Raw genomic sequence first — 57671 nt, 5'->3', positions numbered from 1 at the left:
CACGCTGGTGGTGAACCCCAACTTCGACTGGCCCACGGTCGGCAAGTACCTGTTCGACGTGAGCGTGTGGCGGGGCATCGCCGTGACGCTGGAACTGACCCTGTACGCCATGGTGATCGGCATCGTGCTCGGCGTGGTGCTGGCCGTGCTGCGGCAGTCGGAGAACCCGGTCGCCCGGCTCACCGCCGGGGCTTACATCTGGTTCTTCCGCGGCACGCCGGTGCTGGTGCAGGTGTTGTTCTGGGGTTTCGCCGCCTCGCTGTTCCCGCGGATCGGCCTGGGCGTCCCCGGCGGCGACTTCCTGTTCTCCTTCGACACCAACACGGTCATCCCGATCTTCGCCGCCGCGATGCTCGGCCTCGGCCTCAACGAGGCCGCCTACATGGCGGAGATCGTCCGCGGCGGGCTGCTCAGCGTGCCGCGCGGGCAGACCGAGGCGGCGGGCGTGCTGGGGCTGAACAAGATGTCGACGCTGCGGTTCGTCGTGCTGCCGCAGGCGATGCGGGTCATCATCCCGCCCGTCGGCAACCAGGTCATCTCGATGCTGAAGATGACGTCCGTCGTGCTGGTCATCGGCGTGCGCGACCTGCTCGGCTCGGTGACCGAGATCTACTCCCGCAACTACCGCCAGATCGCGCTGCTGCTGGTGGCGTGCATCTGGTACCTGGCCATGACGACCGTGCTCAGCTTCCTGCAAGCGCGGCTGGAGAAGCGGTTCGGGCGCAGTCTGAGTCCACTGAGGAGCGTCCGTGAAGGCTGACAGCGGTGGCCCGGTCGTCGTGGCCAGGGACGTGCACAAGTCGTTCGGCCCCATCGAGGTGCTCAAGGGCGTGGACCTCGAGGTCCACCGCGGCGAGGTCGTGTGCCTGCTCGGCGCGTCGGGCTCGGGCAAGTCCACGTTCCTGCGCTGCGTCAACTACCTGGAGCGGGTCGACCGCGGGTTCATCCTGGTGGACGGGCAGCTCATCGGCGGCGACGTGGTGAACGGGCGCATCCACGAGGCCCACCCGACCGTCGTGGCCGAGCGGCGGGCCCGGATCGGCATGGTGTTCCAGCAGTTCAACCTGTTCGGGCACATGACCGCGCTGGAGAACGTGGTGCTGGCCCCGATGAAGGTGAAGAAGGAGACCAGGGCCGTCGCCGAGGCGCGGGCGCACAAGCTGCTGGACCGGGTCGGGCTGGTGGACCGGAAGAACCAGTACCCGGCCCAGCTCTCCGGCGGTCAGCAGCAACGCGTCGCCATCGCCCGCGCGCTGGCGATGGAACCCGCGCTGATGCTGTTCGACGAGCCGACGTCCGCACTGGACCCGGAACTCGTGGGCGAGGTGCTGGACGTGATGCGCGACCTGGCCGCGTCGGGGATGACGATGGTGGTCGTCACCCACGAGATGGGGTTCGCGCGGGAGGTCGCCAGCAGCGCCGTGTTCCTGCACGAGGGCTGCGTCGTGGAGCAGGGCGACCCCCGCCAGGTGATCACGGCTCCCCGGCACGAGCGCACCAGGGCGTTCCTGTCGAAGGTCCTGTAGTGCACGGCCGGGTGGCGGCCCGCGTGCGGGAGCTGGCTCCCGCGCTGGTCGCGTTGAGCCGCCGCGTGCACGCGGCCGCCGAGATCGGCTTCACCGAACGGCTCTCGGTGGCGGCGGTGGCGGAAACCCTGGCGGCGCAAGGCATCGAGGCGCGTGTCGGCGTCCACGGGCTGGAGACCGCGCTGGAAGCCCGGATCGGCACCGGCGGCCCGCGGGTGGGCCTGCTCGCCGAGTACGACGCGCTGCCGGACATCGGCCACGGCTGCGGGCACAACGTCATCTGCGCCACGGCCGTCGGCGCGTTCCTCGGTCTCGCCGAGGTCGTCGGCGAGACCGGGGGCACGGTCGTGCTGCTCGGCACCCCGGCCGAGGAGAACGGCTCCGGCAAGGAGGTCATGGCGAGGCGGGGCGCTTTCGACGACCTCAACGCCGTGCTGATGCTGCACCCCGGCGCGGGGGAGACGGTCGCCGACGCGTCCGCGCTCGGCCTGCGGTCGGTGGAGGTGACCTACCACGGGGTCGCGGCGCACGCGTCGGCGTTCCCCGAGGCGGGCCGCAACGCGCTGGACGCCGTCGTGGCGGCCTACCAGGGGATCGCCATGCTGCGGCAGCACATCTCGCCGAACGACCGGGTGCACGGGATCATCACCGACGGCGGGCAGGCCGCGAACGTCGTGCCGCTGCGGGCGAGCGCCCGGTTCCTGCTGCGCTCGCCGGACGTGACGCGGCTGGTCGGGTTGAGCCGCCGCGTGCACGCGGTCCTCGAAGGCGCGGCGCTGATCACCGAGACCCGCCTGGACGCCCGCTGGGACCAGGTGCCGCCGTGCCTGCCGGTGCGGAGCAACTCCGCGCTGGCCAACCGGTTCGGCGCGTACCTCGGCGTCCCGCCGGGCGCGGGCGGCACGCTGCTCGGCTCGACCGACCTCGGCAACGTGAGCCTGCGCGTGCCGTCCATCCACCCGATGGTCGCCATCGCGCCGGAGGGGACCGTCCTGCACACGGCCGAGTTCGCCGCCCACGCCGAGTCGGCGCGGGCGGACGGCGTGGTCGTGGACGGAGCGTTGGCGCTCGCGCGCACGGCGTTCGACTTCCTCACCGACCCGGACCTGCGCCGGGCCGTGCGGGCCGAGTTCGAGGCCGCCGGGGGACGGCTGGACGTGGAGGCGCTGATGGCGCCGCCGGTGTCCCGCGCGACGAGCTGAGCCGCCGCGCGGGAACCGCGGTCAGTGCAGCAGGTCCAGCGCGGCGGCGACCACGCTGTCCGTGTCGATGCCGTGGTACCGGTAGACGTCGGCGAGGTCGCCGGACTGGCCGAAACCGCTGACGCCCAACGGGATCGAGGGCACGCGGCGGATCGTGGCCAGGAACGCCAGCGTGTGCGGGTGGCCGTCCAGGACTGTCACCAGCGGCGTGGCGCGGTCGGCCGGGAACACCTGGTCGAGGATCCAGCTCGGCCCCTCGGCGCGGCCGAGCCTGGCCTGGTTCGCGGCGAACAGCAGGCCGGGGCTGGTGACGCAGACGACGTCCGCGCCGACGCCCTGCTCGGCCAACCGGTCCGCGGCGGCCAGCGCCTCGGGCACCATGGCGCCCATCGTGGCGATGGTGACCTTCGGGTTCTCGTGGCGCCGCAACGGGTACGCGCCCGCGACCACCTGCCTGCGCCTGCGTTCCCGCGCGGCGGGATCGGTCGGCACGGCCGCCAACGTCTGGTCCACCGGCCGGGTCGACAGCCGCAGGTACGCCGAGTGCCCGTCCGGCTTGCCCAGCGCCGCCAGGGAGGCCAGCAGGGTCCACTCGGTGTCGATCGCGAACGCGGGCTCGTAGCTCACGCACCCCGGCTGCTCCAGGCCGATGGACGGCGTGGTGATCGACTGGTGCGCGCCGCCCTCGGGCGCGAGCGTGACACCGGACGGCGTGCCGATCAGGATCGACTGGCCGCCCGCGTACATGCCGAACGACCACGGCTCCAGCGCGCGCTGCACGAACGGGTCGTAGAGCACGCCGATGGGCAGCAACGGCTGGCCCCAGCGGCTCCAGGTCGCGCCCAGCTCGCCGATCAGGCCGACCAGGTTCGTCTCCGCGATGCCGAGTTCGACGTGCTGGCCGGTCGGCTTCTCCCGCCAGTGCAGGATCGTCTCGCCGTCGTCGGCGAACCAGTCCGGCCGCTCGGTCGCCGCCCACACCCCGACCTTGTTGACCCAGCCGCCGAGGTTCGTGCTGGAGCTGACGTCCGGGCACACCGTGACGATCCGGCCCGCCACCTCCGGCGCGGCCCTGGTCAGGTCCAGCAGCGTGCGGCCGAGGGCCTGCTGCGTGGTGCCCGTCCCGGCGGGCGTGCGGCCGATGTCCGTCGGCACGGGGAACGCCGGGGCCTGCGGGAAGTCCTGCCGCCGCAACCTCTTCGCGGCCTCGGCGCACAGCATCGCCGCCGCGCTGTCCGGCGCGAACGTCGCCCACGGCGCGTCCACGTCGGTGCCGAGCGCGTCGGCCAGCTCGGCGTACTGCTCGGCCGTGAGCAGCGCGGAGTGGTTCTGCGGGTGGCCCGCGGTCGGCAGGCCGTGACCCTTGATCGTGTACGCCAGCACGACCGTCGGACGGGTGTCGTCGATCGCCGAGTACGCCTCGTCCAGCGCCTCCAGGTCGTGCCCGCCGAGGTTGCGGATCGCCGCGACCAGCGTGGTGTCGTCCAGGTCGGCGATCAGCGCCGCGATGGACTCGCTGCCCGATGGCAGCCGTCGTCGCAGCTCGTCGGCGTCGCAGCGGATCAGCCGCTGGTACTCGGGGTTCGGCATGGTGTCGATGCGGTCGCGCAGGTCCGCGCCGCCAGGCCGCTCGAACAGCTCCGTCAGCAGCCTGCCGTACTTCAGCGTGATCACCTGCCAGCCCGCGGCGGTGAACATGCCCTGCAACCGGTGCGCCACGAGGTTCGGCACGACCCGGTCCAACGACTGCCGGTTCACGTCCACGATCCACACGACCTCGCCCAGTTCGGCGATCTGCGGGTCCAGGATCGCCTCCCAGCACGCGCCCTCGTCGAGCTCGGCGTCGCCCAGCAGCGAGTACTGCCTGCCCGTGCCCACGCCGGGGGCCCGGCTCGCCAGGTACCGGCGGGCCAGCGCGCCCCAGATCGGCGCGGTGGCCCCGATCCCGACGGACCCGGTCGCGTAGTCCACCGGGTCGGGGTCTTTGGCGCGGCTCGGGTAGCTCTGCAACCCGCCGAACTCGCGCAGCGTCGTCAGGTACCGCTCGTCCAGCTCGCCGAGCAGGTAGTTGATCGCGTGCAGCACGGGGGAGGCGTGCGGCTTCACCGACACGCGGTCGTCCGGGCCGAGGTGGCGGAACCACAGCGACGTCATGATCGACGCGATGGACGCCGACGACGCCTGGTGGCCGCCGACCTTCAGCCCGGACACCGAGGGCCGGACCCGGTTGGCGTGGTGCACGATCGCGGTGGAGAGCCACAGCACCCTGCGTTCGATCTCGGCGAGCGTGGTGTCCACAGAGGACTGGACGGGCACGGTGGGTTCCTTCCGGCGGCGGTGGCGGTCAGGGCTCGACGGTACCGTCGAGCGCGCGTTCCACGTCGGTGATCAACGTCTCGGCGTCCTCGACGCCGCAGGAGAACCGCAGCATCCCCGGTTCGATCCGGTTGGCCGCCAGCTCCTCCTCGCTCAGCGAGAAGTGCGAGGAGTTGAAGGGCGCGCTGACCAGCGTTTCCACGCCGCCGAGGCTGGTCGCCTCGGACGCGATGGTCAGCCGCCGCATCACGGCGAGCGCGCGCGGGTTGCCGCCGCGCACGGTGAACGCCACCATCGCGCCGCCGCGACCCGGCCGCATCAGCTTCTCGGCCGTCTCCCGCCAGGCGTAGCCGGGCAGGCCGGGGTAGCGCACCGACGTGACCTCGGGGTGCTGCTCGAGCCGTTTCGCGAGCGCCAGCGCGGTCTCGCTCGCGCGGGCCAGCCGCACGTCGAACGTCTGCAACCCGCGCCACACCAGGTAGGCCGCGTGCGGGTCGAGGCAGCCGCCGAACGTGATCATCCGGCGCTGGATCTCGGTGGTCGTCTCCCGGTCGCTCACGACGACGCCCGCGATCACGTCCGAGTGGCCGCTGAGGAACTTCGTCGCCGAGTGCACGACGACGTCCGCGCCGACCGCCAGCGGGTTGACCGTGTACGGCGTCGCGAACGTGCTGTCCACCACGAGCTTCGCGCCCGCCGCGTGGGCCAGCTCGGCGATCGCGGCGAGGTCGGTCAGGTCCAGCTGCGGGTTGGACAGCGCCTCGGCGTAGACCACGGCGGTCGGCGCCTCGGCGATGGCGGCGGCCCACGCGTCCAGGTCCACGGCGTCGACCATCGTCACGGCGATGCCGAGCGCGGGCAGGTCGCGCACCAGCAGGTCGCGGGTGTCGCCGTAGACCTGGCGGGCGGCCACGACCCGCCGCCGGTCGCCCTGGAGCAGCGTCAGCAGCGTGGTCGCGATGGCGGCCATGCCGGACGACGTCATCATCGCCGCCTCCGCGCCCTCCAGCTCGGCGATCTCGGCCGCGGCGGCGTCCACGGTCGGGTTGGCGAAGCGGCTGTACCAGTGCTCGGTGAGGCCGCCGCCCTCCTGGATGTCCTTGTAGGCGATGTCGTCGAGGTAGAACGTGGCGGACTGGTAGATGGGCGGGACGACCGGCCGGGTGCGGGCGACGTAGTCCGCGGCCTTCGCGGCCCGGCCACTGGGTGGGGTGGAGGCGCTCATGAGGATGAACCTACGGCGGATCCAGGCACGCTTGGCATCGTTTCCGCTGGCGGGAAGCCTGGTGCGCGACACATAATCCAGCCGTGGACGCCATCGACAAAGTTATCCTCGGAGAGCTCGTGCGGGACGGCCGCCTGAGCTTCCGCGACCTGGCCGCACGGGTCCGCCTCAGCCCCACGGCGACGGCCGAACGCGTCCGCAGGCTGACCGAGTCCGGCGTCATCAGCGGCTTCCGCGCCGAGGTCGACCTGGCCGCACTGGGCCGCCCCCTGCGCGCCTACATCGACGTCCGCCTCCGCCCCGGCCCGGACCACGCCGACCTCGAAGCCGCCCTCCTCACCCTCCCGGCCGTGCTGGAGTGCGTCCACGTCACCGGCCGCTGGGACTACACCCTCACGGTGGCCTGCCGAGACGTCGTGGAACTGGACGAACTGGTCATGGCCCTGCCCCGCGCCTACGGCTCGGTGGAAACCGACACCCGCCTCCTCCTGCGCACCGTGGAGGGCTCGGGCGCCCCGTCCATCAGCGCCCTGCTGGCCTGAGGTCCTCAGCCGAGGTCCGGGTTGTCCTTGAGCAGCCGATCCACCAGCGATGCGACCTCGTTCTCCCCAAAACCGTGCGGCAGGTGCAGGAACTGCGAATTGGACAGGAAGCGCAACGCCTCCGGCAGGTCGTCGGCTCGCAACCGCATCCTCGTCCCCACGATGATCGGGACGACGAGCGCTCCACGGCCGCGCGCTTCCAGGACCTCGCGACGCACCCAGTCCTGCACGTCGTCGAGCAGGAGGTTGCCCGCGCGGTCCTTGGTCCACTCCCACGACCGACCGACGACGGCCAGCAGTGCCTTGCAGCCGCGCACCGCGGGGAGCAGGACGTCCTCGAAGTTCGCGGTGCCCACCGGGATCGACACCCCGGCGCGGAAGACCTGGCGTTCCCCGAACCTGCGGCTCAGCTCGTTGTGCAGCATGCGCGAGGCGACATCGCCATCACCGGTGCGGTAGTTGACGAAGAACCTCGGGTTTGCCGGAACGGGCGTGTCGGTTCGAACGCCGTACGGCTCCAGCAGGTCGGCCAACCAGCTCGCCTGCTCGGGCGCGTCGAGCCTCCTCGGCGGGATGTCCCCGTCCTGCCGGAGCGCGACTCCGGCGTCCCGGTCGTCGAACAGGACAACGGTGTGCCTGGGCATGTCCGCCACCGACTGCCACAGGATGCCCTGCGCCCACGGCACCTGGTCGTGCAGCCAGGCTGCCCACTCGCGCGTGGCCGGGAAGGTGTCCGGCCGCGAGGTGATCAGCATGCTGTCCTGGTGGACGGCGGCGAGGTCCTGCGCCGACGTCAACCTGATCAGGGCGAGGTCTCCGGTGGTCCGCAACGTCGAGAGCGCATTGCCGAGCAGCGAGTTCCGGAGCAGCACCCGGCGCACACCAGGGGTGGCGGCGAACTCCTTGAGGAACCTCTCGGCGATCGCGGTCTCGGGCGCCATCGACGCGCAAAGGGTGCGGAAACCGGAGTCCGGAGTCGCGTCGAACCGGCCGCCTCCACCGAACACGCTCGCCTTGGGGAAGTCGAACTGCTCGGCGGGCGAGTTCGTCGGGTGCACCCGGAGGAGCACCGTGCCAGCGGGCAGCACCGTTTGCGACACCGGACCAGCCAGGGCAGCGGGAGGAGCTTCGAAGGTCACGGGTTCACCCCTGCACGGCGGCGACGGCCGCGGCGAGGAGCAGGTCGTCGGACGTGCGGCCGATCAACGCCGACGGGATCTCGTGCAGCCACACGTTGGCGCTCAGCCACCAGTCGGCCACACCCCAGGGGTCTTCCCGCGCGCCGAGCACCCTGTTGACCTGGATGACGATGGAGATCGGGGTGCCCTGGTCGTCGAACTGGAACACGGGCACGGCTCGGCTCCCGTCGTTGCGGTCGACCCCGATCAGGTCCGGGACATCGGGGTCCACTCCTCTGCCGCGCAGCACGTGCGCCGGTTCCCAGCCGTTGGCGAGCAGCCGTTCCTCGACCGTCCTCGCCGGGCCACCGAAGACGGGCAGCCGGGAGGTGAGCGCGAGGAGTGCGCTGTCCGCGTCCTGTTTTCGCGCCGATCCGAACCGGTGCCCGTCCGCGTCCAAGACCGGGTCGTCCTCCAGGTTCGCCATCAGCACCCGGATGACGCGGTTCGCGTGCTTGTTCCGCTCCTGAGGGGTCGTGGCCTCGCGCATCGCGGACACGCGGTCGCGCAACTCCTCGCGCGCCTGGTCGTCGAGCAGCGCGTACACGCGCTCCCAGTTCGCCAAGAGGGCTTCGATGATGTGGAAGACCGCCACCGTGCCCCCTCAGCTGTACGTCGATGTCCCGATCGCTCCATCCTGCCGTGAGCGGCGCGATGGGCGGGTGACAGAAGGTGGACAGTTACTCGTCAGTGCGTGTGGACTCACGACCCTTTCCCGGTGCGGTGGACAGGCCGACGAGAGGTGCTCGACGTACTCCGGTACGAGATTCACAGCGCATCTGGAAACCGATCCACCTCCTCTGCTCGGCGAGCCAGACGATGCCGTTCGTGGTGGGCCTGGATTTTCGCGGTCCGAACTGGACGAGTTCCGCTCGTACCCGGACCAGGTAATGGCCCGGCCTGTGTCCCCTACGCGGAGTTGTTGGGGCGCAACCTGCCGGCTGGACTTGGTGACGTCGACGGCGGACCGACCCGCCTCCGGTTGGCGGTGGTCAGCAAGTGGACAGTTCCGGGCCAGACCGGGCTGTTCGGGGTCGGGATCCGTAGCGTCGCCGATCGCCGGTCGACAACGAGGTGACGGATGCACGAGCACGACGACGAGATCGCTCGGCTTCGCGCCGAATTGGCCACTACCCCACCTGGCAGCGAGCGGGACTTCCGCGTCCGGCCCGAACTCGCGGTGTTGCTGCTCCGCCGCTTCGAGGACTTGGCCGAGAGGAATGAGCCAGGCTCGGCTCCCGATCCGGGGGACCTCGCCGAGATCCTCGAACACGCCCACCACATGGTCGGGTGGTTCGAGTGGGGGAGCGACACGTGGCTGGGCGTGGTGGAGCTGCGGGTGTTCGCCCACCAGTACCTCCACGAGACCTCGGCTGACCCGAACGACCTGGACGCGGCGATCGCGGGGCAGCGAGTACTGGTCCAGTGGTCGGAGGGGGTCCACGAGTTGGTGAAGTTGGCGGACCTGCTGGTCGTGCGCTACTCGTCGATGCCTGACGACGAGTGCGCGGACATGCTCGAAGCCGCGACCGTGCTCAAGGCGAAAGCAATCGAGGAGCTGTCCGCACCGGAACGGATCGAAGTGGAGTTCCGACTCGGTTTGTACCTGGTCGAACTTCTCCGTTGGGATCGCGCCTTCGGCACGCCGACCGCCGATCAGGCGACGGAGGCACTGGCCGTGCTGGCAAGGACCTTCGCGCTGCTGGACCCGGACGACCCGCGGTGCGTGGAGGTCCTGTTGGAAACGGCTCGGGCTCACGCTTCGCGTTCGGGCTTGGAGGGGGCGGACACCGAAGCGGATCAGGCGGAGGCGATCACGGTGTTCCGCAGCCTCGCGTCGACCGACACCCGCGCCGCGTTGGGCTTGGGCGCGGTGCTGGCCAAGAGGTACGAGGCGCGCGCCGACCGGGTCGACCGGGACGAGGCGATCGCCGTGTTCCAACGCCTCCACGGTCGTCCGGACCTCGAGACGACCCCGGAGGACTTGGCCTCGCTCCTCGGGGAGCTCCTGCTGGATCGGGCGAAGGAGAAGCCCCACGAGGCGGAGTCCCTCGTGCGCTACATGGAGGATGTGGTCCGCGAGGTGGGCGCGACGGATCCGGTGTTGGGCACCTTGCTCATCGACGCCTGCTTCCTGCTGCCGTCCCCTTCGGTCGCCGAGATCACGCGGGTGATCGCGCGGATGGACTCGTTGATGATCGAGTATCCGGCTGGGACGCCCGACCATCCTCCGCTGCTGCCGATGAAGGCCGCCGCGCAGGCCGCTCGAGCGCTGCGCACCTCGTCGGCCCACGACTTGGCTGCCGCAGAGAAGAGCCTTCGCGTCACGTCGAGGGATGTCCACCCGTTCGACTGGTCCCACCTGTTGTTGCTGGGGCTGCTCGGCGCAGTGGTGGTCGTGCGTCACGGTGGCGACGCCACGCGTTGGCCGAACCCGATGCGCTTGGCCCGCGACTTCCCATCGGAGCGACGGGTCGAAGTGCTGGGTCTTCTGGAGGAAAGCCGGAACGGCCAGCTCGTCGAGCACCCGGATCTGCTGTGCGCCGTCGCCCTGCTCCGCGCGGACGCCACCGAGGCGTTCGAGGGCGGGGATGTGGCGGAGCACGAGTCCTACCGCAGGAAAACGGTCCGGTTGCTGGAATCGGCGTTGGCGTCGTTGTCCGTCGGCGACGAGCTGGAGGTGGTGTTGACGCAGCAGTTGGGGAACCAGTACGCGGATCTCGGCCGTCTGCTGGAATCGGCTCCCGAGATCGACCGCGCTCTGGACCTGTTCGACGGCTTGCTCGGCCGGACCGACGCCGGGCATCCGCTCTACTCGACCACCGCCATGCTGTACGCGGTGACGGTGATGGTCGCCCGCCTGCACAGCCAGACCTCCGTGAGCGCCCAGCACGCCAAGACCGTGCTGGCTCGCGCCGGGCAGGACCTGGAACTCGACGTGTCAGCCCAGGCGATCCTCCTGCACGCCCGCGGAATGGTGGAGGCCATGGTGTGGGCGGAGAACAGCGCGGAAGGCGACCTCACCGCAGGGGTCGACCTCCTCAAGCAGGCGATGTCACTGGTACCGCTGGACGATCCGCAGCATGACAGGATCCGGTTGGACTTGGCCGCGCTGTTGGCTGACCGGTACGGCTCGTACGGCGAGTTGCACGACTTCGACGCCGCTCTCGCGCACCTCCAAGCACTGCTTCTCAGCGTCAGGGCACGGGGCGATCGGACGGTTGTGGACGAGGCCTCCGTGGTCGAGTCGATCCATCAGCTGACGTCACGGCTCCCCTCTGTCAAGTCCGACGCTCTCGGCGCGCAGCTCTCCGCCCTCAAGACCAGACTGGCCGAACTCCTTCGCCGTGTGGAGGCTGGCGAGCACGTCGACGGCTATGTGCTGGCGACGATGCACAACAGCGTTGCAGTCGCGTTGATGCGGCAGGCCCACGCCACCGACGATGCGACTGCCTTCGCGGAGGCCGTGGTCCACTTCCGTGCCGCCAGGGAAGGCATCAAGCCAGGGACCACGGCTTGGGCGAAGTTCGTCATGAGCGCGAGCGGCTCGTCGGCGATCGCCCACGCCCTCTCGGCCGACAGGACGGCCTTCGAGTCCGACGTGCGAGAACTCGCCGAGGTGTGGGGTGACCCCGGTCTGTCCGACGTCATGAGGGTGCAGGCGGCGGACACCATGATCGCCGCTTGGCTCTCCTGGCACACTCGAACCCGCGACAGCGCCGCATTGGACACAGCACTGGGCCTGTTCGACGAGGTCACCGCCTTCGGCGGAGAAGAGCACGAGCGTGGTCACACCTCAATCCTGTGCGAGGAGTTGGCCGATGCCTGCTGGCAGCGCGGAAGCCGCGACGACGTCGACCGGGCTTTGGACATGGGCTTCCAGGCGTTGCGGACGCAGGCCCGAGACGTGCTCCTGCAGGCCGCGAGCGAGCACGGTCTGCGGCAGGCCGCGGACGCCGCGAAGCGCGCGTTGGTGGTCGTGGACAGGTGTCTGGCAGCCGGACTCCCCCTGCGTGCCGTGGAAGCCGTGGAGTGGGGTCGTGGCCTGGTGTTGGCCGCCACGACCGCCACCGCCGACGTGACCACCCTGCTGCGCGAAGGCGGCCGCGACGACCTCGCCGAGGAGTGGCACCGGTCCGCGCAGAAGGACGAGGCGCCGCCTGACTCCGTTGTCGCGGTGGACTTCGCACCGGACGACCTGCGGCGTCGAGTGCTGGGCGCGCTGGCCGGCGCGACCCACGATCGGGGCTTGCTGGCCCCGCCTTCCGTGTCGGCCATCGCGACCGCGTTGTTCCGATCGGGTTCGGACGTGCTCGTCCACTTGGTGCCGGGGCGAGCACTGCTGGTCACGTCCCACAAGCGGGTGTTCGAGGTCCCGTTGCCCCTGTTGCCCGCCGAGGCTCCCGACGAGTTCGACGTGGAGGAGTTGTGCGAGTGGGCGTGGCGGGTCGTGATGGGGCCGCTGCTCACTCGGCTCCTCGAACTCGGGGTGAGTGCGGGCTTGCCTCGCTTGGTGCTGGTGCCGAGCGGGAAGCTGGGTGTCGTGCCCTGGCACGCCGCGCGCGGCGGCGACCGCGTCGCGGTGCGTGAAGCGGTGTTCTCCTACGCCGCTTCGGGAAGGCAGTTCTGCGACCTCGCTGCCAGGGCGCACCTGCCGTTGGGCTTGTCACCGGTCGTGGTCAACGATCCGACCGGTGACCTGCCCGCGGCGATGCTGGACGCGGAGTTCCTGCACTCGCGGTTGCCGGACGGTCGGTTCTACGGCGTGGAGATGGACGGTGTGCCGCACAGCGGCGACGGGACGTCGGACGACGTGCTGAAGGCCTTCGCCGACGCGTCCCTGCTGCACCTGGGCTGCCACGCCCAGAGCGGCGTCACGCTCGCACGGTCCTTCCTCCAGTTGACCTCGACGCTTTCGATCGACAGGGTGCTGGTCCAAGCCAGAGGACGGCCGGTGGACGCACCGGGCGGTCTGGTCGTGCTCGCGGCGTGCCAGAGCGACTTGAGCGGAGCCGACCACGACGAGGCACTCACGCTGGCCAGTGCCTTCGTCGCGGCCGGGGCTTCCGGTGTGGTGGGCACGAAGTGGGAGGTCCACGACATCGGCGCGAGCATCCTGATCTGCGTTTTCTACACCGAGTTGCTGGGGAGCAACCCCCGTCCGCGCGACGCCCTCCGTGCCGCCCAGTTGTGGGCCTTGGATCCTGATCGGGCCGTCCCGGAGGGGATGTCGCCGTACCTGGCGCGGCAGGCGAAGCGGCTGGATCTGGCGCACCCGTCGTTCTGGGCCGCGTTCACCCACCAGGGGTGGTGACCCACCCACAGCAAACTGCCGGCTGGCTCGCAGACTCGTCACAGCGTGGTCCGTGACGATGCGTCCCCATGAGAAGCGGTCGTCGGCGCCTGAGCCGGGTTTGGGTCATCAACGGGTTGCTGGTGGTGGTGCTGGTCGGTGGTGGTGTCGCCGGGTACCTCGTGTTCTTCGCCTCCGACAGCGGGGCGTCGTCCACCGCCGCGGTGCGGACCGCGGCGGTCTCCACCAGGGACGTCTCCGAGATCGTCACGGCAGCCGGGGCGGTGCAGAGCGGGTACTCGGCCGCCGCGTCGTTCGCCGCGAGCGGCACCGTGACCGAGGTCGACGTGAAGGTCGGCGACGTCGTCACGAAGGGGCAGAAGCTCGCCGCCGTGGACCCGGCGCAGGCGGCCCTGCAGGTGACGATCGCCCAGAACAACGTCAACCAGGCGTACACGACGTTGACCGACGCGCAGGCCAGGGGCACGAACACCCCGCAGCAGCAGACCGCGCTGGACTCCGCCGTGCTGGCGCGGGACCAGGCGAACGAGGCGCTGGCCGCGACCACGTTGACCGCCCCCGGCGACGGCACCGTCACGTCGGTGACCGGCAAGGTCGGGGACAAGGTGGGCGGCGGCTCGGGTTCCACGTCGACCGGCACCGGCACCGCCGCGGCCACCACGCCGTCCGGGTTCGTGGTCGTCACGGACCTGAAGAACTTCGTCCTGCACGCCAACGTGGCCGAGAGCGACGTCAGCAAGCTCAAGACCGACCAGACCGCCACCGTGACGGTCAACGCCCTGCCCGGCCAGCCGGTGCAGGCGAAGGTCACCGCCATCGACCTGTTGCCCACCACGTCCAACAACGTCGTGCAGTACGGCGTCACGCTCGCGCTCACCACCCCGCCCGCCACGCTCAAGCCCGGCCAGTCGGCCAGCGTCGAGATCACCGTGGCGTCGGCGACCGGCGTGCTCGCGGTGCCGTCGGCCGCGCTGTCCACGATCGGCTCGGCGAGCACCGTGACGGTGCTGGAGAACGGCGCGGAGTCGCGCAAGCCCGTCGAGGTCGGCGTGCGCGGCGACCAGTACGTGCAGATCACCTCCGGGCTCACGGAGAACGAGCAGGTGGTCCTGCCGCAGGTCGCGACCGGCGGCACGCAGCAGCAGGGCGGCAACCGCGCGGGCACGGGCACCGGGTTCCCCGGAGCCGGGACGGGTGTGGGCGGCGGTCGCGTGGGTGGCGGCGGCACGGGCACCGGCGCGGGCCGATGAGCGACGACACCGTCATCGAGGTGCGCGACCTGCGCAAGACCTACGGGTCGGGCGACACCGCCGTGCACGCGCTGCGCGGGCTCAACCTCACCGTGCGGCGCGGCGAGTACCTGGCGATCATGGGCGCCTCCGGCTCCGGCAAGTCGACGCTGCTGAACATCCTCGGCTGCCTGGACGTGCCCACGTCGGGCTCCTACCTGCTCGACGGCATCGACACCGCCGAGTTCGACGAGGCCCGGCTCTCCTTGCTGCGCAACCGGAAGATCGGTTTCGTGTTCCAGTCGTTCAACCTCATCCCGCGCACCACGGCGCTCGCCAACGTCGAGCTGCCGCTGGTCTACGCGGGCGTCCGGCGGGCCGAGCGGCGGCAGCGCGCGAACGCGGCCCTGGAGCTGGTCGGCCTGCTCGACCGAGCCCACCACGCGCCCAACGAGCTGTCCGGTGGCCAGCAGCAGCGCGTCGCCATCGCCCGCGCGCTGGTGACCAGCCCGGCGATGGTGCTGGCCGACGAGCCCACCGGCAACCTCGACACCAAGAGCAGCAACGAGGTGCTGGGCATCCTCGACCGGCTCAACGCGATCGGCCGCACGGTCGTGCTGATCACCCACGAGGACGAGGTCGCGGCGCACGCGTCCCGCACGATCCGCGTGGTCGACGGCGCGGTGGCGGAGGTGCTGGTGTGAGGCTCCTGGAGATCGGCGTGTTCGCCGTCCGCGGCGTCACGGCCAACAAGCTGCGGTCGACGTTGACCACGCTCGGCATCCTCATCGGCGTGGCCTCGGTGATCCTGCTGATCGCCGTCGGCAACGGCGCGTCCACCGCGGTGCAGCAGAGCATCGCCGGGCTGGGCACCAACATCCTGACGATCTCGCCGCAGCGCGGCGGGGGCGGCAACCCGGCGGCGGCCAGTTCCGCCAAGCCGCTCACGGTCGCCGACGCGACGGCCCTCGCCGACAAGACCGAGGCACCGGACGTGAAGTCCGCGTCCCCGGTCAGCTCCACGGCGGCCACGGCGAGCGTCGGGACGACCAGCTACAGCGTGTCGCAGTTCGTCGGCACCGACCCGGCGTACTTCGAGACCACGAACTCCACCGTGGCGTCCGGGAACCTGTTCACCGCGGACGACGTGGCGCAGGGCCGCAAGGTCGTGGTGCTCGGCGCGACCGTGGCGTCCCAGCTGTTCCCGGCGGCCGACCCGGTCGGCAACGCGGTGCTGGTGAACAACATCCCGTTCACCGTCATCGGCGTGCTGGCGGCCAAGGGCTCCAGCGGTTTGCAGGACGGCGACGACATCGCGGTGTCGCCGTTGAGCACCGTGCAGAACGCCCTGACCGGCTACGGCGGCCTGTCGCAGATCGTCGTGCAGGCCACCAGTGCCGACGCGCTGCCCGCCGCGCAGGCGCAGGCCACCACGATCCTCAACGGCCGCCACCGGATCGGCATCGGCCAGACCGCCGACTACCGGATGCTCAGCCAGGAGCAGCTGCTCACCGCGCGCACCGCGACCACGGACACGTTCACCGTGCTGCTCGCGTCCGTCGCGGCGATCTCGCTGCTCGTCGGCGGCATCGGCATCACCAACATCATGCTGGTCACGGTCACCGAGCGGATCAGGGAGATCGGCATCCGCAAGGCCGTCGGCGCGCCGAAGTCGACGATCCTCGGCCAGTTCCTCGTCGAGGCCACCATGTTGAGCCTCTTCGGCGGCGCGCTCGGCGTGGCCGCCGGGGTGATCGGCAGCCAGTTCACCATCGCGGGCATCAAACCGGTCGTGGTGCCGTCGTCGGTGCTGCTCGCCTTCGCGGTGTCCGCGCTCATCGGCCTGTTCTTCGGCAGCTACCCGGCCAGCAGGGCCGCCTCGCTGCGCCCCATCGAGGCGCTGCGCCATGAATGACAAGGGAGACGACGTGTCGCAACCGACCGATCCGGAGCAGGTGCTCGCGCAACCGCTGCCGGACAACGACCTCAAGGGCGAGCTGGGCAAGGCCAAGGGCGGCGTCAGCAAGGTCACGATGGGTCTCGGCGTCGGCGTGCTGGTGCTCGCCGCGTTCGGCGGAGGGGTGTGGACCCACTCCGCGTTCGGCTCCACCACGACCGCGGCCGCCCCGGCCGCCGGGCGCGCGGGCGGCGGCTTCCGGGGCGGAGCCAACGGCCAGACCCCGCCCAGCGGCGTGCCGGGCAACCGGGGCAACGGCGGCAACGGCACCGGGTTCGGCCGGGGCACCATCGGCACGGTCGACCACGTGGACGGCACGACGCTGTACGTGAAGACGCAGGACGGCAAGGTCGTCAAGGTGTCCACGACGGACACCACGAAGGTCGAGCTGTCCAAGCAGGGCGCGCTGACCGACCTGGCGGCGGGCAACCAGGTCGTGGTGCAGGGCGCGGCGGGCGACGACGGGACGGTCGCCGCGCAGACGGTGACCCAGCGGCCGACCACCGGCTGATGGGAGGATCGCGGGATGGCGGAGTCGACGGTTCGCAGCAGGCTGCTCGTCGTGGAGGACGAGTCGAGCATCCGCGAGCTGCTGGCCGCCAGCCTGCGGTTCGCCGGGTTCCAGGTGGACACGGCGGCGACCGGGGCCGAGGCGCTGCGGCAGGTGGAGCGCGAGCGCCCCGACCTGATGCTGCTGGACGTGATGCTGCCGGACCGGGACGGCTTCGAGGTCGTGCGCTGGCTGCGCGCGGCCGGGCAGAGCGTCCCGGTCCTGTTCCTGACGGCGCGCGACGCCGCCGATGACAAGGTCACCGGCCTGACCATCGGCGGCGACGACTACGTGACCAAGCCGTTCAGCCTGGAGGAGGTCATCGCCAGGGTCCACGCCGTCCTCCGGCGCACCCGTCCCGACCAGGAGCAGCGGCAGAGCGGTTGGCTGACGTGCGCCGACCTGGAGCTGGACGTGGACGGCCACCAGGTGCGCAAGGCGGGCAGGCTGATCGAGCTGTCGCCGACGGAGTTCAAGCTCCTGCACTTCCTGCTGCGCAACGCGGGCCGCGTCCTGTCCAAGGCCCAGATCCTCGACCAGGTGTGGCACTACGACTTCAACGGCGAGGCGAACGTCGTCGAGTCCTACATCTCCTACCTGCGCCGCAAGGTCGACGACGCGGAGCCGCGGCTGATCCACACCGTCCGGGGGTTCGGCTACGTGCTGCGCCGTCCCTCGACGTGATCCGCGCGGCCCTCGGGCGGTTGACGCTGCGGGCGCAGCTGGTGCTCGTGCTGGTGGTGCTGGCCGCCGTGGGGCTGCTGGGGACGTGGCTGATCGGGTCCAAGGTCATGGAGACCTACCTGCTGGGGCAGGTCGACGCCCGCCTGACCCGGATGAGCGCGCTGGTCGAACGCGGGTCCGGCCGCGGTTTCGGGCCGTGGCAGCAGGAAGTGGCCGTGCTGCACCGGCCCGACGGCAGCACCACCGACTTGGCCCCGGTGACCGGCAAACGACCGGAGCTGCCGCCGGTCGGCTCGGTCTCGCCCGGCGACCACGTGACGGTCGGGTCGGTGGGGGACTCCGGGACCCGGTGGCGCGCGGTCGTCCGGCAGGTGGACGGCGGCGAACTGGTCATCGCGACCAGCCAGGTGGACGTGGACAACGCGGTGGACGACCTGCGCCGGACGTTCCTGCTGATCAGCATCGGCGCGCTGGTGCTGATGGCGGTCGCGGGGTACGCGCTGGTGCGGCGGAGCATGCGGCCGCTGGAGGAGGTGGAGGCCACCGCCGAGGTCATCGCGACGGGGGAGCTGTCGTTGCGGGTGCCGGTCCGGCAGCCGGGGAGCGAGGTCGGGAGGCTGGCCACGGCGCTCAACGCGATGCTGGGGCAGATCGAGCAGGCGTTCCAGGCCCGGACGAGGTCGGAGGAGGCCGCTCGGGGGTCGGAGCAGCGGATGCGGCAGTTCGTGGCCGACGCCAGCCACGAGTTGCGGACGCCGTTGACGTCGATCCGCGGGTACGCGGAGCTGTACCGGCAGGGCGCGGTGACCGCGCCGGAGGACGTGGCCGCCGTGGTGCGGCGCATCGAGGACCAGGCCGCGCGGATGGGCCTGCTGGTGGAGGACCTGCTGCTCCTGGCCAGGCTGGACCAGCAGCGGCCGGTCGAGCGGGCGCCGGTGGACCTGGCGGTGCTGGCCGTGGACGCGGTGAACGACGCCAAGGTGATCGCCCCGACCAGGCCGATCTCCCTCAGCCTGAACCTGCCCGAGGGCGGGGCGTCGGTGCTGGGGGACGAGGCCCGGCTCCGGCAGGTGATCGCCAACCTCCTCGGCAACGCCCTGACCCACACCCCGGACAGCACCGCGGTCGAGGTCCGGCTGGACACGACCCTCGTGGAGGGGGTGCCCGCCGCTCGCCTGGAAGTCGCCGACCAAGGGCCCGGTCTGTCGGCGGAGCAGCGGGAACGGATCTTCGAGCGCTTCTACCGCGCCGACGCCGCCCGCAGCCGGGAGAACGGCGGGTCGGGGCTCGGGCTGGCGATCGTGTCCGCCCTGGTCGCCGCCCACGGTGGTCGCGTGGAACTCGACACGTCACCGGGGCAGGGCGCGGTGTTCCGCGTCCTGCTCCCGGTGACGGTGGCGTCGGACTAGGGCGTCGTCAGCGGAAGTCCGCCACGTGGTCCGCCGCCCAGTCGGCCGCGGTGCGCGCCGGTCGGCCCAGGACGTCCTGGACGGTTGTCAGCACGGGGTCCGGGGTGCGTTCCGCCCGCGCCCAGATGCTCAGCATGATGTCGGCGATGTACCGGGGCGGGATGTCGTCCCACCGGTCGGGCGACACCTGCTCGAACCGGAGGGGTCGGCCGAGCGCCTTGCCGATGGCCGCGACCAGGTCGGGTTTCGTGAGGGATTCGGGGCCGGTCAAGGGAAGCGCCTTGCCGACGTGGTGGTCGAACAGCAGCGCGGTGGCCGCCACCGCGGCGATGTCCTCCTCGTGCACGGGCGCCTGCCGCGCGTCGGCGTGGGGCTCGTGCACCACACCGGTGTCGCGGATCTGGCCTGCCCACGGCAGGAGGTTGGTCAGGAACATGCCCGGTCGCACGTGGGTCCACTCCAGACCGGAGTCCTCCACCGCCAGTTCCGCCGCGCGGTGGTGGTCGCCGCCGGGGAAGCCCTCCATCCCGGCGCTCAGCGAGGAGAGCAGCACGACCCGCCGCACCCCGGCCCGCTTGGCGAGGTCCACGACGTGGCGGGTGTTCCCCGCCGCCAGCAGGTACATCCGGTCCACGTCGGCGAGCGCGGCCGTCAGCGACTCCGGGTGGTCCAGGTCGCCCGGCACCACCTCCACCGGCAGCCCGGCGTCGGCCGGTCGCCTGGACACCGCCCGCACGTCCACCCCGGCCACCACCAGGTGGTCGACCACGTGCCTGCCCACGTTCCCGGTCGCGCCCACCACGAGAATCCTCATCGCGTTCCCCCTGCGTTGATCGGCTTTCGCCCCTCGACGCTAGGCAGGGTCGACGACCACGCGCACATAGCTCTTTGCTTTGGGGAATCCGGCGGGCTAGTCGTCCGGGTACTGGAACACCTCGTCCAGCCGCACGGCGAACACCTTCGCGATCTTGAACGCCACCTCGAGCGACGGCGAGTACTTCCCCTGCTCGATGGCGTTCACGGTCTGCCTGGTCACGCCGACCCGGTCGGCGAGCACGCCTTGGCTCATCTCGCCCGCCTCGAAGCGCAGGGCCCTGATCCGGTTGGTGACCAGGGTGGGTTTGGGCACCGTCAGGCCCCCCGCCGGTAGAGCACGATCTTCCTCACCCCGTCGCCCGCCTCCGCGACCACCCAGGCCAGCAGCAGCGCGTGGGCGATGTAGAACGGGGGGAACTCTGCCATGGCGAGGGCGATCCCGGTGAAGGCCCCCACCGCCAGCACGTACGCGCCGACCCGGCTGCCGCGCAACGCGATCCGCTCGTCGTGCTCGTCGTGCGCGCCCGCTTCCTTGGGCCTGGTCGCCGCGATGACGACGTGGCTCGCGACCGTCAGCACCACCAGCGGGACGACGGTGAACATCAACAGCGGTTGGTACACGATCCGGTCGGCCGCGGTGGAGGCCAGCCACCGCGCCACGACGAGGAAGTACACCCCGAACACGACCACGTGCGCGCCCGTGGTCGCGATCACGCTCTTCTCCTCGAACGGCACGGCCGCCCCCTGTCTGTCCAAAATCTTTGACAGGTCCGACCGTAGGGCGCGGTCGGCGAGGTGTCAACAATCTTTTACACCCGCGTGAGCGAGGCTCCGGCGAGGTCCTTGCCGTGCTCGCGCGCGGTCTTCTCGGCGGCGGCGCGCAGGTCCTTCGCCAGGCCGCGCAGCGGCTCCATCGCGGGCGTCACGTCGGCGAGGGTCAGCTCCGACTCGACGACCTTGAGGTCCAGCTGCCACACGTCGGCGAGAAAACGCCGCATCCAGCCGGTGGCGTGGTCCCAGCCCTCGCGCGGCGTGCCGGGGCCGTAGCCGCCGCCACGCACCGTGACGAGCACGGCGGGCTTGCCCTTGAGCGCGGGCTCGGTCCCCGGTCCGAGGCGCGGGTCGGTGACGACCAGGTCCAGCCACGTCTTGAAGTGCTGCGACACGCCGTAGTTGTACAGCGGCACGGCGAACAGCAGCGCGTCCGCGTCGAGCAGCTGGTCGGCCGCCTCGGCGGCGAGCGCGACGGCTTCGCGCTGCTCGGGGGTCCGGTCCTCGGCCGGGGTGTACGGCGCGGTCACGGCCGTGGCCCACGCCGTGGCGGGGATCGGGTCGAGGCCGATGTGCCGGGTGGTCACCGCGGCGTTCGGGTGGGCCGACCGCCACTCCTGCTCCACGACGTCGGCGATCTCGCGGCTGTGCGACCCCTCGACGCGGATGCTCGCGTCCAAGCGGAAGAGGGACATGGTGACTCCTCGTAGTTCCTAGTTGGTAGCGAAGCGCTAGTCGCTAGTGCTTCACTAGGCACTATGAATATACGAGTACCGAGGTGGGTGCAAGGGGGGCGGTACTATGGCGTACGTGACACCCCCGGAGGCGACCGCCGTCGAAGAGGCACCTGACGTGCACGTATGCGACGTGCAGCTGCGGCGCGCGTTCGGCTTCCTCGGCAAGAGGTGGAACGGCGTCATCCTCGCCACGATGGGCGCGCGGGGTCCGGTGGGCTTCGCGGAGCTGAAGCGCGCGGTGAACGGCATCACCGACTCGATGCTGTCGGACCGGCTCACGGAACTCGCCGTGATCAACCTCGTCCGGCGGTCCGTCACGGACGGCAAACCGCCCGCGGTGAGCTACGAGCTCACCGACGAGGCCCGGCGCCTGCTGCCGGTGTTCGACCAGCTCGCGCGGTGGGCCGCGGCCAACCTGGCCGAGCCGTGCACCGAGGCCGAGCGGGCCGCGGGACTGGCTCCGGGGGCGGGACACCCGGAGTGACGTGCCCTGGTCGTGGTCCGGCTCAGGGCGACCGGTCGTGCCGTTCGGATCAGAGGTCGGCGCGGCCGTCGACCAGCCACTCCAGCTCGGTCGTCCACTCCAGTTCGCCGACGTCGACGAGGCTCGGCTCCTGGCCGAGGGGCATGACCGCCTGCGTGTAGCGCAGGAAGTGCTCGACCCAGGTGACCGACAGGCGCAGCGTCAGGTCGGGGCGGTCGGACCCGGCGGGCGCGTCCAGCTCCAGGCTGGTCACCAGCCCGTGCCGCACCCGCACGTCGCCGATGCCGCCGCCGTCGACCAGCAGCTCGCGGGCGAACACCCACTCCGTCGCCTCGCCGGTCTCGTCGTCGTGCACGAGCAGCGTGATGGCGTACGGGTCGGTCGTGTTCCAGCTCAGCGACGCCAGCGACCCGGAGGTCGCGCGCCCCTCGCCGCCGCGCTCGGTGATCGCGGTCTTGGTCGTGGTCCCGGTGACGCAGTGGCGGTCGTCGATGCCGAAGCGGCACAGCCACTGGTGAGCGTCGCCTTCACGGTGCTGGTACGCGTGAGGGTCGTCGATCATGGGATCCGTCCTTCCGAGCGAGGAGCAGCGAGCTGTTCTCTACCCACAAGACGTACGGCGTTCCTCCAGGATGCCTCCCGTGATCTAAACGCGACCAACTTTAGGGGTATTAGGGGTTCGGCAGGGGGCGTCCAGGTTCTCCTATACCTATTCCCACCTGCGGTGATGCGGGATTCTCGGATATGGGTTGCCTGTATTCCGAAATGTGGACGTCAGGTGATACGCGACCCGCGTTCACGTTGATTTCGACTAACCGATCGGTCTGCCGTGGGCCACTTCCTCGTTCATGACGAGGAACGCCCCGACGCCGTGGAAGTCGTTCACCTCTCGCGGCCGGTCGAGGTAGTAGCGCTCGTTGCCGACGTTCGTCCCGACCACGATCTCCGAGATCTGCGCCCGCCCGTCCGATCCGACGGACGTCCTCGCCAGCACGCCCTGGTAGCCCTTCGCCGCCACCGGCTCGTAGGACGCGTCGACGTACCCGCGGCTGACGGCTCGCGAGACGACGAACGTGTACATGCTCGAACACGACGTCTCGGTCCAGTTCCCCGCGAGCCCCGGCTTGGTCGGCAGCTGGAACCACCGGCCGCTGACCGGGTCCTGCCACCGCCGGTACCCGTCGGCCAGCGACCGCACGATCCCGACCAGCGCCGCCCGGTTCGGATGGGTCGCGGGCAGCACGTCGAGCACGTCCACGGTCGCCATCCCGAACCACCCGACCGCCCGGCACCACACCTCCGGCGACGTGCCCGTCACCGGGTCCGCCCAGCTCTGCCCGCGCGTCTCGTCGTAGGCGTGCAGCAGCATCCCGTCCGGTGACCGCAGGTGCCCGAAGTAGGTGATGAGCTGCCGCGTGGCCTCGTCGAATGCCCACGCCCCGTCACCGACCTGAGCGCCGTAGCGGGCCACGAACGGCTGCGCCATGAACGCCCCGTCCGCCCAGAGCTGCCCGGTGAACGCGGTGTTGTGCAGGAAGCCGCCGTCGGACGTGCGGGGGTAGGTCGCCAGCCGCTGCCGGATCCGGGTCGCGGCGAGGGTGTACCTGGCCTCGCCGGTCTCCCGCGCCAGCACCAGGAAGACGTTCCCGACGAGCATGCTGTCGAGGTTGTCGTAGGCGCTGCCGGTGCTGCCGTCCGGCTTGACCTTGGCGTCGCCCCACGCCTTCAGGTACGCCAGGTAGCGCGGGTCGCCGGTCCGCTCGTGCACCAGGTGCGTCCCGTAGAGGAACAGCGCGTCGGTGTAGCCCAGCCCCAGCGACGTGGCGGGCCGCCGGGCGATCGTGGCGTCCACGACCGCCGTCGACCAGTCGCTCGGCGTCGGCGCGACGATCCCGTTGTCGACCACCAGCGAGTCCAGGTTCGGCCCGCCGTCCGCGGTCGTCGAGACCACGCGCACCGCGTTGACGCCCTTGACCAGCCGCGCGGTGACGGTCCGGGTCGCCCACGTCGTCCACGCCCCGGTGCCGGGGAACGACGTGGCGGCCCCGTTGACCTCCATCGGCCGGTCGACCGCCGTCCCGTTGGCGTAGCGGAGCACCAGCCGGTGCTCGCCCGCCACGGCCGCGGTCACGGTGAACTCGACGGCGCTGCCCTTGACGTTGTTGAGGTTGACGAACCCCGACCCGGTGAACCCGGCGTGGTTCGACTCCACCACGGCCTGCGTTCGCGTGGCCCGCTCGGCCTCGTACACCGTGGTCGCCGCGCCGGCGGGCGGGACGGTGACCAGCGCGGCGGTCACCGCGACCACCGCGATCAGGCGCACGTCACCCTCGCCTCGGTCCAGTCGGCGTGGTCGAAGTTCTTGCCGTCGCCGCCGTCGGTGACGCGCAGGGCCAGCAGCCGCACGCCGGTGACGTCCACGGACACCGCCCGTGCCGCGCCCTTGGCCCGCACGACCCCGCTGTCGAAGAGCACCCGGCCGTCGCCGACGACCTGGAACACCACCGACCCCGTCTCAGTCGTCTCGTCGTCCAGCCCGACGCCCGCGGCGAACGTCGAACAGCGGCGGCCGGTGTACACCGACACCTCCGAGTCGGCGTGCGCGCCGATCCCCTTGGCGTAGGCGACCCCGCCGACCCGCAGCGCGGCCCCGTCACCGCCCGCGCTCTCGCCGTTGGAGCGGTCGCGCTCGACCGGGCCCCAGCCGTTGCTCTCGCCGATGAACGGCAGGTCGCTGAGGTAGGCCGTCCCGGACGGCACCGCGGGCGGCACGAACACGCGCACGGCCTTCTCCACGTGCGTCCGTGTGGTGTCGAACTCGGCGAACACCGGCACGTCCACGTACCCGGTCGGGCTCGCGTCGCCGACGCGCAGCGTCCAGCGGCCGGTCATGGACTCGCCGGGGGCGAGCATCCCCCGCCTGACCGGCAGCCCGGAGACCGTCCAGCCGCTCGGGGCGGTGGCGGTGAGCACGGGATCGGTGAGGGCGCTGGAACTCGTGTTGGTGAACGTCCCCGTGACGTCGAACGTCGTGCCCTTGGCGGCGTCGAACTCCTGCGCGGGCGTGACCGTGAGCGAGGTCGTCGGCACCTGCCGGATCGGCCGGTCGCACGTGGTGCGCCCGGTCTGGTTCGGGCACAGGACCGCGGCGAACCCGCCGTTGCGCGGCACCGCGACCGAGAGGGTGCCCGCGCGGGTGAGCACCCGGCTGTCCCGCAGCACGTCCCCGCGGGCGGCGGCCAGGTCGTCGCGGACCACCTCAACGAGCCAGTCACCCGAGCCGAGGAACGACAGCGGCGCGGAGACCGTGCGGGCGTCGCCGACCGAGATCGCGCCGAGGAACCACCGGTCGCCGTCCCGCCGCGCCAGGACCGCGCCGGTGTCGGGCGTGCCGCCGACCAGCCGGGTCTCGTCCCACACCGTCGGCACCTGGTCGAGGAACCGCAACGCCCTCGGCCGCGACTGGTAGGCCTCCGGCTTGTCGGCGAAGTGCGTCCAGCCCGACTCGTAGACCACCGGCAGCGCCACCTCGTGCGCGACCGTGGCCTCCTTCGTGCCGACGTCGAGCGACACCGGCGTGTAGTCCATCGAGCCGACCACGTTGCGGGTGAACGCCTGCACCGGGTTGTTCGCCGCGGCGGGGCTGTTCTCCGCGCCCCGCACGGCCTCCATGCTCATGACGTGCGGCCACGTCCGCGCCAGGCCGTGCGGGATCGTGGAGCCGTGGAAGTTCACCATCAGGTGCAGCTCCGCCGTCTTCGCGAGCACCGCGTCGTACCACTGGTACCGCTCGCGCGAGTCGGACTCCATGAAGTCCAGCTTCACGCCCTTCACGCCCCAGTCCCGGATCCGCGGCAGCACGGTGCCCCGCTCGGCGGCCGTGTCCAGCGCGCTCCAGTGCAGCCACAGCAGCACGTCGACGCCCTTGGCCCGCGCGTACCGCGTCAACTCCGGCACCCAGTCGGCCGACCACCCCTCGTCCACCAGCACGTACGGCCACCCGTTGCGCGCCGCGAAGTCCACGTAGTCCTTCTGCCGCGCGAAGTCCGACGGGCTCGAGTGCTCGCTCAACCACGACCACGCCACCTTGCCCGGCTTGATCCACGACGTGTCCGACACCCTCGACGGCGGCGCCAGGTCGTCCACCAGCGTGGACCCCGTCACTGTCGCCAGGTCCCCGACGATCGCCGTCCGCCACGGCGTCCGCAACTCGCCGGAAGACGTCACCTGGTCGTCGGCCAACACCACCTGGTACGTCCCGGACCCACTGGCGTGCCGCAGTGTCGACCCCGGATACCGACCATCCACATCGGACTCGGTCAACAGGACGAAGTCCTCACCCACCTGGAACAACGACGGGTTCCCGTAGTCCTCGGCGGCCAATCCACCCGCCGTCCCACGCACCCGACTGGCCTCGTACCACGCGTTGTACGGCAACAACCACGCCGCCGCACCGGTGGGCAAGCTGAACGCCGAAGCCTCCCCGGTCACCGTCACCGGCCCAGGCACCACATACCGGTACGCGACCCCATCGGGTGCCGCCCGCACCACCAGGTCGATCCGCGCCCCACCACCGGTCACGAACGCCAACCGCGCCTCGTTCCCACTGACGGCACGGACCTGCCGCTTCCCGGTGGTCATCGTGTACTGCTCGCTCACCACCCGATCGACCCGACTGACGAACCGCAGCCCCTTCGTCAGGTCCGCCCCGGCAGTCCGCAACCCCACCGCCCCACCAGCCAGCACAGTCCGCCCGCTCCGAGACACCGCCACCGACAGCGCCCCACTCCCGTCGAGCGCCACGGTGGCCGACACGCTCCCCGCCGACACCACCCACCGATCCGCTGGCTGCGCTCTCGCCGCAACCGTTGTCATCGAGGAGAACAGTGCCAGCAGCAGGACAACGAGCCACGGCTTGGACGACGCCATCGTCAGACCTCCGAACGCATCTCGGTGCAGGGAAAGGTGAGAGCGCTCCCTCGATCGTGTCGGCGGTTCCGTCGACAGGTCAAGCGTGCCAATGGATATTTGCAGGACAGGTTTGCGGACATCGGTGGCGGCCGAGCACGACGTGCGCCGACGTGCGCGGACGGTCCGCCCTGGCGTCGTGGTGGTCGATGGTTGGGCCGGATGGCGGTGATCGGTCGTTCGGGTGGCCGATCCATTGTGGACGACCACAATGGAGTGAACGTCGTGGCCGGTTGGCGTGGATCGGCCTAAACTCCGTGTGACCGACTGAGCGCTCAGAGTGACTGCGGTCGTCCTGTCGAGGAGTCAAGCCATGGGTGGAATCGCGGGCTGGGTCGATCCGGTCGATCCGTTGGCCGGTGGTGGGCGGGTGGTGCGGCGGATGACGGACGCGCTCGTGGCTCGTGGGTCTGGTGGTGAGGGGCTGTTCGTCGGGGTGCACGCGATTCTTGGGCATCGCAGGCTCGCCGCGGGTGGGCACCAGCCGGTGGTGCTCGGTGACGACGGTGGCGAGCCGCTGGTCGTGCTGTCCTACAGCGGCGAGGTGGTCAACCACGTCGACCTGCGGTTCGAGCTGGAGCTGCTGGGGCACAAGTTCCGCACCGGCACGGACACCGAGGTCGTGCTGCACGCCTGCCAGGAGTGGGGGATCGGCGCGGCCGAGCGGCTCGACGGGGTGTACGCGTTCGCGGTGTGGGACGCCGTGCGCCGCAGGCTGCTGCTGGTCCGCGACCGGTTGGGCGTGAAGCCGTTGTGCTACAGCGGGGTCGGGTCCGGGGTGGTGTTCGCGTCCGAGCCGAAGGCCCTGTTCGCGAGCGGGCTGGTGGAGTCCGCGGTCGACGAGCGCGGGCTGCGCGACCTCCTCGCCTCGGTCCGAACACCCGGCGGCAGCCTCTACCGCGACGTGCGGGAGCTGCCGCCGGGGCACGTCCTGGTCGTGGACGGCTCGGGCGTCCGGGATCACCGCTACTGGGCGTTGGAGGCCAGGCCGCACACCGACGACGGGCCGACCACCGCCGCCAGGACGCGCGACCTGCTGGTCGACATCACCGCGCGGCACGTGCGCGCGGACGTGCCGCCGGGGGTGCTGCTGTCCGGTGGGCTCGACTCGGGCGTGCTGGTCGAGTTGGGGCGAAAAGCGTTGCGGGGCACCACGGTGCGCACGTTCTCGGCAGGCTCCGCGCACAAGGGCGTCGTGGACCACCGCGACCTCGTCCTGGACCCCGCCGAACTGGGCGGTCCCGCTCTCCGGGAGGCCATCGTCACGGCACGCGACGCGCCCTCGACCGGGAACGGGGACGCGTCGCTGCTCCTGCTGTTCCGGGCGGTCCGCGAGCACGTGGGCGTAGTGCTGTCGGGGGAGGGCGCGGACGAGGTGTTCGGCGGCCACCCCTGGTTCCACGACCCCGAGGCGCTGGCCGCCGCCGACTACCCGTGGCCCCATCTCGCCGGGTGCCGGGCGCTGCTGCGGGCGGACGTGGCGGCGGAGCTGGACCTCACCGCGCACCGGGCCGAGCACTACCGGCAGGCGTTGGCGGACGTCCCCGTGCTGGCGGGGGAGCCCGCGGTGCAGCGGCGGACGCGCGAGGTCTCCGCGCTGCACCTGGCGCACTGGTTGCCGGACCTGCTGGACCGCCAAGACCGGCTGAGCACGGCCGTGGGGCTGGAGGTGCGCCTGCCGTTCTGCGACCACCGGCTCGTCGAGTACGCGTTCAACACCCCGTGGTCGCGGCACACCGCGGGCGGGCGCGCGAAGTCGCTGCTGCGGGCCGCCGCGGCGGCCGACCTGCCGTCGAGCGTGCCGGAGAGCGTCAAGGTCCCCAGTCCGAACCCCCGAGTGATCCGGGACCAGGTCGGCGACCTGCTGGCCACGCCGTCCGCGCCGGTGTGGTCCTACCTCGACCCGGCGGCGGTGCGGAAGCGCTCGTCCCGCCCCGACGTGGAGTTCGCGCTGTCGTTCGACGTGTGGCTCAGGTCCGGGCCTGCCCGCGCTTCCAGTACCCGGAGAACATGATCTTCCGCCGGTCCAGGCCGCGCTCCTTCACCAGGTGCCTGCGCACCGAGGTGGCCAGCGACGACTCGCCGCACGCCCACGCGTAGTCGAAGTCCTCGGGTGGGAGCGCGGCCACGGCCTCCAGCGCGCGGCTGCCCGGCTCGTCGGACCCGCGGTAGACGAACTCGACGCCGTCCGGCACGGGCGTCAGGTACGACTCGTCCGGCACCTCCACGATCGCCCGCGCGCCCGGCTGCGCCTCCAGGATCGCCGACAGCGCGGGCAGCGCCGTCTCGTCGCCGACCAGCAGCCGCGCGTGCCCCGCGGGCTGCTCCCGGTAGGTCGAGCCGCACGCCCGGAACCCCGCCACCGCACCGGGTTCCGCCGCCGCGGCCCACGTCGACCCCGGCCCGTGGGCGTCGGCGTGCAGCACGAAGTCCACGTCGATCTCCGCCACCTCGGTCCGCAACGCCCGCACCGTGTACCAGCGCAGGTCCGGCCGCGTGGCCGCGGGCAGCTTCGCGATGGCGGCCCGCACGTTGATCCGCTCCGCCACCGGGAACGCCAACTCGCCACCGCGCGGCATCAACAGCCCGAAGTACTCGTCCGCCCCGCTGGTCCGCCACCGCGCGAACTCCGGCGCGTGGAACGTGATCCGCCGCAGGTGGTCGTTGAGCGCGACCACCCGCGCCACCGTCATCGGGAACTGCTCGAACCGGTCGCGCTGGTTGACCGACGCCATCACCAGCGACGCCACCTTGCCGATGACCTTGTGCTGGAACTGGTCCAGAGCCGAGTACGTCCCCACGAGCCGCCACCCTCCGCCGATAGTGAAGGTTAGGCTAGCCTAATTTACGACGCGGGCACCAGGCCGATCGTCACGGCGGTGCGGCGCATCTGGTGGTCGAAGTACGCGGCGCGGGCCTCGACCACGTTGGCGAGTTGGCCGAACAGCTCGAAGCTGACCGCGCCGAACAGCTGCGTCCAGCCGAGCATCCCGCGTGCCACCAGGGCTTCCGGGACGCCGGGGATGGCCCGGTCGCGCAGGCCCGCCAGGTCGGCGCGGACGTCCTCGGGCAGTTCGTCGTCGGGGGCGGTGATCGCGCCCGTGTCGTAGCCGTCCTTCACGATGCCGATGAGGACCGTGGGGGTGCGGGCGGCGGCGGGGATGGTGTCGTTCGGGGCGCGGTAGCCGGGGACGGGGCTGCCGAAGAGGAGCGCGTACTCGGCCGGGGTCGCCATCGCCCAGTCGCGGACGGCGCGGCACGTGCTCAGCCAGCGGCCGAGGAGGTCCGTGCGGTCGGCGACGGCGGCGTCGCCCGCTTCGGCCGCGGCACCCAGCGCGTTGTAGCCGTCGATGATCAACGCGGTCAGCAGGTCGTCGCGGCTGGCGAAGTACCGGTACAGCGCGGAGGAGACCATGCCCATGTCCCGCGCCACGGCGCGCAGCGACAGGTTGGCGCCGTCCGTCGCGAGGTAGCCCCGCGCGGTCGCCTTGATCTCGTCGATCATCTCGGCGCGCACTCGGGCGCGGATGGACCCGGCTGACATGACGAGATTGTTGCACACTTCGAGAGCAATGCTCTCGAAGTGTGCTCTACTTGGAGAGCACTGCTCTCGCTCCTCCTAAGGGGATTTCGATGTCGTTGCACGTGATCGTCGGTGCGGGCCCCGTCGGCTCCGCCACCGCAGCGCTCCTCGCCTCGCACGGCGAGCAGGTCCGCGTCGTCACCCGCAGCGGTGGCGGCCTGGACCACCCGAACGTCGAACGGGTCGCCGCCGACGCCACGGACGCCGCCCGGCTGACCTCGCTCACCGAGGGCGCCGTCGTGCTCTACAACTGCGCGAGCCCGGCCTACCACCAGTGGCTCACCGACTGGCCGCCGATCGCGTCCGCGCTGCTCACGGCCGCGGAACGCACCGGGGCCGTGCTCGCGACCACCAGCAACCTCTACGGCTACGGGGAGGTGACCGGCCCGATCACCCCGTCGACCCCGCTGGCCGCCACCCACCCGAAGCTGAAGCTGCGCGCGGACATGTGGCGCGACGCCCTCGCCGCCCACCAGTCGGGCCGCCTCCGCGCCACCGAGGTCCGGGGCAGCGACTACCTGGAAGCCAACTCGATCTTCGCCTTCGCCCTCGGCAAACCCCTGCTGGCGGGCAAGAAGGCCTGGTCACCGGCCCCGCTGGACGTGCCGCACAGCTGGACGTCCATCACCGACGTGGCCGCACTGCTCACCACCGCCGCCACGGACGAGCGCGCGTGGGGCAAGGCGTGGCTCGTGCCCACGGAACCCCCGCGCACCCTCCGCGACCTGGCCACCCGCTTCACCGAGGTCGCGGGCGCCCCGGCCCCGAAGCTCGGCGTCATCCCGACGCCCGCGCTCCGGGCCGTGGGCCTGTTCTCCCCGATGGTGCGCGAACTCCACACCACGGCCTACCAGTTCACCAGGCCGTTCGTCCTCGACTCCAGCGCCACCACGACCACCTTCGGCCTGAAGCCCCGACCACTCGACGACTCCCTGCGCGCGGCCGCGACGGCGTTGGCCTAGAGGGAAGTCGCCGACCGGGCCAGTACCTTTGCCCGGTGGACGGGAACGAGTTATCGGGCATCGTGCTGGGTCCGGTGGTGCAGGCCCGCGAGGTGCGGGGCGGCATCCACTTCACCGAGGTGGTCGCCGCCCAGGCTCCCGACCCGCTGTACCGGGCGCTGGTGGCGGCGACGGTGGAGATCAGCACGGGGTGGGGCGTCGGGCGTGGCGTGCGCATCGCCTCCGATCTGGTCCTCACGAGCGCCTCGCTGGTCAACGGCGGCGAAGGGCTGGCGCGGGTGCCCGCCGGACCGGAGGGCGACGGGTACGCGTGCCTGTCCGGGGGAGTGCCCGTCGAGCGGTCGCGCCTGGTGGTCGAGAAGGTCGTCGGTGCGCCGGTGCTGAACTGGCTCACGGGATGCGTGTGCGGGGTCTTCGGGCCGTCGGGCGAGGTCATCCCCCTGCCCGACCTGCCGGACGCCGAACGGCTCGAGAGGTCCAACCACCGGTGGTTGGACCTGCTCGACGCCGACCAGCTCGCCGCCGCGGGGCGTCGCCATCCGGGGCGATCGCTGCGCCGCTACCTGGAGGCCGTTCGCACCGCCGACCAGGACCACCAGTACGAGTGGGTCCGGCGATCGGCCCCGCCGTTGGCGGACATCTACCTGCGGCGTCAGGCGATGCGCCAACCAGGCGGGCAAGAGGACGACCGGGACGAGCCGGAACGCGTCAACGCGGAGGAGTTGGTGGCGCGCCACACCGACGCCCAAGTGGTCGCCGAGCCCGGAGCGGGAAAGTCGAGCCTCGTGCGGCACGTCGCCGCCGCCGCGGCGGCGCGGTGGCTGGACGAGGGCGTCGGCGACTTCGTGCCGGTGCCGGTCGCCGCTAAGGCGCTCGTCCACGACCTGCCGCTGCCGGACGCGCTCGCCGACGGCGTGCTCCCCGGCTTGAGCCACCGCCTCGGGCGCGATGAGCTGGCGGAACTGCTGAGGTCCGAGCCCATCGCCGGGGTGCCGTGGCTGGTGCTCGTCGACGGGCTGGACGAGGTGGTGGACGTCGGCGCACGAGCGGCGGTGACGCGGCAGGTCCGGGACCACCGGCGGCACGGTACGCACCGCTTCCTGGTGACCAGCCGACCGTTGAACCAGCACGAGCTGCGGCCGTTGGTCGACCGGCGGACGTCACCGACCTACGTGCTCCAGCTGTTCTCCGACCCGGAGCTGACCGAGTTCGCGCGGACCTGGCTCACCGCGGACGGACACCCCAGCCCGAAAGCCGGAGCCGACGAGCTGCTTGCCAAAGTGCGGAGCACCAAGCTGCACGACCTCGCGCACGTGCCGCTGATCGCCACGATGCTGTGCATCCTGCACGGTGAGGGCATGCTCGACCCGCCGAGCGACCAGACCCAGTTGTACGAGCGCTTCGTCCGGTGGCACCTGGCCAAGGTCAACCAGAGCAAGGCCCTGGTCGACCTGCGCGCCCGTCACGCGTCCAGGGGCTCCGACGTGCTGCGGGCCATCGACCACCTGGTCGTCAACCTGGAGCACCTCCTCCAGGACGTCTCGAACAGCAGGCTGCTGGACAAGGACCCCGCGGCGCTGCTCGACCTGGCCGTGCGCTGGGCCGGTCCGGCCGTCGGGTCGGGCCCGCTGGAGCAGGACTGGGTCGACATCGTCGCGGACGTGCTGCGGTTGAGCGGTTTGCTGGTGCAGCAGGGGGAACGGTTCGTCCACCGCCACCAGACGATCGAGGAGTTCCTCGCCGCCTCCCACTTGGCTCGGGAGCATCCCGACCCCGCCACGTCCGCCGCACGCCGCCTGCTGGCGCCGCACCGCGAGTGGCCGTGGCCCGACCTGGAGGTGAAGGTCTTCCTCGCCGCGCGGTGGATCGGAGACGACCGGAGCCTCCGCCGACCGTTGCGCAGGCTCCTCCGGTGGCACAACCGCGAGCAGAACATCGGGTTCCTCGCGGCACTGGTGCGGCACGGCGTCGAGCTGCCCGACGGCATCGACGCCGCGGCGGTGCGGATTCTCGGCAGGCTCCTCGTCAAGCGCCCGCCGGACCGCTCTTGGCAGTTGTGGGCACAGTGGCTGAAGGACCTCTCCCGCCCTGCCGCGATCGCGGTGCTGCACGGGATCGTCGCCGACCGGTCGCAGGACGAGTACCGCAGGTACGAGGCAGCGCGATTCCTGCACGGATTCGCGCCGGACGAGGGACTTGACGCCGCGACGATCTTCGTCAGTGCTGTCGAGGTGGGTCAGCTCGCCCGGTTCGCTCTCGGCAGGGCGATCCACGAGTCCGACCCGGCCATGGGGATCGCGTTGTTCGTCGACCTCGCCGAAAGCGGGCAGGACAGTGTGCTGGCGGCACAGGCCATCGACTTCGTTACCACTCATGATCCTCACGTGGCGGTGGAGTTGCACGCAAGGATCGTGGCCGACGACAGCTACACCGACTACCGGCGGTTGGCCGCCGCGCGTGCGGCGGTCAGGGTGGGCACCCGCCGTGGAATCGACCTGATGTGCGTGCTTATCGGGTCGGTCGAGTCCGCGCCCGCCCGCGCGGAGGCGATCGCGGCCGTGCGGGCGGCGGACGAGCCTCGACTGGTCGCACTCCTGGAAACGGTGGCCCGCGATGGAAGACGGAAGTACGTCGCCCGATTCGAGGCCGCGTGGTACCTGTTCGAGCAGATGCGCCACGACCACCAGCTGCTCACCAGCCTCGTGGAGCCTCGCGGCTTCCCCGCCGAGATGCGAGTGAGGGCGGCGTTGACGATTCCGAACAGCACGCGTGGGGCTGACATCATCGAAGATGTCATCGAGTCGTTCGGCGCGGACGTGACCAAGCAGTTGTGGGCGATCGAACAACTGTGCAGGGCGTCGTTCCCCGCGGCTTCCCGCCATTACAAGCGCTTGGTGCGCGACGGCGACCAGCGCGACGAAACCAGGTTGCAGGCAGTGACCTCGGGGAGCAAGTACATGTCCACGGATGAGCTGGTAGGGCTCTACAAAGTGCTCGTGGACACCGCCGCCGACGACGCCACTCGGCTGGTCGCCGCGGAGAAGGCCGCGGCGGTGAGTCCGGGCGACGGGCGAAAACTGGTCACCGGGCTCGCCACGTCGGAATCCGTGCGGACGACCATCCGGGTGCAGGCGGCCGCTTCGATGGCCCGAAGGAGTTCCGACGAGGGCTTCACCGCCTACGCGTCCATCGCCAGGAGTTCTCGGGTACCCGTCGACACCAGGGTGTCCGCCTACCGGAAAGCGCGTGGACTCAAGTCGTCCCGGGCCGACGCGCTGCTGCGCCAACTCGTCCAAGGCGATCTTCCCGCGCAGACGAAGCTGGTCCTGATCAAGGATCTCGGCACCTCTGACGCCTGCTCGGCACTGGCCCGTCTGATCGACGATCGCGACGTTTCGCCGCAGGTCCGCTGGGACGCCACCCAGGCGTTGCTGGCCCGCGACCCGAAACGCGGGAACGCGGCCATGCGGGCGTTGGCCGGGGACGGGAACGCTCCGGGGTGGCTTCGGCGCCAGGCCCGCGCCGTGGTCGACGGTGGTTGACCGGTGTGCCGGTCAACCACCGTGAACCGGCCTAGACCTCGACCAGTCCCGCCAGGGCCTTCGGCAGCTGGCCTTGGTGGAGGACGCCGAGGCGTTGGGTGGCGCGGGTGAGGGCGACGTACAGTTCGGCCGCGCCGCGGGGGCCGTCGGCGAGGATGCGTTCCGGGTCCACGACCAGGACCGCGTCGAACTCCAGGCCCTTCGTCTCCGACGCGGGCACCGTGCCCGGCACGCCGGGTGGGCCGATGACCAGGCTGGTGCCCTCGCGGTCCGCTTCGGCGCGGACGAACTCCTCGATCGCGGCGGGCAGGTCGGCGGGACCGACCTGCCTCGACCACGGCTGGACGCCGCACGCGCGGACCGACTCCGGTGGCTGGACGCCCGGCGCGAAGTCGGCGAGCACCTCGGCGGCGACCGCCATGATCTCCGCCGGGGTGCGGTAGTTCACCGTCAGCGACCGGTACACCCAGCGGCCGGGCACGTACCGGTCGAGCATCGCGGCCCACGACGTCGCGCCCGCCTCCGACCGGCGCTGGGCCAGGTCGCCCACGACCGTGAAGGAGCGGCCGGGACAGCGGCGCATCAGCACGCGCCAGTCCATTTCGGACAGTTCCTGGGCCTCGTCGACGACGACGTGCCGGTAGGTCCAGTCGCGGTCCGCGGTGGCGCGTTCGACCAGCGTGCGCGTGTCGTGCTCGACGAACCGCTCGGCCAGGTCCTCGGCGTACAGCAGGTCCGTGGCGTACAGGTGGTCCTCGTCGTCCATCGAGTCCTGGCGGCCGACGAGGCTGTCCAGCACGGCGGCGGCGTGCTCGGCCGCGATCTTCCGCTCCCGCTCGGCCGCCCGGTCGTCGGACTGGTCGCGGCCCAGCAGGTCGACCAGCTCGTCGAGCAGCGGCACGTCCGACACCGTCCACGCGCTGCCCTCGGCCCGCAGCAACGCCTGGTCCGCACCGGCCGCGCGCAGCCGTTCGGGGGACGTGTAAAGCCCCTCCAGCAACGTTTCCGGCGTCAGCAGCGGCCAGAGGTCGTCGAGCGCGGCGGTGAACTTCTCGTCCGCCGCCAGTTCCGCGAGCAGCTGCTTGCGCGTCTGCTCCCACGCCGTGCGGTCCGACCGGGACAGCCAGCCCTTGCCGATCCGGGTCATCGTCCGCTCGGTCAGCACGTAGGTGACGATCTCGGTGAACACCGACCGGGCCTCGTTGTGCGGCTGCCCGCTCTGCCGCGCCTCGTCCCTGGCCCACTCCGCGGTGGCGGCGTCGATCCGGGCGGTCACGCCCCCGAGTTCCACCTCCACCGGCACCTCCGGCAGCCGCTGCCGGTCGGCGACGGCGGCCTTGAGCACGTCCAGGATCTTCAACGACCCCTTGAGCCGCACCGCCTCCGGCGTGTCCTCGGCCGTCGTCCGCAGACCGGGCACGAGGTCGCCGGTGGTCGAGAACACCACGTCGGACTCGCCCAACGACGGCAGCACGCGGCCGATGTGGTTCAGGAACGCCGGGTTCGGCCCGACGACGAGCACGCCGTGCCGTTCCATCCGCTCCCGCTGCGTGTACAGCAGGTACGCCACGCGGTGCAGCGCCACCACGGTCTTCCCGGTGCCCGGCCCACCCTCGATCACCAGCACGCCGGGGTGGTCGAGCCGGATGATCTCGTCCTGCTCGGCCTGGATCGTCGCCACGATGTCGCGCATGCCCTCGCCACGCGGCGCGTTGACCGCCGCGAGCAGCGCCGCGTCACCGCCTGCCGAGCTGTCCGGACGGCCGAGCACCTCGTCGGTGAAGTCGACGACCTGCCGTCCCCGCGTGTGGAACTGGCGGCGTCGCCGCATGTTCTCCGGCGACGCCCCGGTGGCGGTGTAGAACGGGCGGGACGCGGGCGCCCGCCAGTCCAGCAGCACCGGCTCGTAGTCGTTCTCCTCGTCGAACAGGCCGATCCGGCCGATGTAGGAGCGCTCGCCGGTCAGCGTGTCCAACCGGCCGAAGCACAGCCCGTTGCTGCCGAAGTCCAGCCGCTTCAACTCCTTGGCCGACGCGCGCACCTGGTCGTCGCGCTCCATCGGCGTCCCGCCGGTGCCCCCGAGCGCCGAGGTGTACTCGCCCTTCACCCGCGCGCGGTCGGCGTCGAGCCTCGTGTAGAGCCCGGCGACGTACTCGCGCTCGGACCGCAGTTCCTCTTCGTACCCCTGAGTCGACACAGGCCCCTCACAACGTTGAACGACGATCGAGTCCGGCGACCCCGCGCGGCTCACGCGGGCTGCCCTTCTCGTGTGACGGTGTCGACCAGCAGCCGCGCGGCCACCGCCGCCCCGTCGGTGCGGATCGTGCCGGCCACGGTCGCGGCCCGCTCACGCGTCCCCGGCGACAGGGCCGTCCGGAGGGCGGAAGTCAGGGAAGCGGCGGTCGGCGTCGGCCCGTCGTGCGCCACGCCGACGCCCAGGTCGGCCACCCGGCCCGCCCAGTACGGCTGGTCCGCGAGCTGCGGCACCACCACTTGGGGCACGCCCGCCCGCGTGGCCGTGGTCGTGGTGCCCGCGCCGCCGTGGTGCACGACGGCGGCCACCCGGCCGAACAGCGCCTGCTGGTTGACCTCGCCGACGACGAAGCAGTCGTCGAGGCCGTCGACCGCGTCCAGCCCGGCCCAGCCGCGCTGCACGACCACGCGGCGGCCCACTGCCCGGACCGCCGCGACGGCGACCGCGGCCACGTCCGCCGACCCGTGCATCGGCATGCTGCCGAACCCCACGAACACCGGCCGCTCCCCGGCGTCCAGGAACGCCACCAGGTCGGCGGGCAGCGGGCGTTCGTACGGCAGGATCCACGCCCCGGTCTGCACCACGTCGAAGTACGCGGGCTCGCGCCACGGGTCGAGCACCGGGTCCGTCGCCAGCCACGGCCGGTCGCCCAGCACGTAGTGGCGGACGTCGGCCACCGGCGGCAGGCCGTTCGCGGCCCGGTTGGAGTTGAGCGCCTCGCCGAACAGCGCGTTGACCGTCAGCGCGTCCAGGTCCCACAGCACCTGGCTGTCCGTCTCGTCCGCGGGCAGCGACCTGCCCGGATACGCCAGCGGCCGGTGGTGCGGCGACGGCAGCGTGAGCTGCTGGAACGTCACCGACACCGCCCGGACGCCCACCTTCTCCGCGACCGACAGCGCGCCCGCCACCGTGGGCAGCACGCCGGTCACCACCATCGCGTCGCACTCCCGCGCCACCTCGGTGACCACCTCGAACTGGTCGGCGATCAACGCCGCCGCGCGTTCGGGCAGCCCCGACGGCGGTGGCGCCGACCTCGTCAGCTCGCTCGCCGACGGGCCGAACGGCACCAGCGGCACGCCGACGCCCGCCAGTCGTTCGGCGAAGTCCGGCGGCGCGCACATCACCACCTCAACGCCGAGGGCCCGCAGTTCCACCGCGAGGCCCATCAGCGGCTCGACGTCCCCCCGAGATCCGTACGTCGACAACAACACTCGCACTCGGCGACTCCCCGTTTCCCCTGGTACCAGGCTTAGGACGGAGATTGTGCGGCACAGACGGGGCCTTGCCGCAAGCCCCCCGGTGCGCTATAAGTTGAACATGGAGAGGAGTGTTCACCCCTCCTCCCGGCCCCCGGAATGGCGGTCCGCGTGAATCCGTCGGAAAATCCGCCCGTCCCGATGTAGAGAACCCGTCGTGTGGTCCGTCCTTCTGGTGACGGCGCCGACACCGGCGCGGCGGAGCGCGAGGAGAACCACCATGCCGAAGTTCATGCTGCTGATGAGCTACGGGAAGATCGAGGGTGTGGAGCCGATCACCAGCTGGGCTCCCGGTGACATCAAGGCGCACATCGACTTCCAGCAGGCGCTCGGCCAGGAGTTGACCGACAAGGGCGAACTGGTCGACGCCCAGGGCCTCGCCGGTCCCGAGGTCGCGAAGATCGTGGTGTTCAAGGGCGAGGGCGCGCCGGTCGTGACGGACGGGCCGTTCCCGGAGTCGAAGGAGTTCCTCGCGGGCTACTGGACGGTCGACGTGGAGACGCTGGACCGCGCGCTGGAGATCGCCGCGCAGGCGTCCGCGGCGCCCGGCCCCGGCGGTGCGCCGATCGGCCAGGAGATCGAGGTGCGCGAGGTGATGAGCGCGCCCAGCGTCGAGCAGTGACCGCCCGCGTGGAGGACCTGCTGCGCAAGGTCGCGCCGCAGGTCCTCGGCGTGGTGGTGCGCCGGTTCGGCGACTTCGCCGCCGCCGAGGACGCCGTGCAGGAGGCGCTGCTGGCCGCGGCGCTGCACTGGCCGGTCGACGGCGTGCCGGACAACCCGCGCGGCTGGCTGGTGCAGGCCGCCGTGCGGCGGATGACCGACCAGTTCCGCAGCGACCAGGCCCGACGCCGCCGCGAGGACGTGGCAGCGGCGCTCGAACCGCCGCCCGCCGACGTGGCCGACCGCGACGACACCCTGGTCCTGCTGTTCCTGTGCTGCCACCCCGCGCTGACCTCGGCGTCCGCGATCGCGTTGACGCTGCGCGCGGTCGCGGGCCTGACGACCGCCGAGATCGCCAACGCGTTCCTGGTCCCCGAGGCCACGATGGCGCAGCGCATCAGCCGCGCCAAGCAGCGCGTGAAGGCCTCCGGGGTCCCGTTCGCGATGCCCGTGGGCGACGAGCGCGCACCCCGCCTGCGCTCGGTGCTGCACGTCCTCTACCTGCTGTTCAACGAGGGCTACACCAGCAGCATCGGCCACGAGCTGCACCGCGGCGAACTCTCCACCGAGGCCATCCGTCTCACGCGAGCCGTCCACGCCGTCCTACCGGACGACGGCGAGGTCGCGGGCCTGCTCGCGCTTATGCTCCTCACCGACGCCCGCCGCCCCGCCCGCACCGCACCGGACGGCTCCTTGATCTCGTTGGAGGACCAGGACCGCACGCTCTGGGACCACGAGCGGATCGTCGAGGGCGTCGCACTGGTCACCAGCGCCCTGTCGAAGGGCCTCGTGGGCGAGTACCAGCTCCAGGCCGCCATCGCCGCCGTCCACGACGACGCCGCCCACGCGTCCGACACCGACTGGCCGGAGATCCTCGGCCTGTACGGGCTGCTGGAACGGATGACCGGCAACCCCATGGTGGCCCTGAACCGCGCCGTCGCCGTGGCGATGGTCCACGGCCCGCACCTCGGCCTGAAACTCCTGGACGCCGTCGCCGACCGCCTGGAAGGCCACTACCGCCTGGACGCCGTCCGCGCCCACCTGCACGAGATGGCCGGGGACGTGGCGTCGGCCATCACCCACTACCGCGCGGCGGCCGCCCGGACGGCGAGCACGCCGGAGCGGAACTACCTGGTGATGCGGGCGGCGAGGCTGGGGGAGGGGTGACTCAGTCGCGGCCCACCCAGGTCGCGACGCAGGCCTCGTTGCCCTCGGCGTCGGCCAGTACCCACCACATCGGGGCGTGGGTGTCGCTGACGACGTGGCCGCCCGCGGCGACCGCCGCCGCCACGCGGTCCTCGGCCAGGTCGTGGGGGACGGCGACGTCGATGTGGAGGCGGTTGCGCTCGTCGCGTGGAGCGCCCATCTCCTGGAACCAGAAGCACGGGCCGCGGCCCTGCGGGTCGACCAGGTCCTCGGGGCCGAGGTCCTGGTAGCCGAGGACGGCTCGCCAGAACGGGCGGACCTCGAAGCCGACCAAGGCGTCGATGGTGACCTGGACGGTCTTCACGGCGCTCGGGTCGGGGGTGAGGCCGAGGGAGCGGGCCGCCAGGGAGATCTCCTGGGCGAGGGTGATGTCGTGTTCGGCGAACCCGCCCGCGGTGGCCGCGGGGAGGGACACGGTCACGCCGTCGGAGCGCAGGTCGACGTCCGGGGCGTGGTCCAGTTCGGCGGCCAGTTCGCCGATCGCGATCACCAGGTCGAGGCCCTGGGCGAAGGAACCGGCGCGGAAGTGGGCGCACGCGGCGGCGAACACGACCCGCCAGTCGCGCACGCCGTCGGAGGCGTGGAACTGCTCCGGTGTGATCCGCTCGGTCATGTCACCACCCCGGATCGAGGGTAACGGCGGCGACCGCGTCAGCGCAGGAAAGTCGCCAGGGTCGTGGTGACCCACGCCGGGTCGTCGAGCCACGGGAAGTGGCCGCCGGTCGGCAGGGTGTGGAGGGTCGCGGTGGGGAACAGGGCGGCGTACTCGGCGATGACACGGGCGGGGGTCGCCATGTCCTTCCCGCCCGCGACCACCAGCACCTCGGCGGTCAACGCGGTGAGCGCCGCGCGGGTGGCGGGCGGGTCGAAGGCGCCTTCGGCGACGTAGGCCGCGGCGGCCTCGGGGTGGCGGCGGTCGGCCGCGTGGTGGGCACGGGCCGCGTCGTCCCAGCGGCCGTAGGTGAACGGGACGATGGCCTCCCAGTCGTCCGGCCCGGCCTGGCCCGCGGTGATGCGGTCGAGCGCCGCCGACACCGCCTCGAACGACGGCTCGTCGGCCCGGTGGAGCATCACGGCGCGGCGGTCGTCGGCGGTGGCCGCGAGACCGAGGGCGAAGGTGCTCGGCGTGAGCAGCACGAGCCGCCCGATCCGCGACGGGTGGCGGGTCGCGTGCAGGACGGCGAGGTTCGCGCCCGCGGAGTGGCCCAGCAGGTCCATCCGGTCGAGGCCGAGGTGCTCGCGCAGCGCCTCCACGTCGTCGACTTGGCGGTCGCAGCGGTAGGACGCGGGGTCGGCGGGCGTGCCGGACCCGCCGGTGCCGCGCAGGTCGAGGCGGATCAGCGTCCGGTGCGCGGACAGGCCGCCGAGGTCGCCGAGGTACTCCGAGTCGAGCATCGGGCCACCCGGAAGGCACACCATCGGCGGCCCCTCGCCGAGGGCGGTGTACGCGAGTTCGACGCCGTCACGGGCCGGGAAGGTGGGCATCGGCGGATCATCGCAGCGGCGTCCCGGCCGGACAATCGACTTTCAGCGGGCCGCTGACCGGTAGGTCGCCGGGTCGTGGCCCGCCTCGCGGAGCGCCTCCTCCAGGCCGCGCAGCGCGAGCCGGTCGGCGTGCTCGTTGCCCGGATCCCCGGCGTGCCCCTTCACCCAGTGCCACTCGACCGTGTGACGTTGCACGGCCTTCTCCAGCAGCACCCAGAGGTCCGCGTTCTTCACCGGCTGCTTCGCCGCGGTGCGCCAGCCGTTGGCCTTCCACTTCGGCAGCCACTCCAGGATGCCGTTGCGGACGTACGTGCTGTCGGTGAACAGCCGCACGGTCACGGGCCGCTTGAGGTGGTCCAACGCCCGGATCGGGGCGGTCAGCTCCATCCGGTTGTTCGTGGTCTCGGTCGCCTCGCCGCCGCACAGCTCCTTCTCGTGCGCGCCGTACCGCAGCACCGCGCCCCACCCTCCCGGTCCGGGGTTGGTCCAGCAGGCGCCGTCGGTGTAGATGTCCACGATCTGGTCCACGGCCGCAATCTACCGCCGTTTCCGGTAATCTCGGCCGCGGGTCGAGAGGCGCTGCAACGGACCACAGGTCCGCCACGCTCGTTCCCGCTTCCGGTCAGCAAGGGCGCCTCCACCCCTGTGGAGGCTGCCCGTGAGCGACCTGCGTGACCTGCTGGATCGGCGTATCGCGGTCCTCGACGGCGCCTGGGGCACCATGCTCCAGGGCGCGGGACTGACCGAGGCCGATTACAAGGCGGACCGGTTCCAGAACCACACGCACGACGTGACCGGCGACCCCGACCTGCTGAACCTCACCCGGCCGGACGTCATCCTCGACGTGCACCGGCAGTACCTCGCCGCGGGCGCGGACATCACGACGACGAACACCTTCACCGCCACCAGCATCGGCCAAGCCGACTACGGCCTCCAGGGCCTGGTGCGGGAGATGAACGTGGCGGGCGCGCGGCTCGCCCGCCAGGCCGCGGACGAGTTCGGCGGCCGGTTCGTCGCGGGCTCGATCGGCCCGCTCAACGTCACGCTGTCGCTGTCGCCGCGGGTCGAGGACCCGGCGTACCGCGCCGTGTCGTTCGACCAGGTCCGCGACACCTACGCCGAGCAGATCTCCGCGCTCGTCGAGGGCGGCGTCGACCTGCTGCTGATCGAGACGATCTTCGACACGCTCAACGCGAAGGCCGCCATCGCCGCGGCCCGCGAGGTCGCGCCGGACCTGCCGCTGTGGATCTCGGTGACCATCGTGGACCTCTCCGGGCGCACGCTGTCCGGCCAGACGGTCGAGGCGTTCTGGAGCGCGATCGAGCACGCGAAGCCGTTGGTGGTCGGCGTGAACTGCTCGCTGGGCGCCGAGGAGATGAGGCCGCACGTCGCCGAGCTGGCGCGCTTCGCGGACACCTACACGGCGTGCCACCCCAACGCCGGCCTGCCCAACGCGTTCGGCGGCTACGACGAGACGCCGGAGCAGACCGCCGCGCTGCTCAAGGACTTCGCCGAGCAGGGCATGGTCAACATCGCGGGCGGCTGCTGCGGCACGTCCCCCGCGCACATCGAGAAGATCGCCCAGGCCGTGGCGGGGCTCGCGCCGCGGGTCGTGCCCGCGTCACCGGAGCGCACCCGGTTCAGCGGCCTGGAGCCGTTCGCGATCGGCCCGGACACCGGGTTCGTGATGATCGGCGAGCGCACGAACGTGACGGGCTCGGCGAAGTTCCGCCGCCTCATCGAGGGCGACAACCACCAGGCGGCCGTGGACGTGGCGCTGGAGCAGGTGCGCGGCGGCGCGAACCTCCTCGACGTCAACATGGACGCCGACCTGCTCGACAGCGAGCAGGCGATGACCACGTTCCTCAACCTCATCGCGACCGAGCCCGAGGTCGCGCGCATCCCCGTGATGATCGACAGCTCGCGGTGGTCCGTGCTCGAAGCGGGCCTGAAGTGCGTGCAGGGCAAGGGGGTCGTGAACTCCATCAGCCTCAAGGAGGGCGAGGAGCCCTTCCTGGAGCAGGCCCGGCGCATCCGCGACTACGGCGCGGGCGTGGTCGTGATGGCGTTCGACGAGCAGGGCCAGGCCGACACGACCGAGCGCAAGGTGTCGATCTGCGGCCGCGCGTACGACCTGTTGACGCAGCAGGCCGGGTTCCCGCCCGAGGACATCGTGTTCGACCCGAACGTCCTCGCGGTCGCGACCGGCATCGCCGAGCACAACGGGTACGCCAAGGCGTTCATCGACGCGCTGCCGCTGATCAAGCAGCGGTGTCCCGGCGTGCACATCAGCGGCGGCATCTCGAACCTGTCGTTCTCCTTCCGCGGCAACGACGTCGTGCGCGAGGCCATGCACTCGGCGTTCCTATTCCACGCCGTGCAGGTCGGCTTGGACATGGGCATCGTCAACGCCGGCCAGCTCGCGGTCTACCAGGACATCCCGGCTGACCTGCTGGAACTGGTCGAGGACGTGCTGTTCGACCGCCGCGAGGACGCGACCGACCGGCTGGTGACGTTCGCCGAGACCGTCAGCGGCTCGGGCACCAAGCGCGTGGTCGACCTGGCGTGGCGCGAGGCGTCCGTGCAGGACCGGCTCGCGCACGCGCTGGTGCACGGCATCGTCGACTTCATCGAGGCCGACACCGAGGAGGCGCGGCTGATCATGGACCGGCCCCTCCAGGTGATCGAGGGGCCGCTGATGGACGGCATGAAGATCGTCGGCGACCTGTTCGGCGCGGGCAAGATGTTCCTGCCGCAGGTGGTGAAGAGCGCGCGCGTGATGAAGCGCTCGGTCGCGTACCTGGAGCCGTTCATGGAGGCGGAGAAGGAACTCGCGCGCCAGGAGGGCCGGGTCGAGGTCAGCCGCGGGCAGGGCAAGGTCGTGCTCGCCACGGTCAAGGGCGACGTGCACGACATCGGCAAGAACATCGTCGGCGTCGTGCTGGGCTGCAACAACTACGAGGTGATCGACCTCGGCGTGATGGTGCCCGCCTCCGTCATCCTGGACACCGCGGTCGCCGAGAACGCCGACGCCGTCGGCCTTTCCGGGCTGATCACGCCGTCGCTGGACGAGATGGTCACCGTCGCCAAGGAGATGGAGCGCCGCGGCCTGAAGCTGCCGCTGCTCATCGGCGGCGCGACCACGTCCCGCCAGCACACCGCCGTCCGCATCGCGCCCGCGTACGAGCACACCACCGTCCACGTGCTCGACGCGTCACGGGTCGTCGGCGTGGTCTCGGACCTGCTGGACGACGAGCGCGCCGAGGCGCTGGCCGTCAGCAACCGCTCGGACCAGGCGGTCCTGCGGGAGCAGCACGAGAACAAGAAGCGCCAGCCCATGCTGTCGCTGGCGGAGGCCCGCGCGAACCGCGAGGTCGTGGAGTTCGGCGAGCTGCCCGTGCCCGCCTTCACCGGTCTGCGTCTCGTGGAACCCGACCTGCCCGCGCTGCGCGCCATGATCGACTGGCAGTTCCTGTTCCTGGCGTGGGAGCTGAAGGGCAAGTACCCGGCGATCCTCGACCAGCCCGTGGCGCGCGAGCTGTTCGACGACGCGAACACGCTGCTGGACCAGATCATCGCGAACGGCTCGTTCCAGGCCCGCGGCGCGTACGGCTACTGGCCCGCGCACTCGGACGGTGACGACATCGTCCTGGACAACGGCGTCCACTTCCCGATGCTGCGCCAGCAGACCGTGAAGCCCCTGAGCCGCCCGAACCGCTGCCTGTCCGACTACATCGCCCCGTCCGGCGACCACATCGGCGGCTTCGCCGTGGCGATCCACGGCGCGGAAACCCTTGCGGCGCACTACGAATCGCTGCAAGACGACTACCGGGCCATCATGGTGAAGGCCTTGGCCGACCGCCTGGCCGAGGCGTTCGCCGAGTACATCCACCTGGAAGCCCGCCGCAACTGGTTCGAGCCCGACGCGCAGCCGCTCCTGGAGGACCTGCACGCGGAGCGCTTCCGCGGCATCCGCCCGGCCCTGGGCTACCCGGCGTCCCCGGACCACAGCGAGAAGGTCGAACTGTTCGACCTGCTGGACGCCAAGTCGTTGGGGATGGGCCTGACGACGTCGTTCGCGATGACCCCGGCGGCCAGCGTGAGCGGCCTGATCTTCGCCCACGAGGCGTCGCGGTACTTCACCGTCGCCCGCCTGGGCAAGGACCAGATCGAGGACTACGCCGTGCGGCGCGGGATGCCGGTCGACGAGGTCGAACGCTGGCTGCGCCCCAACCTGTCCTACGAACCCAAGTGAGCTGACGCCCGCCGCGCAATCCCCTCAACCTGACGCCAGTAGGGGTGGCCATCACCCGGCAGGGCTGCCCGGCGTGCGGCGCCGGGATGCCCCCAGGGGATGGCGCGGTGGTCGGTTCAGGGGGACGGGTGGCTGGAGACCAGGGAGGCGGCGGTGATGCGGAGCTTGAACGGCTCGGAGAGGAACACCTCCTCGTCACCGACGGACAGCGCCACCTCCTCGTAGACGCCGTCGCGCAGCGCGAGGCAACGCAGGTGGGGTTCCTCGGTGTCGACGAGCCAGTAGTTGGGGCAGCCCGCCTGCTGGAGCCGGGCGCGTTTGAGTTCCAGGTCGACGAGACGGGTGCTCTTGGAGTGGACCTCGACGGCGAGCACGGGCGGGCCCATGAGGGCGCGGGTGGTGAAGGCCGTCCGGTAGCCGATCACGATGTCGGGGATGAACACCGTGTCCTCGGCGAGGACCACGTCGAGGGGCGCGGGGAGGACTTCCATGTCGTCGGGGCACTCGGCGGTGAGCGCGACCAGCAGTCTCGCGACTGCGCGCTGGTGCACCGGGCGGGGTGACGGGCTCACGATGAGCACCCCGTCCGACAGTTCGTAGCGGTGCCCGTCATCTGGCATCGACTCCAGGTCAACCCTAGTCAGCGGCCTGCCGCTGGTGAACGCGGGAATATGTCCCATCGTGAGCGCCCTTCGTGGACATTTCCACTGTCGATGCGAGGAGCCGGTGGTAGCCATTAGACCGGACTTGCCGCCACCGCACGACCTGACGCACTCGGATGGCCGATCGGCGCGACCGCGGCGCGGAGGAGTCGTTCGTCTCGGTCGCCCACGGCGACGTGCCCTTGGCCCGGTCGGATCAGTCTGCACGACCATTGGGGTGAGGGTGGGGGGTAAGGCTGATTCCAGACGACGATTCGGTAAATTCTTTGCGCGCAGCGCAACATCGCCGCCTGTGCGCGGTGACAGCAGCATAGCCGGAACGTGGTCCCCGAGGGAACAACCGGTGACCAGCGTCTCGGAAGTCGTTGTGGGACAACGACTACGTCTGCCGGTGCCGACTCGGGATGCCTTCGGCCACCCGCCACTGCTCGTCGCACGTGGCGCACTCGGGCCAACAGCCGTCGGGCCACGCCGGGGGCGGTTCCGCCGGGATGTCGAGGGGCAGGCCGCACAACGTCAGGGCGTGGTCGCCGGGGCCCAGCGCCACGGTCACGGCGTGGCGGTTCCCGTCGTGGGGGATCCACCGGTACGGGCGCATCGGATTCCTCCGATCTGGTCGGGAAAAGAGGACCGCCGGGGGCGTGCGGGCCCCCGGCGGTCGCGGTCCTAGGGCGCGATTCCCTTGACGCCCTGCCACTCCCACAGCAGCGACTGCAACGGGGTCAGCGCGGGCCAGTGGGTGCCGCCGGGGCGGGCGTTCACCCGTGACGCGTAGGACTTCGGGGTGTACGTCGGGTTGAAGAAGCACCCCTTGCCGTACTTGGCGTCGTTGGCCGGGCAGGCCGCCGCGACGGACGCCGGGGTGGGCTTGCGGCCGGTGCGCTCCCACGTCGCCAACGCCTTCAGCGCGCTCGCGTACTCGGAGTCGCTGAGGGCGCTGTGCTCGGTCTCGGTGGTGAACGTCTGCACCAGGTTCTGCCGCCACCCCAGCGAGGCCCGGTACGCCGCCTCGTGCTCCACGAACGCCGTCGGGTCGCCGATGGCGTGCATCGTCAGCACCGGGACGTTCACCGTGCCGGTGATGTCGCTGTCGTACGACAGGTCGCGGGCGGCCGACGGGTCGGCGGAGAACCGCTCCACGCCGGCGTTCAGGGCGGCGTCGTCGTGCGACCCGGAGTAGCGGACACCCTTGTTGCTGAACGGGTTCCGGTCGCCGAGCCGGTTGTGGACGATGTCGCGGAACGTGAACGTCGCGAAGTTCAGGTGCGACGCCAGCGCGCTCTCCACGATGTGCGTGACCCCGAGGATGTCGTCCAGGTTCCGCTGCTGCGCGGGCGTCCGGGTCGCCGGGGTCGTGAGGCCGGTGCACTCGTCCAGCCGCGCCCGCAGGCCCGCGCTGGTCATCGTGGAGTCCGGCCGCAACCCCTGCCACAGCGGGTACTGCGGCTCGGTCGGCCTCGGGTGGTTGCCGCAGTAGTACTGGTAGACCACGCGCAGGTCCACGCGGTAGTCGTAGCCGCGCGACCCGCCCGCCAGCACGCCGCTGGTGAGCAGCACGGCGTCGTAGGAGAACGGGTACAGCTCGGCGGTCTTGGCCGCCACGTTCCCGCCCCACGACTGGCCGTGCAGGAACGTCTTGCGCGGCTTGCCGAACTTGGCGATGACCAGCTTGCGCAGGTTCTCGGTGTCGGCGGCCGCCATGCGCGTGCCGTACCCGCCGCGCCGGTAGGACGACCCGGCCCACAGGTAGCCCTCGCGGACCATGACCGACCAGCGGGTCAGGTCGTCGGTCGTGCGGGCGGGCGTGGGAGCGCCGAGATCGGGTCCGCCGTGCGAGTGCACGACCAGGGAGCCGTTCCACGCCTTGGGCATGGCGATCGTGTAGTAAGCGCCGTTGACGTCCTGGCCGCCGTAGCAGGTGGTGTCCGCGGGCAGCGCCGTCGGGCAGGCGGTGACCTCCGGGCCTGTCGCGGCGGACGCGGGGGAGGCGAGACCCAGGGCGAGAACGACGCCCAGTGCTCCGGCCAGTGCGGCTCTCACAGGAGGACCTCCTCGTGACTCGGGCGCCTCGTCGCGCCGTCGCGCACATGGTCGACCTCCGCGACCGCCGGGGTCCACGGTGAGGCGCAAAACTTGGGGTTCGTCTGACGTCAGTCCTCGGCGCCGCCGGGATCGGCGGCCCCGTCCCGCTCGTCGCGCTCGGCCCACTCCAGCAGCGGGGCCAGCGAGAACGGCGCGTCGTCGATGCCCGCGTGCAGGTCGCCGAGCGCCGCGAACCGCGCGGGCACCGTGGCGATCGTGAAGTCCCGCGGGTCCACTTCGTCCACTTCGTCCCACCCGATCGGGGTGGACACGGTCCCCTCGGCCTTGCCGCGCACCGAGTACGCGGCGGCGATCGTGTGGTCGCGGGCGTTCTGGTTGTAGTCCACGAACAGCTTCCGCGGGTCGCGGTCCTTGCGCCACCACGTGGTCGTCACGTCGTCCGGCGTCCGCCGCTCCACCTCGCGGGCGAACGCCAGCGCGGCCCGCCGCACGTCCGCGAACCCCCACTCCGGCCGGATCCGCACGTACACGTGCAGCCCCGCGCCACCGGACGTCTTCGGCCACCCGACCGCGCCCAGCTCGTCCAGCACCTCGTGCGCGACGTGCGCGACCCGCCGCACCGTCGCGAAGTCGCAGTCCGGCATCGGGTCCAGGTCGATCCGCCACTCGTCGGGCTTCTCGGTGTCCGCGCGCCGCGAGTTCCACGGGTGGAACTCCACGGCTGACATCTGCACCGACCACACCACGTCCGCCAGGTGCGTCACGCACAGCTCGTCCGCGTGCCGGTTGTAGCGCGGGAACTTCACCCGCACCGTCTGCACCCACGGCGGCGCCCCGTGCGGCAGCCGCTTCTGGTGCACCTTCTCCCCGTCCACGCCGTCCGGGAACCGGTGCGTCATGCACGGCCGCTCGCGCAGCGCCCGCACGATCCCCTCACCGACGCCCAGGTAGTACCGGGCCAGGTCGAGCTTCGTCTCACCGCGCGCGGAGAAGTACACGCGGTCCGGGTTGGAGATCCGCACGGTCCGGTCGCCGACTTCCAGCTCCACCGCCGGAGACCCGCTCTTGCCAGCCATGCCGGTCAACCTAACCCGGATTCAGCCGGTCAGCTCGCGCAGAACGGCCAGCAGCGCCTCCAGCGCCCCCGCGAACGCGGCCTTCGACGACGCCCCGTAACCGACGACCACCCCACCGCGCCGCCGCTCCTGGTCCATCCACAACGGGCTCAGCGCCTCCACGCGAAGCGAGTGACGCCCCGCCACCGAGGCCAGCGAGGCCTCCGCGTCCAGCGACAACGGCACGACCAGGTGCAACCCCGCCGAGATCCCGCTCACCGGCAGCCCGGCGGGCAACGCGGCGACCAGCCGATCCCGCCGGGACCGGTACTCCACCCTCGACCGCCGCACGTGCCGGTCGTACGCACCGGACGAGATCAACTCCGCGAGCACCAGCTGGTCCACCGTCGGAGGCCGAGCCCCACTGCTCTCCACGGCCGCCACCACCGGCTCGACCAGCCGCCCCGGCAGCACCAACCACGCCAACCGCAACGAGGGCGCCAACGTCTTGCTGGCCGTCCCCGCGTACACGACCTGCTCCGGCGCCAACGCCTGCAACGCCCCGACCCGCTGCCGGTCGAACCGGAACTCCCCGTCGTAGTCGTCCTCGACCACCACCGCCCCGGACCGCACCAACGCCGTCCGCCGGGCAGGAGCCAACGTCACCCCCAGCGGAAAGTGGTGCGCGGGCGTGACGACAACAGCCGGACTGTCCAGTTCGGACACCCGCACCCCATCGCCATCCACCGGAACCCCGACCACCCGCTGCCCAGCCCCGGCCGCGAGATCACGGAACCGCGCGTACGACGGATCCTCGAACGCCATCGACGACAACCCCAGGTCCACCAACACCCGCCCCAACACCGTGATGGCGTGCGTGAACCCGGCACACACCACGATCCGCCGAGGATCAGCCCGCACCCCCCGACTACGCCCGAGGTAAACGGCCAGCGTCTCCCGCAGCACAGCCGAGCCTGCCGGATCCCCGTAGTCGAACACCTCGTGAGGCGCCCGCTGCACCACCCGCTTGGTAGCCGCCAACCACTGCTCACGCGGAAAGAGCGACGGGTCAGGCCGTCCGGGCTCCAGCGTCCACCGAGGCGCACCGACCACCGGAATCCGAGCCGGCTCAACCAGCAACTCGCCCCCACCGTCCGCCACCCGAGTAGGCGCACCCTGACTCGTGACCAGATACCCCTCAGCGGCCAGATCGGCATAAACCCTGGTCACCGTCCCACGAGCAACCCCAAGATCATGAGCCAACGCCCGAGTCGACGGCACCACGACCCCAGCCCGCCACCGCCCGTCCCGAATGGCCTTCCGCACAGCCTCAGCCAGCCCCCGCCGCCCACCACCGGGCACCCAATCAAGGTGAGCGTCCACCGAACTGGCCCACGATCCCGTCATGGAACTGGACCATACGCGTGGACCAGTTCGGTCTATCGTCGAAGACGTGTCCCAGCGAATCCAAATGAGCCCAGGCCTGGCAGGCCCCTACAAAGCCATGATCGCCCTGGAAGGCGAGGTAGTCCGCGCCGCAAGGGAAAGCGGCCTGGAGAAGCCGCTGCTGGAGCTCGTCAAGATCAGAGCGTCCCAACTCAACGGCTGCGCCTTCTGCCTGGACATGCACACCAGGGACGCCATCAAGGGCGGTGAAACCCTACGCCGCATCTTCGTCCTGAACGCCTGGCGCGAAACAGAACTCTTCACCCCACAAGAACGCGCAGCCCTGGAAGTCACGGAAGCGGTAACCCAACTCTCCACCACCAGGGACCTGCCAGACGACATCTACGACCGGGCAACAGCAGTCTTCACCGAACAGCAGTACCAATCACTGATCTGGGCAGTAGTGGCAATCAACGCCTGGAACCGCCTAGCAGTCCCCAGCCACGCCCTCCTGCCCTAACAACCCGCGCCCCCAATACAAGCGGACGCACCCAACCAGCCCACCGCCCGAACAGACCCCTCCCTGCACCCCGATCCGAAGCGCCTTCGCACTCCTTCCGCTTTGTCAAGGCATCTTTCCCGCCTTGACAAAGCGGAAGGAGTGTTGAAATAATTGCGCGAGCGGGGTGTAGGGCAGAACCTCGCGCCCCGGCAACCGCATCGGACTCTCGGCGCTAGACCAGCCCCCGATACGGCCGAAAGAACTCCCGCAGCTCAGCCGCGTACAACTCCGGCTCCTCGAACGCCGCGAAGTGCCCACCCCGGTCGACTTCACTCACCCAAGCAAGGTTCGTAGTCCGCTCCAAATAAGCCCGAGGCGGCGTAAGAAACTCCCGAGCGAACAACGAGAACCCCGACGGCACCTCCACCCGCCTCCCGTACTCCTCCGCCGAGATCCCAGCGTTGGCCCGGTACATCCGCATGGCCGACCCAATGGTCCCGGTCACCCAGTAGATCATCACGTTCGTCAAGATCTCGTCCTTGGTGAAGCTCTTCTCCACATCCCCACCGCAGTCGCTCCACGCCCGCATCTTCTCCAGGATCCACGCCGCCAACCCCACCGGCGAATCGCTCAACCCGAACGCCACCGTCTGCGGCCGAGTCACCTGCATCGCCGCGAACGCCCCCTCCGTCCGACTCCACGCAGGCCAAGCGGCAAACCACTCCCGCTCTTCCTCCGTCAACGCCGCCAGATCCCCACCAAAAGCAGGCAACCCAGGATCCGTCCGATGCACCGCCACCACCCGCTCGGGATGATCCAAAGCCAGGAACCGACTCACCTGCCCCCCGACATCCCCACCGGCCGCCCCAAACCGCTCATACCCCAGCGTCCGCATCAACGACGCCCACATCCCCGCCACCGCACGGGAATCAAGCGGCGCACCGCCAGGCCGATCCGAATACCCGTACCCGGGCATGTCCGGCACGACCACGTCGAACGCATCCGCCGGATCACCCCCGTACGCGCCGGGATCGGTCAGCATCGGGATCACCTTCGAGAACCGCCAGAACGAATCCGGCCACCCGTGGCTGAGCACCAACGGCATCGCACTCCACGGCGGTGCAACAGCCTTCGCGTGCACGAAGTGAATCCCCACCCCGTCCACGGAAGCCCGGAACCGCGGCAACTCCCCGAGCGCCGCTTCCCGCGCCTCCCAGTCGAACCCGTCGATCCAGTACTCGACGAGTTCACGCAGGTAGCCAAGATCAGTGCCAAGCGACCATCCAGCGTCTTCAGGCGCATCCGGCCACCGCGTCATCCGCAGTCGCGTACGCAGGTCCTCCATCACGTCCGGGGCGGTCCGAGGGGCAAACGGCACGGGGTCTTTCCCACTGTTCGACACCAGCAAAAGCTATAGCCGGTGTCGCAACCCTGTCAACACCAGTATCCGGCTACACTGGTGTCATGCCCGGAGCGGACCTCACCCTGGTCGAGCAGTTCCTCAACACCCTCGACACCCGCACGTTCACCTGGCACGGCCGGAAACAAGTCCCCACCGACCAGCTCACCTCTCCAGAGGCCTTGGCCACCTGGCTGCACGACCACGACCTCCTCCCCGAGAACCACCACCTGGGCCCCTCCGACCTGACCACCGCCCTCACCCTCCGCACAGCCCTACGAGCCGCCCTCGCCGACTCCGACGACACGAAAGCCGTGCAGGCACTGGCGAACTTCCCCCTGCACCTGACCCCGGACCCCGACGGCCACCTGCGCCTCACCGCCACCAGCGAGGTCCCCGGCCTGGACGTCATCGTCGAAACGGTCGCCACGAGCGTGGCCGGCTCCGGCTGGCACCGGCTGAAGCTGTGCTCCTCCCCGGAGTGCCGCTGGGCCTTCTACGACACCTCCCGCAACGGCGGCGGCCGCTGGTGCCGGATGGTGGCGTGCGGCAACCGCACCAAGACCCGCGCCTACCGCGCCCGCACGAACGCCGACCAGGACGCGAGTTGACGTTCGTCCGCGGCCTCGAACTGTCACGCCGCTTCTACCGCGAGGCCGTGGAACCGTTGCTGAGCAAGCACTTCGGCGACCTGCCACACAGCGCGGCGCGCATCGGCCCAGGATCGGAGGTCGTCGGGTTCGACACGGCCCGCTCGACCGACCACGACTGGGGCCCGCGCGTGCAGCTGTTCGTGGAGTCGGCGGCCCCCGAGATCACCACGATGCTGTCGCACCACCTGCCGAAGACGTTCCTCGGCTACCCCACGCACTTCGCGGGCGACGGCCCGGTGCTGGTCATGGCGGAGACCGACGGCCCGGTGCGCCACCGGGTCGACGTCCTCCCGTTCGGCCGGTGGGCCGACGACCACCTCGGGTTCGACCCCCGCGAGCCGGTCGCCCTGACCGACTGGCTGGGCACACCCACCCAGGCCTTGGCGGAAGCAACCGCGGGCGCGGTGTTCCACGACGGCCTCGGCGACCTGGCGGCGGCACGGGCCAGGCTGCGCTGGTACCCGGACGACGTGTGGCGGTACGTGCTGGCGTGCCAGTGGCGGCGGATCTCCCAGGAGGAGGCGTTCGTCGGCCGGTGTGGCGAGGTCGGCGACGAGCTGGGGTCGGCCGTCGTGGCGGCTCGGCTGGTGCGCGACCTGATGCGCCTCTGCCTGCTGCTGGACCGCCGCTATCCGTTGTACAGCAAGTGGTTGGGCAGCCAGTTCGCCGCGCTGACCGAGCGGCCGAACCTCCGGCCGGTGCTGGCCGCGACCGGCTGGCACGACCGCGAACGCCACCTCGCCCGCGCCTACGAGTTCGTCGCGTCCTGGCAGAACGACCTCGGGCTCGCGGCCCCGGTCGACCCGACCACCCGCCCGTACCACGACCGCCCGTTTCGGGTGCTGCACGCGGAGCGGTTCGCGGACGCCCTGCGGGCCGCCATCACCGACCCGGAGGTCGCCGCGCTGTCCTGGCGGGGCGCGGTCGACCAGCACGTCGACAACACCGACGCCCTGATCGACCGGTGACTACTCCTCGCGCCGGGCCTTGGCCCGCCGCTTGCCCTCGTGCATCGCCTGCACGCGGGCGACCGGGATGGTGTGGCCCTCGGCGACCAGGTCGTCCGGCAGCTTCTGCGGCGCGGGCATCGACTCGGCCCACGGGTCGCGGTCGCCGAGCAGCGCGGCGGCCGTGCGGAGGGTGAAGTCGGCGGGGGACACCCGGTCCAGGTCGTCCCACGCCAGCGGGAACGACACCGGCGCGCCCGGCCGCAGCCGAGGGCTGTACGCGGCGGCGACGGTCGCGCCGCCCGCGCGGGTCGAGTCCAGGAACACCTTGCCGTGCCGGTCCTCCACGATGAACGCCGTCGTCGCCACGTCCGGGTCCAGCCGCTCGGCCCGCGCGGCGAGCGCCCGGCACGCCGCGGCCACGTCGTCCGACGGCAGGTCGGTGATCGGCACGAACACGTGCACGCCCTTGGCCCCGCTGGTCTTCACCGCGCCTTCCAGACCGGAGTCCGTCAACGCCTGCCGCACGAGGTGCGCGGCCCGCACGGCCAAGTGGAAGGCGTCCTCCTCCGGCGGGTCGAGGTCGAGCACCAGGTGCGTCGGGTGGTTCCACTGGTCGCGCGGGTACAGCGTCGGGTGGTACTCGACGGCCCGCTGGTTCGCGAACCACAGCAGGGTGCGCTTGTCGTCGCACACGCCGTAGGAGATCTCCCGCTTGGACGCCTCGGCCCAGATCGGCTGCCTGCGCACCCACTCCGGCGTGTACTTCGGCAGGTTCTTCTGCATGAACGGCGCCTGCCCCGGCCGGACCCGCATCACCGACAGCGGCCGGTCGGCCAGCACCGGGACGATCTTGTCCGCCACCGCGTCCAGGTAGTCGACGAGGTCCCGCTTGGTCGCCTCGGACCCGTCGAACAACGGCTGGTCCAGGTTGGTCAGCGCGACGCCGTCCCGTTCCTCCGAGGTGCTCATCGGCCCACCTTCCCCGCCCCGGCCGCGTCCGGCAACTCCCAGGCCAGGTCGAGTTCGGCGGTCGGGTAGCGCGTGTGGCGCCCGGCGCGCGCCAACTGCTCGTAGTACGGCGTGACGACGTCGGCGACCGGGCGGTAGCGCCGCACGAGCGCGGCGGCGGCCTCCGGGAGCGGGTCGAGGTTCCGGCCGACCCAGCCGAGCAGGTGCGTGACCGTGTAGCAGCGGTCGTAGTTGTGGTGCGCGGCGAAGAACTCCGCCTCGGCAGGGGAAAGGGCGAAGCGCGAGCTGATCGCCAGCCCGAAATCGGCGAAGTAGAGCCGCTCACCGTCGGTCAGCAGGTTGTCGAAGTGCGCGTCGAAGTGCAGCACCCCCTTCGACCCGAGGAACTCCACGCCCGCGCGCAGCTCACGGTGCACGAAGTCGACGGCCTCACCGGACCGCTGCTCCAACAGCCACTCGTGCACGGTTTGCGGCACGAACTCCAGGAACAGCACCAACTGCGCGGACGCCCGCCGCAGCGCCTCCAGCCGCGCCCGCACCCCGTCCGACCCGCCCCAGTAGGCGATCGTCCGCTCCAGGTCGTCGACCGCGGGCGACGACCCCGGCAGCACCCGCCAGTGGTGCAGCAGCGGAAACCCGCCGTGCTCACCGCCGAGCACCCACTCGGTGGTCATCTCGTGCGCGGCCAACTCCCGCCACGCCCCGAACCCCGCCGACCCGACCCCGTACTGGTAGAACGTCGGCAGCCCGAACAGGTTCGCCGTCGACCGGGGGTGCTCCAGCTCCAGGTCCGTCACCGGCACCTTCTTCACGAACACCCGAACGCCCTCGACGTCGAGCACGGCGGACGACCCACCGATCCCCGCCCCCAACGACGTGGCCCCGTCCAGCACCACCGCCAACGCCCGGTCGTCCAGCCTGCCCAACGCCTCGGCCACGGCGTGGTGCGCGGTCACCCGCATCGCTTCCCCCAGCCTCGCGTCCGACACCTCGTCGGGCTTCAGCTTGCCGTAGGCGTCGTGCCGGCCGGAACGAAGGGACCACTGCATACGCGGATGTATCTCTCCGCTATGCGGCGACCTGGTTGGGTTTCCGTGTCGTCGACACTCCAGGGCGGGTTAGGGATATGCACTACGTCGGACTGTCCTGCCGCTGCCTCGTCGGTGTCGTGTTCCTGATCTCCTTCGCGTCCAAGATCACGCCGACGTCGTTCGGGGCTTTCGTCGCGTCGCTGAAAGCGATGCGGATCTTGCCCGAACGCTTGGTGAGGGCGTCCGCCCTGGGAGTGGTCTGCGCCGAGTTCGCCGTTTTCGCCTTGCTCACGTGGACGTCCAGCGCGCGGGCGGGCGCACTGCTGGCGGCAGTGCTGGTCGGTGTCTTCTCCGCCGCCATCGCGGTCGCGCTGGTGGGGAAAACGGCCGCACCGTGCCGGTGCTTCGGTCCGGTCGGCGGGCAGTTGGGCGTCCGGCACATCGCGCGCAACGCGCTTCTCCTGCTCGCCGCGTGCGTCGTGGCGCGTCATGGGGCGATCCCACCCGCGGAACCCGCTGTCGCTGTGGCAGCCGCGGGCGCGGGCGTGGTCGGGGCTCTGTTGTTGATCGGGTTCGACCTCGTGGTCGAGCTGTTCGGCCCGTCGCGCTCGGCGGCGTGAGTACTGGAGGGGGACTGCCATGGCACATCTGATCGGGTTGGTCGTCGTCGGCTTGATGGGAATCTTTAACCTGCTGCTCGCCTACGGGCTGGTTCGCAGGACGCGCGACCACGCTGAGCTGCTCGCGCGGCTGTCGGACGTGGCAGGAGGTCGGTCGAGCGCAGGCGCGATCGCCGACGTGGGCACCAGGGTGTCGACCTTCCGCTCGAGGACGGAGGACGGCGAGGTGGTCGATCGAGACCGGCTGTCGGCGTGGACGCTGGTCGGGTTCTTCTCTACGGGCTGCTCGC

Annotated in this window: 49 protein-coding genes and 1 riboswitch (1 of these 50 running past the window's edge); of the genes, 23 read left to right on the top strand and 26 right to left on the bottom strand. The window is 71.2% G+C overall.

The features are described 5' to 3' along the window. The 3 genes in view from ACFWW9_RS03070 to ACFWW9_RS03060 are tightly spaced (each overlapping or abutting the next) and all read left to right on the top strand, a layout consistent with a single transcriptional unit that may run on beyond the window. Positions 1-760: the 3' portion of an amino acid ABC transporter permease gene (locus ACFWW9_RS03070; protein ID WP_390370805.1), read on the top strand. The gene continues 134 nt to the left of window position 1, outside the view; only the last 760 of its 894 coding nucleotides appear in the window; its start codon lies off the left edge, out of view; its stop codon occupies positions 758-760. Beyond that, the gene (locus ACFWW9_RS03065; RefSeq protein WP_390370803.1) at positions 750-1526 is read left to right on the top strand and encodes an amino acid ABC transporter ATP-binding protein; all 777 of its coding nucleotides are present in this window, start codon (positions 750-752) and stop codon (positions 1524-1526) included. Before ACFWW9_RS03070 ends, ACFWW9_RS03065 begins: the two co-directional genes overlap by 11 nt. After that, complete coding sequence (locus tag ACFWW9_RS03060; RefSeq protein ID WP_390370801.1) at positions 1526-2728, top strand: amidohydrolase; 1203 nt, start codon at positions 1526-1528, stop codon at positions 2726-2728. Before ACFWW9_RS03065 ends, ACFWW9_RS03060 begins: the two co-directional genes overlap by 1 nt. A gap of 21 nt (positions 2729-2749) precedes the next feature. Here the strand turns inward: ACFWW9_RS03060 and ACFWW9_RS03055 are convergent, their stop codons facing one another. Both ACFWW9_RS03055 and ACFWW9_RS03050 read right to left on the bottom strand, forming a co-directional pair. After that, positions 2750-5044: a transketolase C-terminal domain-containing protein gene (locus ACFWW9_RS03055; protein WP_390370800.1), complete on the bottom strand. Its 2295-nt coding sequence runs from the start codon at positions 5042-5044 to the stop codon at positions 2750-2752. A gap of 28 nt (positions 5045-5072) precedes the next feature. Continuing rightward, positions 5073-6269, bottom strand: a complete 1197-nt coding sequence (locus ACFWW9_RS03050; RefSeq protein WP_390370798.1) for a trans-sulfuration enzyme family protein — start codon at positions 6267-6269, stop codon at positions 5073-5075. A gap of 83 nt (positions 6270-6352) precedes the next feature. On the opposite strand from ACFWW9_RS03050, the gene ACFWW9_RS03045 reads away from it, so the two are divergent. Further along, positions 6353-6811 carry an Lrp/AsnC family transcriptional regulator gene (locus ACFWW9_RS03045; RefSeq protein WP_390370796.1) on the top strand — a complete coding sequence of 153 codons (459 nt, stop codon included), beginning with the start codon at positions 6353-6355 and terminating at the stop codon, positions 6809-6811. A 5-nt stretch (positions 6812-6816) separates the two neighbouring features. Here ACFWW9_RS03045 and ACFWW9_RS03040 read toward each other — a convergent pair whose 3' ends face one another. Together ACFWW9_RS03040 and ACFWW9_RS03035 are read right to left on the bottom strand one after the other, a co-directional pair. Next, complete coding sequence (locus ACFWW9_RS03040; RefSeq protein WP_390370795.1) at positions 6817-7950, bottom strand: RES family NAD+ phosphorylase; 1134 nt, start codon at positions 7948-7950, stop codon at positions 6817-6819. A gap of 4 nt (positions 7951-7954) precedes the next feature. Beyond that, a complete protein-coding gene (locus ACFWW9_RS03035; RefSeq protein WP_390370793.1) occupies positions 7955-8584 on the bottom strand; it encodes a hypothetical protein in 630 nt (209 codons plus the stop codon). 486 nt (positions 8585-9070) lie between these two features. Here ACFWW9_RS03035 and ACFWW9_RS03030 point away from each other — a divergent pair, with 486 nt between their 5' ends. The 7 genes from ACFWW9_RS03030 (at position 9071) to ACFWW9_RS03000 (ending at position 19132) form a co-directional block, all read left to right on the top strand. Further along, complete coding sequence (locus ACFWW9_RS03030) at positions 9071-13303, top strand: CHAT domain-containing protein (protein ID WP_390370791.1); 4233 nt, start codon at positions 9071-9073, stop codon at positions 13301-13303. Positions 13304-13371: 68 nt separating this feature from the next. Then, positions 13372-14553 (top strand): efflux RND transporter periplasmic adaptor subunit, encoded by a 1182-nt coding sequence (locus ACFWW9_RS03025; protein ID WP_390370790.1) that lies wholly within the window; start codon positions 13372-13374, stop codon positions 14551-14553. Beyond that, positions 14550-15236, top strand: a complete 687-nt coding sequence (locus ACFWW9_RS03020; RefSeq protein ID WP_390370789.1) for an ABC transporter ATP-binding protein — start codon at positions 14550-14552, stop codon at positions 15234-15236. The genes ACFWW9_RS03025 and ACFWW9_RS03020 overlap by 4 nt, the downstream gene beginning before the upstream one ends. Further along, positions 15233-16447 (top strand): ABC transporter permease, encoded by a 1215-nt coding sequence (locus ACFWW9_RS03015; protein ID WP_390370787.1) that lies wholly within the window; start codon positions 15233-15235, stop codon positions 16445-16447. Before ACFWW9_RS03020 ends, ACFWW9_RS03015 begins: the two co-directional genes overlap by 4 nt. Then, positions 16440-17000 carry a hypothetical protein gene (locus tag ACFWW9_RS03010; RefSeq protein ID WP_390370786.1) on the top strand — a complete coding sequence of 187 codons (561 nt, stop codon included), beginning with the start codon at positions 16440-16442 and terminating at the stop codon, positions 16998-17000. Before ACFWW9_RS03015 ends, ACFWW9_RS03010 begins: the two co-directional genes overlap by 8 nt. 15 nt (positions 17001-17015) lie before the next feature. Further along, the gene (locus tag ACFWW9_RS03005) at positions 17016-17723 is read left to right on the top strand and encodes a response regulator transcription factor (protein ID WP_390370785.1); all 708 of its coding nucleotides are present in this window, start codon (positions 17016-17018) and stop codon (positions 17721-17723) included. After that, complete coding sequence (locus tag ACFWW9_RS03000) at positions 17720-19132, top strand: sensor histidine kinase (RefSeq protein WP_390370784.1); 1413 nt, start codon at positions 17720-17722, stop codon at positions 19130-19132. Before ACFWW9_RS03005 ends, ACFWW9_RS03000 begins: the two co-directional genes overlap by 4 nt. Before the next feature lie 7 nt (positions 19133-19139). Here the strand turns inward: ACFWW9_RS03000 and ACFWW9_RS02995 are convergent, their stop codons facing one another. From ACFWW9_RS02995 to ACFWW9_RS02980, 4 genes are all read right to left on the bottom strand, one after another. After that, positions 19140-19946, bottom strand: coding sequence for an NAD(P)H-binding protein (locus ACFWW9_RS02995; RefSeq protein ID WP_390370783.1), 807 nt, complete (start codon positions 19944-19946; stop codon positions 19140-19142). Between the two features lie 96 nt (positions 19947-20042). Further along, the gene (locus ACFWW9_RS02990; protein WP_390370782.1) at positions 20043-20261 is read right to left on the bottom strand and encodes a helix-turn-helix transcriptional regulator; all 219 of its coding nucleotides are present in this window, start codon (positions 20259-20261) and stop codon (positions 20043-20045) included. A 2-nt stretch (positions 20262-20263) separates the two neighbouring features. Beyond that, positions 20264-20662, bottom strand: a complete 399-nt coding sequence (locus tag ACFWW9_RS02985) for a hypothetical protein (RefSeq protein WP_390370780.1) — start codon at positions 20660-20662, stop codon at positions 20264-20266. A gap of 95 nt (positions 20663-20757) precedes the next feature. After that, positions 20758-21414: an FMN-dependent NADH-azoreductase gene (locus tag ACFWW9_RS02980; RefSeq protein ID WP_390370778.1), complete on the bottom strand. Its 657-nt coding sequence runs from the start codon at positions 21412-21414 to the stop codon at positions 20758-20760. Positions 21415-21529: 115 nt separating this feature from the next. On the opposite strand from ACFWW9_RS02980, the gene ACFWW9_RS02975 reads away from it, so the two are divergent. Next, positions 21530-21940, top strand: a complete 411-nt coding sequence (locus ACFWW9_RS02975) for a winged helix-turn-helix transcriptional regulator (protein ID WP_390370776.1) — start codon at positions 21530-21532, stop codon at positions 21938-21940. 49 nt (positions 21941-21989) lie between these two features. On the opposite strand, the gene ACFWW9_RS02970 is transcribed toward ACFWW9_RS02975, so the two are convergent. The 3 genes from ACFWW9_RS02970 to ACFWW9_RS02960 all read right to left on the bottom strand — a co-directional run bounded on the left by ACFWW9_RS02970 (position 21990) and on the right by ACFWW9_RS02960 (position 26755). Further along, on the bottom strand, positions 21990-22502 hold the full coding sequence (locus ACFWW9_RS02970) for an SsgA family sporulation/cell division regulator (protein WP_390370775.1): 513 nt from the start codon (positions 22500-22502) through the stop codon (positions 21990-21992). Positions 22503-22751: 249 nt separating this feature from the next. After that, the gene (locus ACFWW9_RS02965) at positions 22752-24263 is read right to left on the bottom strand and encodes a glycoside hydrolase family 88 protein (protein WP_390370773.1); all 1512 of its coding nucleotides are present in this window, start codon (positions 24261-24263) and stop codon (positions 22752-22754) included. Then, positions 24254-26755: a glycoside hydrolase family 97 catalytic domain-containing protein gene (locus tag ACFWW9_RS02960; RefSeq protein WP_390370772.1), complete on the bottom strand. Its 2502-nt coding sequence runs from the start codon at positions 26753-26755 to the stop codon at positions 24254-24256. The genes ACFWW9_RS02965 and ACFWW9_RS02960 overlap by 10 nt, the downstream gene beginning before the upstream one ends. A 466-nt stretch (positions 26756-27221) precedes the next feature. Here ACFWW9_RS02960 and asnB point away from each other — a divergent pair, with 466 nt between their 5' ends. After that, positions 27222-28922: an asparagine synthase (glutamine-hydrolyzing) gene (asnB, locus tag ACFWW9_RS02955; protein WP_390370771.1), complete on the top strand. Its 1701-nt coding sequence runs from the start codon at positions 27222-27224 to the stop codon at positions 28920-28922. Here the strand turns inward: asnB and ACFWW9_RS02950 are convergent. Both ACFWW9_RS02950 and ACFWW9_RS02945 read right to left on the bottom strand, forming a co-directional pair. Beyond that, the gene (locus tag ACFWW9_RS02950; protein WP_390370770.1) at positions 28879-29709 is read right to left on the bottom strand and encodes a siderophore-interacting protein; all 831 of its coding nucleotides are present in this window, start codon (positions 29707-29709) and stop codon (positions 28879-28881) included. The genes asnB and ACFWW9_RS02950 overlap by 44 nt on opposite strands. A gap of 44 nt (positions 29710-29753) precedes the next feature. After that, a complete protein-coding gene (locus ACFWW9_RS02945) occupies positions 29754-30452 on the bottom strand; it encodes a TetR/AcrR family transcriptional regulator (protein WP_390370769.1) in 699 nt (232 codons plus the stop codon). A gap of 89 nt (positions 30453-30541) precedes the next feature. Between ACFWW9_RS02945 and ACFWW9_RS02940 the strand changes: the two genes are divergently transcribed. Together ACFWW9_RS02940 and ACFWW9_RS02935 are read left to right on the top strand one after the other, a co-directional pair. Beyond that, positions 30542-31453 (top strand): FAD-dependent monooxygenase, encoded by a 912-nt coding sequence (locus ACFWW9_RS02940; RefSeq protein WP_390370767.1) that lies wholly within the window; start codon positions 30542-30544, stop codon positions 31451-31453. Positions 31454-31488: 35 nt separating this feature from the next. Then, positions 31489-34995: an NACHT domain-containing protein gene (locus ACFWW9_RS02935; RefSeq protein WP_390370766.1), complete on the top strand. Its 3507-nt coding sequence runs from the start codon at positions 31489-31491 to the stop codon at positions 34993-34995. A 31-nt stretch (positions 34996-35026) separates the two neighbouring features. On the opposite strand, the gene helR is transcribed toward ACFWW9_RS02935, so the two are convergent. Both helR and ACFWW9_RS02925 read right to left on the bottom strand, forming a co-directional pair. After that, complete coding sequence (helR, locus tag ACFWW9_RS02930; protein WP_390370765.1) at positions 35027-37192, bottom strand: RNA polymerase recycling motor ATPase HelR; 2166 nt, start codon at positions 37190-37192, stop codon at positions 35027-35029. 50 nt (positions 37193-37242) lie between these two features. After that, positions 37243-38466, bottom strand: coding sequence for a glycosyltransferase (locus ACFWW9_RS02925; RefSeq protein ID WP_390370762.1), 1224 nt, complete (start codon positions 38464-38466; stop codon positions 37243-37245). A 259-nt stretch (positions 38467-38725) separates the two neighbouring features. On the opposite strand from ACFWW9_RS02925, the gene ACFWW9_RS02920 reads away from it, so the two are divergent. After that, positions 38726-39127, top strand: a complete 402-nt coding sequence (locus ACFWW9_RS02920; RefSeq protein ID WP_390370761.1) for a YciI family protein — start codon at positions 38726-38728, stop codon at positions 39125-39127. Further along, positions 39124-40332 (top strand): RNA polymerase sigma factor, encoded by a 1209-nt coding sequence (locus ACFWW9_RS02915; RefSeq protein WP_390370760.1) that lies wholly within the window; start codon positions 39124-39126, stop codon positions 40330-40332. The genes ACFWW9_RS02920 and ACFWW9_RS02915 overlap by 4 nt, the downstream gene beginning before the upstream one ends. Position 40333: 1 nt before the next feature. Here the strand turns inward: ACFWW9_RS02915 and ACFWW9_RS02910 are convergent, their stop codons facing one another. Genes ACFWW9_RS02910 through rnhA form a run of 3 tightly spaced genes read right to left on the bottom strand, consistent with a single transcriptional unit; the run spans position 40334 to position 42384 of the window. After that, positions 40334-40984, bottom strand: coding sequence for a VOC family protein (locus ACFWW9_RS02910; protein WP_390370759.1), 651 nt, complete (start codon positions 40982-40984; stop codon positions 40334-40336). A 38-nt stretch (positions 40985-41022) separates the two neighbouring features. Beyond that, positions 41023-41856, bottom strand: coding sequence for an alpha/beta fold hydrolase (locus ACFWW9_RS02905; protein WP_390370758.1), 834 nt, complete (start codon positions 41854-41856; stop codon positions 41023-41025). Positions 41857-41898: 42 nt separating this feature from the next. Continuing rightward, on the bottom strand, positions 41899-42384 hold the full coding sequence (rnhA, locus tag ACFWW9_RS02900) for a ribonuclease HI (protein ID WP_390370756.1): 486 nt from the start codon (positions 42382-42384) through the stop codon (positions 41899-41901). Positions 42385-42421: 37 nt separating this feature from the next. Next, positions 42422-42500: riboswitch (S-adenosyl-L-homocysteine riboswitch) on the top strand. Between the two features lie 23 nt (positions 42501-42523). Here rnhA and metH point away from each other — a divergent pair. Beyond that, positions 42524-46111: a methionine synthase gene (gene metH, locus ACFWW9_RS02895; RefSeq protein ID WP_390370977.1), complete on the top strand. Its 3588-nt coding sequence runs from the start codon at positions 42524-42526 to the stop codon at positions 46109-46111. Positions 46112-46227: 116 nt separating this feature from the next. Here metH and ACFWW9_RS02890 read toward each other — a convergent pair whose 3' ends face one another. From ACFWW9_RS02890 to ACFWW9_RS02870, 5 genes are all read right to left on the bottom strand, one after another. After that, positions 46228-46731 (bottom strand): Uma2 family endonuclease, encoded by a 504-nt coding sequence (locus ACFWW9_RS02890; protein WP_390370755.1) that lies wholly within the window; start codon positions 46729-46731, stop codon positions 46228-46230. Positions 46732-47152: 421 nt separating this feature from the next. Then, entirely contained in the window at positions 47153-47371 is a 219-nt protein-coding gene (locus ACFWW9_RS02885) for a zinc finger protein (RefSeq protein WP_390370754.1), read from the bottom strand. 68 nt (positions 47372-47439) lie between these two features. Further along, positions 47440-48813 carry a hypothetical protein gene (locus ACFWW9_RS02880; RefSeq protein ID WP_390370752.1) on the bottom strand — a complete coding sequence of 458 codons (1374 nt, stop codon included), beginning with the start codon at positions 48811-48813 and terminating at the stop codon, positions 47440-47442. Between the two features lie 110 nt (positions 48814-48923). Beyond that, positions 48924-49892: a non-homologous end-joining DNA ligase gene (gene ligD / locus ACFWW9_RS02875; protein ID WP_390370751.1), complete on the bottom strand. Its 969-nt coding sequence runs from the start codon at positions 49890-49892 to the stop codon at positions 48924-48926. A gap of 21 nt (positions 49893-49913) precedes the next feature. Continuing rightward, positions 49914-51278: a PLP-dependent aminotransferase family protein gene (locus tag ACFWW9_RS02870; protein ID WP_390370750.1), complete on the bottom strand. Its 1365-nt coding sequence runs from the start codon at positions 51276-51278 to the stop codon at positions 49914-49916. A gap of 46 nt (positions 51279-51324) precedes the next feature. Between ACFWW9_RS02870 and ACFWW9_RS02865 the strand changes: the two genes are divergently transcribed. Next, positions 51325-51777, top strand: a complete 453-nt coding sequence (locus tag ACFWW9_RS02865) for a carboxymuconolactone decarboxylase family protein (RefSeq protein WP_390370748.1) — start codon at positions 51325-51327, stop codon at positions 51775-51777. Between the two features lie 214 nt (positions 51778-51991). On the opposite strand, the gene ACFWW9_RS02860 is transcribed toward ACFWW9_RS02865, so the two are convergent. Beyond that, positions 51992-53161, bottom strand: a complete 1170-nt coding sequence (locus ACFWW9_RS02860) for an epoxide hydrolase family protein (RefSeq protein WP_390370747.1) — start codon at positions 53159-53161, stop codon at positions 51992-51994. Positions 53162-53223: 62 nt separating this feature from the next. On the opposite strand from ACFWW9_RS02860, the gene ACFWW9_RS02855 reads away from it, so the two are divergent. After that, a complete protein-coding gene (locus ACFWW9_RS02855) occupies positions 53224-53769 on the top strand; it encodes a CGNR zinc finger domain-containing protein (RefSeq protein ID WP_390370746.1) in 546 nt (181 codons plus the stop codon). After that, on the top strand, positions 53766-54779 hold the full coding sequence (locus ACFWW9_RS02850; RefSeq protein ID WP_390370745.1) for a DUF4037 domain-containing protein: 1014 nt from the start codon (positions 53766-53768) through the stop codon (positions 54777-54779). Before ACFWW9_RS02855 ends, ACFWW9_RS02850 begins: the two co-directional genes overlap by 4 nt. Here the strand turns inward: ACFWW9_RS02850 and ACFWW9_RS02845 are convergent, their stop codons facing one another. Both ACFWW9_RS02845 and ACFWW9_RS02840 read right to left on the bottom strand, forming a co-directional pair. Beyond that, positions 54780-55730 (bottom strand): DNA polymerase domain-containing protein, encoded by a 951-nt coding sequence (locus ACFWW9_RS02845; protein WP_390370744.1) that lies wholly within the window; start codon positions 55728-55730, stop codon positions 54780-54782. Next, positions 55727-56779 (bottom strand): hypothetical protein, encoded by a 1053-nt coding sequence (locus tag ACFWW9_RS02840; protein ID WP_390370743.1) that lies wholly within the window; start codon positions 56777-56779, stop codon positions 55727-55729. Before ACFWW9_RS02840 ends, ACFWW9_RS02845 begins: the two co-directional genes overlap by 4 nt. 77 nt (positions 56780-56856) lie before the next feature. On the opposite strand from ACFWW9_RS02840, the gene ACFWW9_RS02835 reads away from it, so the two are divergent. Next, positions 56857-57381, top strand: coding sequence for a MauE/DoxX family redox-associated membrane protein (locus ACFWW9_RS02835; RefSeq protein WP_390370742.1), 525 nt, complete (start codon positions 56857-56859; stop codon positions 57379-57381). A gap of 19 nt (positions 57382-57400) precedes the next feature. After that, on the top strand, positions 57401-57671 hold a 271-nt coding region (locus tag ACFWW9_RS02830), incomplete at its 3' end, for a hypothetical protein (RefSeq protein ID WP_390370741.1).

The organism is Umezawaea sp. NPDC059074, from assembly GCF_042738955.1.
In the GTDB taxonomy this organism is placed as follows: Bacteria; Actinomycetota; Actinomycetes; order Mycobacteriales; family Pseudonocardiaceae; genus Umezawaea.
This window is presented reverse-complemented; position numbering and strand designations above follow the sequence as displayed.

Excerpts from the sequence above, each read along its gene's own strand:
- ACFWW9_RS03050 (WP_390370798.1), bottom strand. The coding sequence starts at position 6,269 with ATGAGCGCCTCCACCCCACCCAGTGGCCGGGCCGCGAAGGCCGCGGAC.
- ACFWW9_RS03030 (WP_390370791.1), top strand. The coding sequence starts at position 9,071 with ATGCACGAGCACGACGACGAGATCGCTCGGCTTCGCGCCGAATTGGCC.
- ACFWW9_RS03025 (WP_390370790.1), top strand. The coding sequence starts at position 13,372 with ATGAGAAGCGGTCGTCGGCGCCTGAGCCGGGTTTGGGTCATCAACGGG.
- ACFWW9_RS03020 (WP_390370789.1), top strand. The coding sequence starts at position 14,550 with ATGAGCGACGACACCGTCATCGAGGTGCGCGACCTGCGCAAGACCTAC.
- ACFWW9_RS03010 (WP_390370786.1), top strand. The coding sequence starts at position 16,440 with ATGAATGACAAGGGAGACGACGTGTCGCAACCGACCGATCCGGAGCAG.
- ACFWW9_RS03005 (WP_390370785.1), top strand. The coding sequence starts at position 17,016 with ATGGCGGAGTCGACGGTTCGCAGCAGGCTGCTCGTCGTGGAGGACGAG.
- ACFWW9_RS02995 (WP_390370783.1), bottom strand. The coding sequence starts at position 19,946 with ATGAGGATTCTCGTGGTGGGCGCGACCGGGAACGTGGGCAGGCACGTG.
- ACFWW9_RS02980 (WP_390370778.1), bottom strand. The coding sequence starts at position 21,414 with ATGTCCCTCTTCCGCTTGGACGCGAGCATCCGCGTCGAGGGGTCGCAC.
- ACFWW9_RS02970 (WP_390370775.1), bottom strand. The coding sequence starts at position 22,502 with ATGATCGACGACCCTCACGCGTACCAGCACCGTGAAGGCGACGCTCAC.
- asnB (WP_390370771.1), top strand. The coding sequence starts at position 27,222 with ATGGGTGGAATCGCGGGCTGGGTCGATCCGGTCGATCCGTTGGCCGGT.
- ACFWW9_RS02945 (WP_390370769.1), bottom strand. The coding sequence starts at position 30,452 with ATGTCAGCCGGGTCCATCCGCGCCCGAGTGCGCGCCGAGATGATCGAC.
- ACFWW9_RS02940 (WP_390370767.1), top strand. The coding sequence starts at position 30,542 with ATGTCGTTGCACGTGATCGTCGGTGCGGGCCCCGTCGGCTCCGCCACC.
- ACFWW9_RS02920 (WP_390370761.1), top strand. The coding sequence starts at position 38,726 with ATGCCGAAGTTCATGCTGCTGATGAGCTACGGGAAGATCGAGGGTGTG.
- ACFWW9_RS02910 (WP_390370759.1), bottom strand. The coding sequence starts at position 40,984 with ATGACCGAGCGGATCACACCGGAGCAGTTCCACGCCTCCGACGGCGTG.
- ACFWW9_RS02905 (WP_390370758.1), bottom strand. The coding sequence starts at position 41,856 with ATGCCCACCTTCCCGGCCCGTGACGGCGTCGAACTCGCGTACACCGCC.
- ACFWW9_RS02890 (WP_390370755.1), bottom strand. The coding sequence starts at position 46,731 with ATGCCAGATGACGGGCACCGCTACGAACTGTCGGACGGGGTGCTCATC.
- ACFWW9_RS02885 (WP_390370754.1), bottom strand. The coding sequence starts at position 47,371 with ATGCGCCCGTACCGGTGGATCCCCCACGACGGGAACCGCCACGCCGTG.
- ligD (WP_390370751.1), bottom strand. The coding sequence starts at position 49,892 with ATGGCTGGCAAGAGCGGGTCTCCGGCGGTGGAGCTGGAAGTCGGCGAC.
- ACFWW9_RS02870 (WP_390370750.1), bottom strand. The coding sequence starts at position 51,278 with ATGACGGGATCGTGGGCCAGTTCGGTGGACGCTCACCTTGATTGGGTG.
- ACFWW9_RS02855 (WP_390370746.1), top strand. The coding sequence starts at position 53,224 with ATGCCCGGAGCGGACCTCACCCTGGTCGAGCAGTTCCTCAACACCCTC.
- ACFWW9_RS02845 (WP_390370744.1), bottom strand. The coding sequence starts at position 55,730 with ATGAGCACCTCGGAGGAACGGGACGGCGTCGCGCTGACCAACCTGGAC.
- ACFWW9_RS02840 (WP_390370743.1), bottom strand. The coding sequence starts at position 56,779 with ATGCAGTGGTCCCTTCGTTCCGGCCGGCACGACGCCTACGGCAAGCTG.
- ACFWW9_RS02835 (WP_390370742.1), top strand. The coding sequence starts at position 56,857 with ATGCACTACGTCGGACTGTCCTGCCGCTGCCTCGTCGGTGTCGTGTTC.